The organism is Bacillus sp. AY18-3 (assembly GCF_008042305.1).
GTDB lineage: Bacteria > Bacillota > Bacilli > Bacillales > Bacillaceae_G > Bacillus_A > Bacillus_A wiedmannii.
This window is the reverse complement of sequence record NZ_QKQR01000024.1, coordinates 57,672-115,342: the sequence shown is the minus strand read 5'-3', so window position 1 is coordinate 115,342 and position 57,671 is coordinate 57,672. Positions and strand designations below refer to the sequence as shown.

Annotated in this window: 23 protein-coding genes and 1 pseudogene (1 of these 24 only partly in view); 22 read left to right on the top strand and 2 right to left on the bottom strand. The window is 34.7% G+C overall.

What is annotated here, in order from left to right; genetic code table 11:
• The 13 genes and pseudogenes from DM800_RS20155 to DM800_RS20095 all read left to right on the top strand — a co-directional run.
• Positions 1-514 carry the final stretch of a D-alanyl-D-alanine carboxypeptidase family protein gene (locus DM800_RS20155; protein ID WP_098134232.1) on the top strand. 800 nt of this gene lie to the left of the window's left edge, so the window shows 514 of its 1,314 coding nt (coding positions 801-1,314); the start codon falls outside the window, past its left edge; it ends in the stop codon at positions 512-514.
• Between the two features lie 551 nt (positions 515-1,065).
• Positions 1,066-2,214, top strand: a complete 1,149-nt coding sequence (locus DM800_RS20150; RefSeq protein ID WP_147787461.1) for an acyltransferase family protein — start codon at positions 1,066-1,068, stop codon at positions 2,212-2,214.
• 355 nt (positions 2,215-2,569) lie between these two features.
• Positions 2,570-3,160: an SGNH/GDSL hydrolase family protein gene (locus DM800_RS20145; RefSeq protein ID WP_147787460.1), complete on the top strand. Its 591-nt coding sequence runs from the start codon at positions 2,570-2,572 to the stop codon at positions 3,158-3,160.
• A 1,102-nt stretch (positions 3,161-4,262) separates the two neighbouring features.
• A complete protein-coding gene (locus DM800_RS20140; RefSeq protein WP_000848289.1) occupies positions 4,263-5,516 on the top strand; it encodes an MFS transporter in 1,254 nt (417 codons plus the stop codon).
• 13 nt (positions 5,517-5,529) lie between these two features.
• On the top strand, positions 5,530-10,086 hold the full coding sequence (locus DM800_RS20135; protein WP_147787459.1) for a non-ribosomal peptide synthetase: 4,557 nt from the start codon (positions 5,530-5,532) through the stop codon (positions 10,084-10,086).
• Between the two features lie 2 nt (positions 10,087-10,088).
• Positions 10,089-16,559: a non-ribosomal peptide synthetase gene (locus DM800_RS20130; RefSeq protein WP_147787458.1), complete on the top strand. Its 6,471-nt coding sequence runs from the start codon at positions 10,089-10,091 to the stop codon at positions 16,557-16,559.
• Complete coding sequence (locus DM800_RS20125; RefSeq protein WP_147787457.1) at positions 16,556-31,438, top strand: non-ribosomal peptide synthetase; 14,883 nt, start codon at positions 16,556-16,558, stop codon at positions 31,436-31,438. Before DM800_RS20130 ends, DM800_RS20125 begins: the two co-directional genes overlap by 4 nt.
• Before the next feature lie 362 nt (positions 31,439-31,800).
• A complete protein-coding gene (locus tag DM800_RS20120; RefSeq protein WP_147787456.1) occupies positions 31,801-32,505 on the top strand; it encodes a 4'-phosphopantetheinyl transferase family protein in 705 nt (234 codons plus the stop codon).
• Positions 32,492-33,214: a thioesterase II family protein gene (locus tag DM800_RS20115; RefSeq protein ID WP_147787455.1), complete on the top strand. Its 723-nt coding sequence runs from the start codon at positions 32,492-32,494 to the stop codon at positions 33,212-33,214. Before DM800_RS20120 ends, DM800_RS20115 begins: the two co-directional genes overlap by 14 nt.
• Before the next feature lie 189 nt (positions 33,215-33,403).
• Positions 33,404-33,475: pseudogene (locus DM800_RS29975) on the top strand (SDR family oxidoreductase); the annotation flags it as partial.
• 394 nt (positions 33,476-33,869) lie between these two features.
• On the top strand, positions 33,870-35,837 hold the full coding sequence (locus DM800_RS20105; protein ID WP_147787454.1) for a penicillin-binding transpeptidase domain-containing protein: 1,968 nt from the start codon (positions 33,870-33,872) through the stop codon (positions 35,835-35,837).
• Between the two features lie 437 nt (positions 35,838-36,274).
• Positions 36,275-36,808 (top strand): RNA polymerase sigma factor, encoded by a 534-nt coding sequence (locus tag DM800_RS20100; RefSeq protein WP_000438330.1) that lies wholly within the window; start codon positions 36,275-36,277, stop codon positions 36,806-36,808.
• Positions 36,798-37,625 (top strand): SH3 domain-containing protein, encoded by an 828-nt coding sequence (locus DM800_RS20095; RefSeq protein ID WP_147787453.1) that lies wholly within the window; start codon positions 36,798-36,800, stop codon positions 37,623-37,625. The genes DM800_RS20100 and DM800_RS20095 overlap by 11 nt, the downstream gene beginning before the upstream one ends.
• Positions 37,626-37,671: 46 nt before the next feature.
• Here DM800_RS20095 and DM800_RS20090 read toward each other — a convergent pair whose 3' ends face one another.
• Positions 37,672-39,402 (bottom strand): peptidoglycan D,D-transpeptidase FtsI family protein, encoded by a 1,731-nt coding sequence (locus DM800_RS20090; protein WP_147787452.1) that lies wholly within the window; start codon positions 39,400-39,402, stop codon positions 37,672-37,674.
• Between the two features lie 331 nt (positions 39,403-39,733).
• Between DM800_RS20090 and DM800_RS20085 the strand changes: the two genes are divergently transcribed.
• From DM800_RS20085 to hblA, 5 genes are all read left to right on the top strand, one after another.
• A complete protein-coding gene (locus tag DM800_RS20085; RefSeq protein ID WP_147787451.1) occupies positions 39,734-41,869 on the top strand; it encodes a peptidoglycan D,D-transpeptidase FtsI family protein in 2,136 nt (711 codons plus the stop codon).
• 207 nt (positions 41,870-42,076) lie between these two features.
• The gene (gene bla, locus DM800_RS20080; RefSeq protein ID WP_370512874.1) at positions 42,077-43,024 is read left to right on the top strand and encodes a class A beta-lactamase Bla1; all 948 of its coding nucleotides are present in this window, start codon (positions 42,077-42,079) and stop codon (positions 43,022-43,024) included.
• Between the two features lie 702 nt (positions 43,025-43,726).
• A complete protein-coding gene (hblC, locus tag DM800_RS20075; RefSeq protein WP_147787449.1) occupies positions 43,727-45,046 on the top strand; it encodes a hemolysin BL lytic component L2 in 1,320 nt (439 codons plus the stop codon).
• A 61-nt stretch (positions 45,047-45,107) separates the two neighbouring features.
• Positions 45,108-46,337, top strand: a complete 1,230-nt coding sequence (gene hblD / locus DM800_RS20070; RefSeq protein ID WP_147787448.1) for a hemolysin BL lytic component L1 — start codon at positions 45,108-45,110, stop codon at positions 46,335-46,337.
• A gap of 31 nt (positions 46,338-46,368) precedes the next feature.
• Entirely contained in the window at positions 46,369-47,502 is a 1,134-nt protein-coding gene (gene hblA / locus DM800_RS20065) for a hemolysin BL binding component B (RefSeq protein ID WP_147787447.1), read from the top strand.
• A gap of 286 nt (positions 47,503-47,788) precedes the next feature.
• Here the strand turns inward: hblA and DM800_RS29700 are convergent, their stop codons facing one another.
• Positions 47,789-47,848, bottom strand: a complete 60-nt coding sequence (locus tag DM800_RS29700) for a hypothetical protein (RefSeq protein ID WP_255447024.1) — start codon at positions 47,846-47,848, stop codon at positions 47,789-47,791.
• A gap of 1,035 nt (positions 47,849-48,883) precedes the next feature.
• Between DM800_RS29700 and DM800_RS20055 the strand changes: the two genes are divergently transcribed.
• From DM800_RS20055 to DM800_RS20030, 4 genes are all read left to right on the top strand, one after another.
• Positions 48,884-50,866 carry a methyl-accepting chemotaxis protein gene (locus DM800_RS20055; RefSeq protein WP_147787446.1) on the top strand — a complete coding sequence of 661 codons (1,983 nt, stop codon included), beginning with the start codon at positions 48,884-48,886 and terminating at the stop codon, positions 50,864-50,866.
• Positions 50,867-51,978: 1,112 nt separating this feature from the next.
• Entirely contained in the window at positions 51,979-54,588 is a 2,610-nt protein-coding gene (locus DM800_RS20045; RefSeq protein WP_147787445.1) for a putative mucin/carbohydrate-binding domain-containing protein, read from the top strand.
• 255 nt (positions 54,589-54,843) lie between these two features.
• On the top strand, positions 54,844-55,392 hold the full coding sequence (locus DM800_RS20035) for a fascin domain-containing protein (protein WP_147787443.1): 549 nt from the start codon (positions 54,844-54,846) through the stop codon (positions 55,390-55,392).
• A 1,551-nt stretch (positions 55,393-56,943) separates the two neighbouring features.
• On the top strand, positions 56,944-57,279 hold the full coding sequence (locus DM800_RS20030; RefSeq protein ID WP_147787489.1) for a hypothetical protein: 336 nt from the start codon (positions 56,944-56,946) through the stop codon (positions 57,277-57,279).
• The last annotated feature ends 392 nt before the right edge of the window (positions 57,280-57,671 follow it).

The window sequence follows — 57,671 nt, the reverse complement described above, 5'->3', positions numbered from 1 at the left end:
TTTCACTGGTACAGTAGAAAGAAACGGTATGCGCCTAATTTCTGTAGTGATAAAAGCAAAATCTCATACGGCACGTTTTGATGAAACAAAGAAATTATACGATTATGGATTTGCGAATTTTGAAGTGAAGAATGTCTACGGAAAAGATTCAGTAGTAAAAGGACATGAAACAGTTCGAGTGGCAAATGCAAAAGACAAAGATGTAGTGGTTCAAACGAAGCAAGCTGTTTCACTTCCAATGCCGAAGGGCAACAAAGACATTTATAAAAAAGAATTTAAAGTATTGAATACGGAACAAGAAGCGCCTATTAAAGAAGGTGTAACTATTAGTAAAATGATTATCTCTCCTAAAGATAATACAGATTCTGGGTTCTTATCAGGTAAATCATTACAAATAGACCTTGTAACAAAATCTGATGTGGAACAAGCAAATTGGTTTACACGTTTTATACGTAAAACAGGATCTTTTTTTAGCGGTATGTGGGATAGTACGGTTGATATAGTAAAAAGCTAATTTTATAGGATACAACTAAATATTAGTCTGAAACAAAACGTTTCAAAGTATTATAGATTCTTATGTGGATAGTTTGGAATGAAAGATTGTATTACTTTTCAAATTTGGTCCTTCGGAACTTTTTGTATTTCTATCAAGCTAAAATAAATTTGTATCCATATACCCCAAAAACGCTATTCTTTTTGTAGAAATATACAGAAAGGATGGCGTTTATTATGAATCTTTCGATTTAAAGGATTTTGGTGCAAGGTTAGTTTAATAAAGTTACATGATGAAAAACCACCCATTATTCCATCAAATGACAATAAAAAAATAATATCCGGTAAGTATTTCTGTAATTAGATTTTATCCCGCATTAACGGGCAGTAAGACCCCACTGATTAAAGTTTCACTTTATAAAAATTTAATAAAATCTTTTCTTTGTATTAAATATTTTGTTTTAAATTATGTATATAAAGAAATGGAGGTCAAATTAACTTTGTACTGCTTATATTAGGAATTTAAAGAAACAATATGTACAATTCTCCCACTACATTTGCATAGTGGCCTTTATGAAAAGAAAAATCTACAATTTACAAGGAGAACATTTTATGAGTAAGAGAATAAAAGAATTAGATTCCATACGAGGGTTAGCGGCACTTACTGTGGTATTTGGACATTTTTGTTTAATGCTACCATCCTTGCCTAATTCTATTAAATTTTCCCCGCTTAGGTTTTTATGGGCGGGTGGGGAAGCTGTTATCGTTTTTTATGTACTAAGTGGTTTTGTGTTATCTATGGCACTTTATCATTCAAAAACAAATTATTGGGGATATTTAATTAAGAGATTTGTAAGAATCTATATTCCTTATTATTTTTGGATAATCGTTACCTTTGTTTTATTTATTTTATTTTCGCCATATGAAGTGGTAGGACTACGGGATTGGTTCTATGATAGGTGGCAAGGGTCTATAACAAAATTAGATATTATAAACCACTTTGTGCTTCTTAATAACTTTTTTACGGAAAATTATAATCCAGTTATTTGGTCATTGGCTCAAGAAATGCGTATATCTATTGTGTTTCCTTTGTTATTCCTTCTTTTTTATAAACTGAATTGGAAGAAAACGATACTATTTGCTTTGAGCTTTTCTTTAATTAGTGTTTTTCTTAATATGTTGCATATTGGGAAAGCTGAAGGATTTTATAATGGTTATGCCGATACACTGCATTTTACATCTATGTTTATGGTTGGAATGTTACTTTTTAAGCATCAGGAAAAACTTATCTACTCATATAGGAATATGAAAAAATTTAAAAAAGGATTTCTTATTGCCTTAGGAATTATTCTATATTTATATTCCATTTTAATTTATGGTTTTTCCCGTAATGATACTACTTTCTTATTAAAAGATTGGGGTGTCGTAATGGGGGTTAGTATATTTATTATAATGGTTATGAGTAACCTAAAAGTAAAAATACTTTTAAATAAGAGTGTGTTTGTATACTTAGGAGAAATTTCATACAGTATCTATTTGTGTCATTTTCCAATCATGATGGTACTATTTAAACTTTTGTATACAAAGATACCTATCTTTTTCCTTCTTACTTTGTGCATTACAATGACACTACTTTTTTCTATAGTTTCGTATCATTTAATCGAAAAGAAATGTATCAACTGGGCAAAACAAAGAACAACAAATTTTTTGAAAAAAGTATAATACCTAGAGGGATTATATCCCGCTATTTGCCGGACAGTAAGATCCCTCACTTCAAAATTCAGCGAGAGCAAAGAAGTTAGGTGGGAAATTAACTGTCCGTAAAAGCCCAATTGGTTCAACTAATAATCAGTGAGGGATGAAGAAAACCTCTACTGATTAAAATTTAACTTCATTTCTTTAGTAAATATATGAATATGACCGATTCCTAAGTATACTTAGGAATCGGTCAATTTTGGATTCTAAATGTAAATATAATAAAGTGGAATATAATTGAAATCAAAAACATTTAGAAAGAACAATTACATTGTGAGCTAATGTATAGTATAGATATGAATAATAAAAAGGGGGAATAGATATGTGGAAGCGATTTGTCTCGATTGGTGATAGTTTTACAGAGGGGATAGGGGATGAAGTTGAGGGAATTGCATTAAAAAGCTGGGTAGATCATTTGGTTCAACTGTGTGAAAAAGATATAGAATATGCCAATTTTGCAAAGCGTGGGTTAGTAACTAAAGAAATTCGCTCGCAGCAATTGGAAAAGGCATTAACTTTTAATCCAGATTTGGTTAGTCTCATTGCAGGGGCAAACGATGTTTTAAAAGGAAGTTGGAATCATGATGCATATAAGAACGATATGGAATTTATGATAGATACATTAAGTAAAGCAGGGGCGGATATTATTATAGCAAACCTTCCCGATTTTACAGTTAGGCTTCCTTTTGCTTCTGAAAAAAAACAAGTAATAAAAGAACAATTATTAGAGGCAAATGAAGTTATACATTCACTGAGCAGAGAGTATAAGCTTCATCATGTTGATTTTTGGAATCATCATTTAGTTAATGACAATACGCTTTGGTCTAAGGATTTAATTCATCCAAACTCAAAAGGATATGTAAAAGTTGCTGAATTGATTTTTAGTAGTTTGCCTGTACAGAAGACAAAATAATTGTTTGCAATTTAACAAATATGATATTAATTGTATTAAGCTATGTTTTTTAATAAATGGAAAGAACTAAAAATTTAGCAAATAAAGTGTATCTACGATATATTTCTACAGTAGTGAACAAATGCAGTATCACAAGAAAAGATCACCTACGGAAATAGGTGATCTTTAAACATTCTTATACCTAAATTAATATATTATATTACTAAATAAATTCGTACTACATAAAAATTAAGTTCTTTTATAGAAAAACTGATGTTACATTACCTTAAAATATATTATATTTTATAAGAGATTCATAACGATATTATATAATAACATAGTCAAATCATATTTTGGGGATTTATCCCGATTGCGTATAATGTGTAATTTTTTTGAAGCAGTAATGTCCAATAAGTTAAATAGGTAGTAAATGTAAAAAAATCAATACTATATATTATTCAATCTTTGTTATGAGTGCATTAGTAATTGTTAGTATTATATTTTTAATATCTATTTTAGTTATTGAGATTAATTTGAATAGAAAATATGTAGGATAGGGAAAGGTACATATACTTTATTGTATATGTACCTTTTTATTTAGTAGGATTTATAGTCTCTATAAACTATTATGTTAATAAAATTAAAAAACTTAATTCTTAATATTCTTATGGTTAAAGCTATCTATAAAATGAAAATATAACTAAATAATAGTTTGTTATAATTTGTGGATTTGGTTTTTTATCCGAATTTTCTGATTCAAATATTTCAACTTTATGAATATAGTAGGTGAAATATTTGTGTGATAGTATTTGAGATAGAAAAAAGCCAACTTTAAAAAGGATGTGAATTGAATGTGCAACAACTGTAAATGGTTATATTAAGTTAATGTTTAACTGTTTTTAGTGTAAGGTAAAGGGCTATTTTGTAAAAGTTGATATAAAGACGAAGAAATAGGTGCACTTAAATTTATCTGACTATTTGAAATACGCTAAACCTTGAGATTAGTCTAGGTTTTGACGAAGTTAAATTCTAGGTGAAATCTTTATAATGATTAATTAGGTTTAATAAAGGGGTACCTTATACACAAAGGTGTTTATATTAGTAACCTAAGGAGCTTGCTTTTATGAAAACTATTGATTCAAAAGGCCTATTAGGAAATAGGGTTTATTTACAAGTTTTCTCTGCCTATTCATTGCTTATGCTTGGTGTTTTTATTGATATGTTAGCGATTATGACTATAGTTGGGTTTGAATGGGAAGTAGATCCTACTATGATTGGATTGATTCCTGTTGCATATGCACTTCCAGGAATTATTTTTGGCTCATGGGCGGGTGTTATTGCAGATCGTTTTAGAAAAATTCCAATTATGATGTTCTGTAATCTAATGGTTGGTCTAATAACGATTGCTCTTTTATTTGTACAAGATATCCACTGGCTCTTAGTGGCATTAATGATTCGTTCCATTTTTATTGTTTTCTATTATCCTGCACAGCAAACACTAACAAGACAGATTGTCTCTCCGGATTTGCTTACTAAAGCAGTAAGTATCAACGGAATAGTAGAGCAGGGTACCAAAATAGTAGGCCCACTTATAGGGGGCATGTTGCTGAGCTGGTTTCAACCAGAGTTCTGCCTCATTATAAGAGCTATAAGTTGTTTATTAGCTACCTTAGTTCTGATACCCACAATAAAATTTAAAGAAACTATATCGAAAGAATTTGTTGAAAAGCAAAAACAAAGTACTTGGACCGCTTGGGTACAAGGGTGGGGTTATGTGTTATCTAATCGGATAATATTATCAACTATGATTTTCGTTACAATAGCCATGGCAGTATTACAATTAGTAGACTCACAATTCCCAACTTTATTTAAGAGCTTATTCCCACATGATAAAAGTAAAATGGGATATATCATTTCTATTATTGGTCTTGGCGGAATACTTGGTGCATTACTAACTCAGAAGTTAAAACAATTTCAATATGGCTGGGTAGTATGTGGAGGTATGGTTTTAATGGGAATTGGTTTTGGGGGGATTGGTTTGATAACGCCCGGTACGGTCTTCGTTTTGGCCTATTTAATTAGTTTTATCGCTGGTATTGGAAGTGGGCTGATGCTTGTATCTAATCAAGTCATTTTACAAATAGAATCCGATCAAGATCAAGTAGGAAGAGTATTTGGTATTCAAAGCAGTTTAACAAACGCAGTTTTAATTATTTCTCCTGCTATGAGTGGCCCATTAGTGCATTTGTTCGGAGTAACTCAACTCTATGTTTATGGAGGGATTGGGCTTGTTATCATTGGAGTAATTGGAGTTTCACTGCAGAAATATTTATGGGCTAAACATAAACACGAACCTATAAGAGCAAATAATTTTTGAAGGGAAGATTTTTATGACCAATGAGGAATGTTATTCATTAAGCCATCCGCAGCGAAGAATATGGTATACAGAAGTTATTCATTCTGATAAAGGAATATGTAATTTAAGATTTTTATTTAAACTTCATCGAAAAATGAATTATTCAAAATTAAACCAAGTTGTGAATCGAGTCATTAGTGAAAATGATGGTCTGTGCATTAGGTTAAAAGAAAATGGGCATCAGGAACCGAAACAATATTTTATTAAACATGAAGAACAAGAATTTGAGTTTTTTGATTTCAGTAATGTGGAGAATACAAATTTGCTTGAGGAATGGATTGAGCAGAAAACAAAAGAAACGTTTACATTATTTAATTCAAATTTATACTATTTCGCTTTAATAAAATTAAACGATAATGAATGTGCAGTCTTTGGAAATGTTCATCATATTATTATGGATGGTTTATCAATTCAAATATTTACTGAGCAGATTGCAAAATATTATTATGAAATGTATAACGAGAATGAGGAAGGTGAAAGTGAAAATTCATATGTTCAATTTCTGACTAATGAACAAACATACTTGAATAGTAGTCGCTTTCAAAAAGATCAAAAATTCTGGTTAGAGGAATTTAAAACACTGCCATCTGTGACTGGATTGAAGCCCTATAATACGTACCAAGCTAGTACCAAAGCATCACGTGAGACATTTATATTAACGGAGCATTTGAAGAGAAAGATAGAGAAATTTTCTGAAGATTACAAAATTAGTTTATACACTTTTTTTGTTGCTGCTTTCTCGTTGTCCATGTATCGGTGGACCTCATCGCTTGATATTGGTTTAGGAATGGCTTACGGCAATCGTATGACTAAAATGGAGCGAAAATTGATTGGAATGATGGTGAGTACAGTTCCTTTAAGAATGGATATTGATCCGGAAGAAGAAGTACTTTCATTTATTAGTAGGGTATCCAGAAAACAAAGCAAATTATTGAGACACCAGAAATATCCATTTGATTTGTTATTAAAGCAGATTAATAAAGAGAATAATAGTAATGTGAGACTTTTCGGAACTACGATTGATTATAGGGATCGTGATGAAAGTGGTGACTCACTATGGATTCCAAACCATGAAGAGGTGCAAGATTTTGCAGTGCATATTGAAAATCTAATTGATATTGACTCTTTACATGTACATATTGATTATCGTGAGGAGCTATTTTCTAAGGAAGAGATAAAACGTTTTTTTAACGTGATGTTAGCGATAATGGAAAACACTTTTGAAAAACCAAAGCAGAAGGTAGCTGAAATCGAAATCATTTCTGATGAAGATAAAAGAAGAAGTTTAGTTGAGTTCAACAATCCTAAGCTGGATTTCCCATCTCAAGTAACTATTCATGAATTGTTCGAACAGCAAGCGTTGAACTATCCACGCGATATTGCAGTTACGTATGGAAAAGAAAAAGTTACTTATAGAGAGCTTAATGAACGCGCAAATCAGTTAGCTCATTATTTGCAGAAAAAGGGAGTAAGACCTGATACTTTAGTGGGACTGTGCGTTGAACGTTCTCTCGAAATGATTGTAGGTATTTTAGGGATTTTGAAGGCTGGTGGGGCTTATGTTCCACTTGATTCAACATATCCAGAGCAGCGACTTCAATATATTTTAGAAGATGCTAGTATTCAGTTATTCGTAACGCAAGAAAGTTTAAAAGAATTGAAATGTTTACCAGAAAATGTTGAGTCGATTTGCCTGGATCGTGATCAAGATGAAATTGGGAAAGAAAGTAAGACTTTACCGGTTTCTGATGTCAGTTCCCAAAATTTAGCATACGTGATCTATACTTCGGGATCAACGGGGAATCCAAAGGGTGTTATGATAGAGCATCACAATGTCATTCGGTTATTTAAATCAACGGATTGTTGGTATCAGTTTAATGAAAAAGATACTTGGACGCTTTTTCATTCTTATGCATTTGATTTCTCAGTATGGGAAATTTGGGGAGCATTATTATATGGTGGAAAATTAGTTGTTGTTCCGTACTGGATTAGTCGATCACCTAAGGATTTTTATCAATTATTGGTGGAGGAAGAAGTCACAGTTCTAAATCAGACACCTTCCGCATTTCGACAATTAATACAAGTGTGTGAACAAGAAGATATGAATAAAAATTTGCAACTGCGTTATGTCATATTTGGCGGAGAAGCGTTAGAACCTACTAGCTTGTTACCGTGGTTTCAAAGGTATGGGGATAAAAAACCACAGTTAATTAATATGTATGGAATTACAGAAACTACCGTTCATGTTACATATTATCCAATTACTCTAGAAGATGTGCAGCATGCTTCAAGAAGTAATATTGGCAAGCGGATTCCCGATTTAGAAGTGTATATACTGGACGCTTATCAACAACCTGTTCCTATAGGTGTTGATGGTGAACTTTATATTGGTGGGGCAGGACTGGCACGTGGGTATTTAAAGAGACCTGAATTAACAGCAGAGCGTTTTATATCTCATCCATTTAGTAGTGATCCGAAAGCGAGATTATACCGGACAGGAGACTTAGCGAGGTATTTGCCAGATGGAAATCTGGATTATCGTGGAAGAATTGATCATCAGGTTAAAATACGTGGTTTCCGAATTGAGATTGGGGAGATTGAGTCTACTTTACATACATATGCATCTGTAAAAGAGGCAGTTGTAATTGTAAGAGAAGATCAGCCAGGCGATAAAAGATTAGTAGCATATGTTGTAGGAGATGGAAATGTAGATGCGTGGAGAGAGTATCTTAAAGCGAAACTACCAAGTTATATGGTTCCTTCGGGATTTGTGGTGATGGAAGCTATTCCACTTACAGCTAACGGTAAAGTTGATCGTGAGGCCTTACCTATGCCGGAGGAAAAGCAGATTAATAGTGAATCTGTTGGCCCTCGGAATAGTAACGAACAGATACTGACTACCATTTGGAAGCAAGTATTAGGTGTTAAAAAGGTGGGAATCTATGATAATTTCTTTGAAATTGGTGGCGACTCGATTCTCAGTATTCAAATCATATCTCAAGCAAGTCAAGTGGGGTTAAAACTTACTCCAAAGCAAATGTTTGAATGCCCAACTATCGCTGAGCTGGCACAAGTGGCTATAAAAACGCAGGGAGTACAAGCGGAGCAGGGAATTGTGATAGGTGATGTGTCTCTTACTCCAATTCAGTGTTGGTTCTTCGAGCAAGAACATCCACATCTGGAGCATTGGAATCAATCAATGCTATTAAGAGTAAAAGAAAGATTGGATGTGAAGTTACTAGAGGGAGCGATAGTAACTTTACTCAAACATCATGATGCTTTACGTTTCCGGTACAAACAGTTACCAAACGGAACGTGGAGGCAGAGAAATGAAGGGACTGATGAGCTGTCAGTACTCCATGTTGTAAAACGGAATCAAGTTAATGAAAAAGAGTGGAATACAATAATACAAGAAGAGATGAACATTAATCAAGCTAGTTTCAATCTAGTTACTGGTCCGTTAATGAGGATAGTGTACTTTGAGGATAACTTGACTGGAAATGATCGAATATTCTGGGTGATTCATCATTTAGTAGTAGATGGAGTATCATGGAGGATTCTATTGGAAGATTTACAGACGGTATATAACCAGATGAAACAAGGTCAAGAAGTTCGCTTACCTGCGAAAAGTACTTCTTTTAAAGAATGGTCTGAACGACTCCAGACGTACAGTGATTCGGGTATTTCGAAAGAAGTACAAGATTATTGGAATGAACAAGTAGAAAAAGAAACGATGAAAATTCCAATGGTCTATCCAATACAAAAAACAACAGAAGAATCGATTGATCAAGTGACAGGGACTTTAGGAATAGAAGAAACACATGAATTGTTACACGAAGTTCCAGTAACTCATAAGACAAGGATTGATGAGGTACTATTAACGGCATTAGGACAAGCTATCGTCGATTGTACAAATCAGCAAACGGTTTCTATTCATCTAGAAGGACACGGAAGAGAAGAGGTAATTGAAGGTATTGATTTATCAAGGACAGTGGGCTGGTTCACGAGTATTTATCCCGTTCATCTCAATTTTCAAGGAACTCAAACACCTATTGAAGGGTTAAAGGCTGTCAAAGAACAATTGCGTCAAATTCCGAATCGTGGAGTTGACTATGGTATTTTACGTTACTTGAATAAAGGATTACTTCCGTTTTATCAGCAAAAGCCTTCAATAAGTTTTAACTATTTGGGCCAATTTGATCAGGTTTTCTCAAGGGAATCTTTGTTTATGCAAGAGACAGGATTTACATTTTTAGATCATGCTCCAGATTCCAAACCATCTCATCTAATTGATGTTATTGGAATGGTGAAAGATGAAAAGTTACATTTTGTTTGGTTGTATAGTAGAGAACAGTTTTCTAAATTAAAAATTCAATTGATAGCAGATGGTATGTTGAGGCACCTTCGTCAACTTATAAATAAACCAACAATAGAGTCTGCTTTTACGGTATCAGATTTTGCTGATGCAGAGGATCTTACGGAAGAAAGCTTGAGCAAAGTATTACTTAAATTAACAAAGAAGAGGGTGTAAAAATGGGAGACGTTATTGATATATATGGTTTATCACCTTTGCAAAAAGGAATACTGTTTCATACTTTATACGATCAAGATGATGAACATTCATTTTCCTATATTGTACAAGTAGGTTTCTTGCTCGGGGGGCAATTGGATATTGCTACTTTTGAAAAGGCCTGGGAATATGTTATTCATCGACATGAGGTTTTACGTTCAGTATTTGTGTGGGAGGAAGTAGAAAAACCACTACAAGCGGTTTACCAACGTCTTTCTTTTACTATTCATCAAGAGGATTGGAGCGCCCATTCACACAAGGAAAGGGCGAAGAAATTACAACAGTTTTTAAATGCAGATCGTAGAAAAGGATTTTTATTAGATGAAGCACCATTGATGAGAGTCACTGCGATTAAAGAGGCAAAAGAGGAAACGAGGATTATTTGGACACATCATCATATTTTGCTAGATGGATGGAGTGTGTCATTGGTCTTTAGTGAAGTGATGGAAGTTTATCTCAAGATGATAAGGGGAGAATTATTAAATCTTCCTAAATCTCTTCCTTATAAAAAATATATCCAGTGGATAAATAAACAAGATCAAAGTCAAGCAGAGGAATTTTGGAAAGAAGAATTAAAAGGGTTCTATGCACCTACGCCATTAGCAATGGAAAGAAAGAACCAAGGACAAGAGAAGGGCTATGGAGAGTGTGTTTATCAAGTATCTGAGGAACTTACTGAGAATTTACAAGAGTGGGTACGAAATAGTCGATTAACGTTGAATACGTTAGTACAAGGTGCATGGGCTTATTTGATGAGTAGGTATAGCGGTGAAAGTGACATCGTATTTGGCGTAACTAGCTCTGGACGTCCTACTGATTTAATGGGAGCAGAGAATATGGTGGGGTTATTTATTAACACCTTACCTACTAGAATTCGATTAACGGATAATACATCAGTAGTAGATTGGCTTCGTAAAATACAAATGAAAGAAATGGAACGAAGACAATATGAGTATAATTCGTTGATAGATATTCAAGGATGGAGTGAGGTTCCACGAAATAGTTCCTTGTTTCATACCTTGTATGTGTTTGAAAATTATCCAATTCAAGGTGAGAGAAATGAAGATTTAAGATTATTAGATGTTAAAAGCGCGGAACAAACCAATTATCCTTTAACACTCATTGTAATGCCCAGTAAGAAAATTACTTTAAAGTTAATGTATGATCGAAGCTATTTTAATGAAGGAACAATAAATCGGATTCAGAATCACTTATTGCAAATACTAATTCAGATGACGAAGAGCCTAGATTCAAAACTCTTTGAAATTACTCATTTAACAGCGGAAGAACAGATACTGTTACTAGAGGAATGGAATCATACTCAAGTAAATTATTCGGCTGAAGGCATGATTCATACGATATTTGAGGAGCAAGTAAAAAAAACACCGGAAGCAATCGCGGCTATTTACGAAAATGAACAAATTACCTATAAAGAGTTAGAGAAGCGTGCGAATCAACTAGCTCATTATTTACAAAAGCATGGTGTAGGACCAGAGTCTCTAGTTGGGGTATATATGGAACGTTCATTACAAATGATGATAGCGTTATTAGGGATTCTAAAATCAGGAGCAGCGTATGTTCCACTTGACCCTACTTATCCAGAGAGTCGGCTTCGATATATATTAGAGGATGCTGGAATCGAAGTACTAGTGACGGAAGAGAATTCTGAAAGTTTGTTTGTATCTGAAAATATTGAAACGATTTGTATGAATAAAGATTACACTGCAATTGAAAAAGAAAAATCAACCCCATGTATAAGTGGTGTAACAGGAGAAAGTTTAGCGTATGTTATGTATACTTCAGGATCTACAGGGAATCCAAAGGGAGTAATGATTGAGCATCATTCAGTAATCAATTATCTAGAATGGATGCAACATAAATATCCACTTTCTGAAAAGGATGTGGTCTTGCAGAAAACGCCATTCTCATTTGATGTCTCTGTTTGGGAGTTGTTTTGGGGTATTCACGTTGGTGCAAGTGTATCTTTCCTACCTCCAGGTGGAGAAAAAGATCCTTCTATTATAGCTGAAGTGATTAAAAAACATCAGGTTACTATAGTTCAATTTGTACCTTCGATGTTATCAGTTTTCTTAGATCATTTCAATCGTATTGAATTGAACATGAATTGTTCGTCCGTACGCCATGTATTTTCTGGTGGGGAAGAACTAAGTTCAGGGTTAGTTAGACGATTTCAGCAGAAATGGAATTATAGTGGACAAGTGAAATTAACCAACTTTTATGGACCAACTGAAGCCACTATTTATGTGAATGCATTTGATATTCAGCCTAATCAAGAATTTGTTTCTATTGGGCGGCCAATACAGAACACGCAATTATATGTATTAGACCAAAATCAACGCCTGCAATCAATAGGAATTGAGGGTGAGTTATATCTTGGTGGTGCTGGTTTAGCGCGTGGATACTTAAATCGTCCGAATCTTACTGCTGAAAAATTCGTTTCACATCCATTTCGATTGGGGGAACGACTATATCGAACAGGAGATTCAGTAAGATATTTAACTGATGGAAATATAGAATTTATAGGTCGAATGGACCATCAAGTCAAAATGCGTGGTTTTAGGATTGAATTAGGAGAAATTGAAGCGACTTTAGAAAAATGTTCGTTTATTAAAGAGGCTGTTGTATTAGTTAGAGAGGATCGTCCAGGTGATCAACGATTGGTTGCATATGTAATAAGCGATGGAAATACCCAAGAGTGGAGAGAGTATTTACAAAACCAATTACCAAATCATATGATTCCAGCACACTTTGTAGAGTTAGAACACTTCCCGCTTACTCCGAATGGGAAAATTGATCGAAAGGCCTTGCCAGCACCTGATGATCAAGCTATTGGAGATTTAAATGTTCTACCTCGGACGCCATCGGAAGAGCTTATTGCTTCGGTTTGGGGTCAAGTGTTAGGGGTGGGGAATATTGGTATTCAGGATTCCTTTTTTGAACGTGGTGGACACTCACTACTTGCTACTCAAATTGTCTCTCGATTGCAAGAATTGTTCCAAATCAAAATTCCCTTACGTGAACTTTTCAAGCACGATACAGTGGCAGCGTTGGCGAAACGAGTAGATCAGTTACGAAAAGAAGATAAAAAACGAGAGATTGCCCCTCTTGTACCTATGAAACGGGAAGAAGCTATTCCACTTTCCTATGCGCAGAAACGTCTATGGTTTATTGATCAATTAATGCCAAATAGTGCTATGTACAATATTCATGCAGCGTGTCGCTTAACAGGTAAATGGTCAATTGAAGCATTGGAGGCCGGATGGAATCAATTGTTGGAGCGTCATGAATCATTACGAACGATAATTCTAGAACAAGAGGGTGAACCTTTTCAACAGGTTCAATCTCATGTATTCGGGCATATCCCTCAAACGAATCTAACAGATCTCTCTTTGGAAGATAGGGAAAGAGAAATGAAACGGCTCATTCAAAACGAAGCTGAGGAACCATTTTATTTTGGACAAGGTCCTCTAATTCGAACACGCATATTGAAAGTGGACAGTGAAGAGTGGATTCTCATTTGTACGATGCATCATATTATTTCAGATGGATGGTCAATGGGAATCTTACTTGAAGAATGGATGGCTTTTTATGAAGGAGCATTAAGCGGCAAACCGGTGGAATTGAAGGAGTTATCTATCCAATATGCAGATTTTGTCATGTGGCAGAAGGAATGGAAAAAAGAAGAGAATTTGAATCAGCACCTTCAATATTGGAAGGAAGAATTGTCTGGGGAACTACCGGTTTTACAATTACCGATGGATCGTCCTCGACCTGCAGTTCAAACCCATCGTGGTGCAAGTCAGTCTTTAATAGTGGCGAATTCCCTACAGGAAAAGCTCAAAGATTTAAGTCTGCAAGAAGGGTGCACTTTATTTATGACATTGATGGCAGCGTATCAAAGCTTCCTTTCTCGTTATACAGGACAGGACGACATCATAGTTGGAAGCCCGATTGCTAATCGAAATGTGAAAGAGATTGAGGGATTAATAGGTCTCTTTGCAAATACGTTAGTTTATCGAGCTGATTTCAGTGAAAACCCGACGTTCCAAGAACTTTTGTCGCAGGTAAGAAAAAAAGCACTAAAAGCATACGAGTATCAGGATATTCCATTTGAGAAAGTGGTAGAATCCGTAAAGCCGGAACGGAATACAAGTCATTCACCAATATTCCAAACCATGTTTACTTTACAGAATACGAAACAAGAGTTTCTTCAGCTATCTGAAAGACAAATGGAACTCATGGAAAACCATGTTTCTGTTGCAAAATTTGATTTGAGTTTATTTGCTTCTGAGACGGAAGAAGGATTATCACTAACCTTTGAATATAATACTGATTTGTTTAATGATACAACCATTGAACGTATGGTAAGTCATTTTGAACATTGGCTAAATCAAATTGCCTCTTATCCAAAATGTTTATTATCAGAATTGAATATGTTATCGAAAATAGAATATAAGCAACTACTAGAGGAATGGAATGAATTAGCTGTTATTGATATAGAAGATAGCATGATTCATACAATGTTTGAAGAACAAGTGGAAAAAACACCAGAAGCAATTGCAGTAGTGTGCGAAGATGAAGAACTAACATATCGAGAGTTGGACGAACGCTCGAATCAGTTGGCACATTATTTACAAAAAAATGGTGTTACATGCGAATCATTAGTTGGGATTTGTGTTACACGTTCATCCGAGATGATTGTCGGTCTCTTAGGAATTATGAAGGCAGGAGGAGCATATGTCCCAATTGATCCAGCATATCCGGAAAGTCGACTGCAGTACATTTTAGAAGATGCTCAAATAAAGGTACTGGTGACACAGGAAAAGTTACAACAAAAAATGGTTATACCTACATTCGTCAACATCATTTGTATTGATCGTAATCGATCAGAAATAGAACAAGAAGTTACTACGGTATGCACGAGTGAAGTGACGGGCGATAACTTAGCCTATATTATCTATACTTCAGGTTCCACTGGAAATCCAAAGGGAGTAATGATTGAGCACAGGAATACAGTAACAATGATTCATTGGGCGCATCACACGTATTCCCGAAAGGCATTAGCGGGAGTATTAGCTTCAACTTCACTATCTTTTGATTTATCCGTTTTTGAAGTATTTGTTCCCTTAACGATGGGGGGGAAGGTGATTGTCGCTGAAAATGCTCTACATCTAGACAAGTTGTCTACCAAAGGTGTGACTTTGGTTAATACTGTGCCATCGGCAGCAAAGGAACTGGTTCGAGCAAAGACAATTCCTTCTTCAGTAAAGGTAATGAATTTGGCTGGAGAACCGTTACCATATCCGCTTGTTCAAGATTTATACGAGAGAAGTACGATTGAGAAGGTATACAACTTATATGGACCGTCTGAAGATACTACGTATTCCACGTATATGGAATTAGAAAAGGGTGTCATGCATAGGGTACCACCAATTGGTAAACCAATCTTCAATACAGAAGTATATGTACTGAGTGCTGAACAAAAAATGGTTCCAATTGGTGTAGTTGGTGAGCTGTACATTGGTGGATCAGGGTTAGCACGTGGATATTTAAAACGCCCTGACTTAACGAAAAATCGATTTATACCGCATCCGTTTAAAGAAAACGAGCGAGTATACCGGACTGGAGATCTAGTAAGGTATTTGCCAGATGGAAATTTGGAGTATGTTGGACGAATTGATCATCAGGTGAAAATTCGTGGGTTCCGGATTGAACTAGGAGAAATTGAAGCGGTATTACAAAAGCATACATTAGTTAACGAAGCTATTGTGATGGTGCGGGAAGATTATCCTGGCGATCCACATTTGATTGCCTATGTTGTAGGAGACGGGGATGCTCAAAAGTGGCGTGATTATCTCAAGGACCAACTACCAAATTATATGATTCCATCCTATTTTGTTGGATTAAATGCATTTCCACTCACTCCTAATGGGAAAATTGATAGGAAGGTTTTACCAACACCAGAGAAACAGGAGATAGCAAGTGGTTATATTGCTCCTCGTACGTCTACGGAAAAAACAATTGTTTCGATATGGCATGAAGTTTTAGGTATGGAAAACATCGGAATTCAGGATTCGTTTTTTGAAATTGGTGGACATTCATTACTTGCTACGCAAGCCGTTTCTAATCTTAAAGAGGCTTTTGGAATCGAGATACCATTGCATGATTTATTTATGTTTCATACGGTGCAGCAATTGGCAGAACAGATTGATCAATTGCTCGATAACAAAAATCAAGAAATGCAGAATGATAGTAAGGAGAATGTAAGTCTTCAAGACTATATTCAAAAAGAAGCAGAAGTGAGTAATGATGAAGAATTACTGGAACTGCTTAAGCAATTAGAAGAGTTATCAGAGGAAGAAGCACAATGGATATTCGAGAGTAATTTGATTGAGGAAGGGGTAAAAAAATGAGAAGTGATTTACTTGCAAAGCTGAGTTCACTTTCTCCTGAGAAGAGAGCATGGCTTCAGAAGCAAATGCAAAAAAAGGAGAATAAAGAAGCACTCCCGTTGTCTTATGCGCAACAACGTTTGTGGTTTATGGACAGATTTAATCCAAACAGTTCTTTATATAATATTCCAACGGTATGGCATCTAAAAGGAAATTGGATACCTGAAGCATTAGAAAAGGGATTCAATCGACTCATTGAACGCCATGAATCATTACGAACTGTTTTTAAAGAAGTAGGAGAACAACCTGTGCAACAAATTGTCGAATTCCTCCCTAGAGCATTACCTGTAAGAGATTACTCTCAACTTCCTCTAGAAGTAAAAGAAAAAGAGGTAGATAGTTTAATTGCGAGAGAAGCGCAAGAACCATTTGATTTAATGAATGGTCCTTTAATTCGTAATCAGCTTGTTCAATTAGAGAAGGATGAATGGTTATTACTGTGTACGATGCATCATATTATTTCTGATGCTTGGTCCATTGGTATATTCATGAATGAATTACTTGCTTTCTATGAAGAAGAAACGGGCGGAAATCCTGCTAAATTAAGCTCATTATCCATTCAATATGCAGACTTTGCGAAGTGGCAAAAGGAGTGGTTGCAAGGTGATGTGCTAAATCGTCAGCTTACGTATTGGCAGGAAGAATTGTCTGGTGAGCTTCCTATCTTACAACTGCCAGTGGATCGACCTCGACCGGTTAAGCAGACTTACTCTGGGGCTACGCATCACGTAATTTTCCCTTATAAATTGCTTAGTCAATTGAAGGATATAAGCCGACAAGAAGGATCTACTTTATTTATGACTTTAATGGCTGCATACCAGAGCTTTCTTGCTCGTTATACGGGACAAAAAGATATTCTAGTTGGTAGTCCGATTGCAAATCGGAACCACAAGGGAGTAGAAGGATTAATTGGTTTCTTTGTTAATACGTTGGTTTACCGATCAGATTTGAGTGGCACCCCTACTTTTCGGGAGATTTTGAGCCAAACAAAGAAAAAGGCGTTAAAAGCTTACGAATATCAAGATATACCATTTGAAAAAGTGGTAGAAGCTGTGCAACCTGAACGAAGCATGAGTCATTCGCCTATCTTTCAGACCATGTTTACGCTACAGAATATAAAACAAGAACGACTAGATTTGTCTGGTAAAAGTATTGAAATGGTAGAAAGTAATATGTCTATTGCTAAATTTGATTTGAGCTTAACTGCCTATGAAGTGGAAGAAGGTCTATTTGTCTCATTTGAATACAATACGGATTTATTTGATAGTAGTACCATTGCACGTATGGCAGGCCATTTTGAGAACTGGCTAAATGAAATCACGTATCATCCAGATGAATCATATACAAAGCTGTCAATGTTATCGGACACTGAGCAAAAACAACTCCTAGAAGAATGGAATGATACGGACGTAGTTTATGGTCATGATTGTATGATTCATGAGCTATTTGAGCAGCAAGTTTCACGGACACCTGATGCAGTGGCGGTAGTTTATGAGGGTGGAAAGCTAACGTATCAAGAACTCGATGAAAAATCGAACCAATTGGCACATTTTCTACAAAAACGAGGTATCGGACCTGAATCATTAGTCGGTATATGTATTGAACGTTCTCCTGATATGATTATTGGTCTCTTTGGGATTTTGAAAGCAGGTGGGGCTTATGTCCCACTGGACCCAAGTTACCCCGAAAACCGCCTGAGATACATTTTGGAGAATTCACAAATTCAAGTGCTGTTAACAAAAGAGGCACTACAGGACTGGTTACCTAAAGGTATTCAAGCAATTTGTTTAGACCGGGATCGAGTAATGATTTCTAAAGAGAGTAATTTAGCTCCAGTGAGTGGAGTGACAGCAAATAACTTAGCTTATATCATATACACCTCGGGTTCGACGGGAAATCCAAAGGGAGTAATGATTGAACATCATTCCGTTATAAACCGCTTACAGTGGATGCAGAAAAAATATCCATTATCCGAGGAGGATACAATCCTACAAAAGACACCGTTTTCGTTTGATGTTTCTGTCTGGGAATTGTTTTGGTGGTCATTTGTAGGGGCGCAGGTTTGTTTGCTTCCACCAGGAGGAGAGAAAGATCCTGCGGTGATTGAGGAATACATTGAACGATATCGTGTGTCCACCATGCACTTTGTTCCGTCGATGTTATCTACTTTCTTAGATTATATGGAACTATATAATTCGAAAAGGGATCTATCGTCTTTAATTCAAGTTTTTACTAGTGGAGAAGCGTTAAACACTGAGCAGGTTCGACGATTTAAGGGGATCTTTTACAATGTTCAACAAACAAAGTTAATTAACTTGTATGGTCCTACTGAAGCGACTGTGGATGTGACTTATTATGATTGTGATTTAGAAAAAGAACCAATGCTTATTCCGATTGGTCGTCCGATTGATAATACAGAGTTGTATGTGTTAGATCAATATCAACAAGTGGTCCCGATTGGTGTGGCAGGGGAACTTTACCTTGGGGGAGTAGGATTGGCACGTGGCTACTTCAATCGACCAGATTTAACTACTGAACGTTTTATTTCGCACCCCTTTAAGAATGGGGAACGATTATATCGAACGGGTGACCTGGTGAGATATATGAATGATCGTAACTTAGAATATATTGGAAGAATAGATAATCAAGTCAAAATTAGAGGATTCCGAATTGAATTGGGAGAAATTGAAGCAGCTTTACATGATCACCCATCTGTAAAAGAGGCTGTTGTGTTGGTGAGGGAAGATCGACCAGGAGATAAGCAGTTAGTAGCGTATGTAGTGGGTGAAGGGGATACTGGAGAGTGGCGTAAATATCTTAAGAAGCAATTGCCACATTATATGGTTCCAGCATACTTCTTCAAAATTGAAGGGATGCCACTCACTCCAAATGGTAAAGTGAATCGGAAAGCCTTATTGGAATTGGAAGAACAGTTCATAAGTGAAGATATTACTTCATCACGAACACCAGTGGAGGAGCTCATCGTTTCCGTATGGAGCCAAGTGTTAGGAATAAAAAATATTAGTGTACAGGATTCCTTTTTTGAAATCGGTGGTCACTCACTATTAGCTACTCAAGTAGTTTCACGTTTACAGGAAATCTTTCAAATCGAATTACCAGTACGTGAACTATTTGAATGTACGACGGTGGAGTCACTGGCAAAGCGAGTAGATCAGTTACGTAAAGGAGATAGAAAACGAGAGATTCCGCCACTAATACCGATGGAACGAGGAGAAACTATTCCACTATCTTATGCTCAACAACGCTTATGGTTTATTGATCAATTTACACCTAATAGTGCCCTTTACAATATGCCAATGGTATGTCGCCTTACAGGGAATTGGCTACTTGAAGCATTGGAAACGGGATGGAATCAACTAATAGAACGTCATGAATCACTGCGGACGGTCTTTCACGAAGTGAACGGTCAACCCGTACAGCAAATTAAACCGTATGCTTTTCAATCAATTCCGAAAACGGATTTAACTATGCTTTCTTCTGAAGACCGAGAAGGAGAGGTTAAACGTTTTATTCAACAAGAAACAGAAGTGCCATTTGATTTAACAGAGGGGCCGTTAATCAGGACAAGTATTTTGCACGTGGGAGAGGAAGAATGGATACTCCTTTGTACTTTACATCATATCATTTCAGATGGATGGTCAATGGGAATCCTACTTGAAGAATGGATGGCATTTTATGAGGAAGCAACGGATGGAAAGGTAGCGGAACTTGAACCATTACCGGTTCAATATGCCGACTTTGCTCAGTGGCAAAAAGGATGGCTAAAGGAGGAAGTGCTTGATCAACAACTCCAATATTGGAGGGAAGAATTGTCTGGGGAGCTTCCTGTACTCCAACTTCCTATGGATCGCCCGCGTCCTGCAATACAAACTCATCACGGGTCCACATACACTCTGGTTCTGCCAAGCACGCTACATGATAAATTGAATGAACTTAGTCGAAAAGAAGGGGCTACACTCTTCATGACGCTTTTAGCTGCATATCAAAGTTTTCTATCTCGTTATACGGGACAAGAAGATATTCTGGTCGGAAGCCCAATTGCGAATCGGAATTATAGAGAAATTGAAGGACTAATTGGTTTCTTCGTTAACACGCTAGTTTATCGAGCTAATTTGAGTGGTAGACCGACATTTCAAGATGTACTGTATCAGGTTCGTCAAAAGGCCTTGAAGGCGTATGAATATCAAGATATTCCATTTGAAAAAATTGTAGAAGTTGTGCAACCGGAGCGAAGTACAAGTCATTCGCCAATCTTCCAGACTATGTTCATCTTGCAAAATATGAAACAAGAGTTTCCGGTGTTATCTAGTAGAAGTATTGAAATGATAGAAAGCCATAGTCCAATTGCAAAGTTTGATTTAAGTGTAATGGCAGTTGAGACGGAAGAGGGATTACTTTTTACTTTTGAGTACAATAAGGATTTATTCAATGCTACTACTATTGAACGGATGGCAGGACACTTTGAGAAATGGCTACATGAAGTTTCTCATCGCCCACAAAATCCGTTGCATGGCCTGAGCATGCTATCGGAATACGAGCGTACTTTGTTATTAGAAACATGGAATGACACTGTAATGGAAATGTCTCATCAGGGTCTTATTTGCGACAGATTTGAGGAGCAAGTAGCGAGGCGTCCTGATGCGATTGCGGTAGTCGATCAAACAAAACAGTGGACTTATGGTGAACTGGATACACAAGCAAATCAGTTGGCAAATGTTTTACAGCGAAAGGGAGTAGCCCCAGAGTCAGTGGTGGGAGTTTATCTTCCGAGGTCAGCTGAGCTAATGGCAAGTTTACTAGGCATTTTAAAAGCTGGTGGAGCTTATGTTGTTTTAGATCCGTTGTATCCAAAATCAAGGTTAGAATACATGATTGAAGATGCAGGAATTCAATTTGTAGTGACGGCGGAAGGACAAGAAGGACATTTTGCACACGTCGAAATGGTGAGGTTAGAAGAATTAACGGTGGAAAGCGTAATCGCACCTACACGTCAGATAAATCCAGAGAACTTAGCCTATATTGTCTATACCTCTGGTTCTACAGGAAAACCGAAGGGTGTCATGGTTGAACATCGCTCATTAATGAATATGGTTTCTTGGCATCAAGAAGTTTATCGTATTTCAGCAGAGGATCGTGCGACTCAGATTGCAGGTGTTGCTTTTGATTCGGCTGTTCAGGAGATTTGGCCGTATCTAACTGCTGGTGCAGCACTCTACTTGTCAACAGAGGAACTGAGAATTAATCCAGAAGCACTAAGGGACTGGCTCATTGATTCACGAATAACAGCTAGCTTTGCACCTACACCTATTCTGGAAAGACTCTTGAAATTATCTTGGCCAGATAAAACGGATCTTCGTTTTATCATTACTGGTGGGGATCAATTAACGCAGTATCCATCTAACGATATTCCTTTTGCGGTAATTAATCAGTATGGTCCATCGGAAAATACAGTCGTTACCACAGATTGTTATGTACCTGTAGGAGTGACAACAGGTACGCCATCGATTGGTCGACCGATTGCGAATACAGAAGTTTATGTATTAGATTCTCATCTTCAGCTAGTACCAATTGGTGTAATTGGAGATCTCTATATTGGAGGGAAGAGTCTTGCACGTGGATATGCTAATCGTCCGGATCTTACAAAGGAAAAATTTATTCCACATCCTTTCAAGTCAGGAGAACGTCTCTATTACACAGGAGACAAAGCAAGTTATCTTTCTGATGGTAATCTCCAGTTCCATGGACGTATAGATGACCAAGTGAAAATTCGTGGTTTCCGAATTGAATTGGGAGAAATAGAAGCTGTTTTGCAGGCGCATTCTTCTGTGAAAGAAGCAGTTGTATTGGTACGAGAGGATAATCAAGGCGATAAGAGATTAGTAGCTTATGTAGTTGGTGAAGGAAGTGTCCATGAATGGCGAGAATATCTACAAACACATTTACCTAATTACATGGTTCCAACAAACTTTATTGAGATGGAATTTTTACCACTTACACCGAATGGAAAACTTGATTTGAAGGCATTGCCTATACTTAGTGAACAATCCGAAGAAAATACTGTTTACCCACGAAATCCGCTGGAAGAACTTATCGCTTCAGTGTGGAGTCAGGTGCTAGGAATAGGAGACATTGGTGTTCAGGATTCTTTCTTTGAGCTTGGTGGTCACTCTCTACTTGCTACACAAGTGGTCTCACGCTTACAGGAAGTCTTTCAAATCAAATTGCCAGTACGTGAACTGTTCGAATATTCAACGGTCGAGGCATTATCGAAACGAATCGATCAGTTACGTAAGGGGAGCGAAAAACGAGAAATTCCACCACTGGTGCCGATGGAACGAGGAAATAATATTCCACTATCTTATGCCCAACAGCGCTTATGGTTTATTGATCAATTTGCACCTAATAGTGCACTTTATAATATGCCAATGGCATGCCGCCTTACAGGGAGTTGGTTACCTGAGGCATTGGAGTTGGGATGGAATCAGTTGATAGAGCGTCATGAATCTTTGCGGACTGTATTTTATGAAGAGGATGGCCATCCTGTGCAGCAGATTCAACCGTATATTTTCCGTCCGCTTCTGCAAATGGACTTAACGAAGCTTTCATTAGAGGAGCGAGAAAGAAAGTTGGAGCAATGGATTCAAACTGAAGTAGAATCTCCATTTGATTTAGAACAAGGGCCGTTATTCCGTGGGAAACTCATAAGAATTTCAGAAGAAGAATGGGTTCTTCTGTGTAATATGCATCATATTATCTCGGATGGATGGTCGATGGAAATCTTGCTTCAAGAATGGATGGCATTTTATGAGAATGCGATTGGTGAGAAACAAGCAGAGCTGGAACCACTACCAGTTCAATATGCCGATTTTGCTCAGTGGCAAAGAGAATGGTTGAAAGATGAAGTACTAAATCAACAGCTTGCATATTGGAAGGAAGAATTATCTGGTGAGTTACCAGTCTTAATGTTGCCAATGGATCGTCCGCGTCCGCCAGTGCAAACCCACCATGGATTAACTCATAGTGTTTTGTTGTCACGCTCATTACTGGATAAATTAAACGAACTAAGTCGTCAAGAAGGGGCCACACTTTTCATGACCTTATTGGCATCGTATCAAAGTTTCCTTGCTCGTTATACGGGACAAACGGATATTATTGTTGGCAGCCCAATTGCAAATCGAAATTATCGAGAAATTGAGGGGCTGATTGGTTTCTTTGTCAACACCTTGGTTTATCGAGCTGATTTAAGTAATGCACCGGCATTTCAAGAGTTGTTGTCCCAATTGCGGATAAAAGCATTGAAGGCGTATGAGTATCAAGATGTTCCGTTTGAGAAAATTGTAGAGGTTATCCAACCTGAACGAAATACAAGCCATTCTCCAATTTTCCAAACCATGTTTACTTTGCAAAATATGGGACAAGAGCTACCGGAACTACATGGAAGAAATATAGAAGTAATGGAAAGTCACGCTCCAATCGCTAAGTTTGATTTAAGTTTAACTGCTGCAGAAGTGGAAGAGGGTTTATTACTTACCTTTGTTTATAGGACTGATTTATTTGACAGCTTAACTATTGAATCTATGGCCGAACATTTTGAAAACTGGTTGAATGTAATCGTGAAAAATCCAGATAAATCATTAGCTAAGTTGCCTATATTATCAGGATTACAGCAAAAACAGTTGGAAGAGTGGAATAATGATGCTGTAGCATATCTACAGGAAAGTACGATTCATCAGCTGTTTGAAGAGCAAGTAAATCGTACACCTGATGCGGTAGCAGTGGTAGATGAAAAACAGCAGTTAACGTATCGAGAGCTGAATGAAAAAGCTAATCAATTGGCCCACTATCTTCAGCAATGCGGAATTGGGAATGAATCATTGGTTGGACTTTGCTTTGAGCGTTCAGTTGAGATGATTGTTAGTATTATGGGAGCTTGGAAGGCTGGAGCAGCCTATGTTCCATTAGACCCATCATATCCAGAAACTCGCCTACGATATATTTTGGAGGACACTGGAATTCAAGTATTAGTTACGAACGAGTCATCGGAAGACTGGATACCTAAAGAAATCAAGATAGTTTGTCTAGATCGGGATCAAGCAATGATTTCACAAGAAAGCATTCTTTCACCAAAATGTGAAGTAACAGGAGAAAACTTAGCGTATGTTATCTATACTTCAGGATCAACGGGGAATCCAAAGGGTGTCTTGATACAGCATCATTCTGTACTAAACTTGTCGCATGGTTTACAAAAAGAGGTTTTCGAACATGAGATACCATCTAACATGCATGTCGGTTTAAATGCGTCAATTGCCTTTGATGCATCTATTCAGCAATTACAAATGCTGCTTTATGGTTCAAGTTTGTATATTATTCCGAATGAAGTACGAAGTGATCCGGAGCAGTTTGTAGCTTATATTAGGGAGAACAAGTTAGAAATCTTTGATATAACACCTTCATTGCTTCAATTACTTATAGATGTCGGATTGTTAGAAACGTGCGATGGCGTTCATGTTCCAAGTAAGGTACTGGTTGGTGGTGAAGCGATTATGCCGTCATTATGGGAACAGCTAGTAGAGACTGATAAAATACAGTTTTATAATGTATATGGTCCTACAGAATGTACGGTTGATGCAATATGCTATCATATCAAAAAAGATAGCAAGAGAGTAACAATTGGGCGTCCATTGCCTAACGTCCAAACTTATGTATTAGATAGAAATAGTTTGCCAGTTCCAGTTGGTGTGATGGGGGAACTTTATATCGGAGGAGCAGGTCTAGCAAGGGGATACTTGAATCGTCCAGAATTAACGTCCGAGCGATTTATTTCACATCCATTCAAAGAAGGCGAGAGGTTATATAGAACAGGAGACCTCGTGAGATATCTTCCTGACGGTAATATAGACTATTTAGGAAGAATAGATAACCAAGTGAAGATTAGAGGATTTCGAATTGAACTTGGAGAGATTGAGTCCACCTTACAGGAGCATTACTTGGTAAAAGAGGCAGTTGTAATAGTTAGGGAAAATCAGTCGGGAGATAAGAGGCTGGTAGCTTATGTAGTGGGCGAAGGCAGTTTAGAAGAATGGCGAGAGTATCTTAAAACAAAACTGCCAATCCATATGATACCTTCCTACTTTGTCGAAATGAAAGAATTACCGCTAACCATAAATGGAAAGATTGATCGGAAATCGTTACCTATATCAGATTATCAAGGAACACAAGAAGGATACGTGGCCCCAAGAAATGAACATGAACGTAAGCTTTCTATCATTTGGGAACGTGTGCTGGGTTCAAAACGTATTGGTATGAATGATAACTTCTTTGAAATTGGTGGAGATTCAATTCTTAGCATTCAGATTGTCTCTCGTGCGAAGCAAGTTGGTTTACAATTGACACCAAAACAAATATTTGAACACCAAACGATTGCTGAGTTGGCGCAAGTAGTCAAAGAAGAACAAGGTGTACAAGCTGAACAGGGAATTATAACTGGAGAGACGATACTTACACCTATTCAGCAAAGGTTTTTTGCACAAAATCATCCTAACCCACATCATTGGAATCAATCCATGTTCTTTAGAACGAAAGAGAAATTGGACATAGGATCACTTGAAAAGGCAGTGGGTAACCTTCTACTTCATCATGATGCCCTGCGTTTAAGATATGAACGTTTACCTAATGGGGTTTGGAAACAGTGGAATGAAGGAATAGAAGAGCAATTGATGCTTACTGTCATTTCATTAGACGAAGTGCCGGAAGCTGATTGGCATCAGGTTATTCAAAAAGAGATTAATATTGCACAAGAAAGTTTGAATTTACATGATAGTCCGTTAATGAGAATGGTGTATTTTGATGAAGGTGAGCACGCTGGCCGATTATTTTGGACAATTCATCATTTAGCCGTTGATGGTGTTTCTTGGCGAATTTTATTGGAAGATTTGCAAACAGCGTATACGCAAGCAGTCCAAGGGCAGAAAATTCAATTACCTATGAAAAGTACATCCTTTAAAGAGTGGTCGGAGAGATTACATCATTACGCTGAATCTGGAATATCACAAGAAGTGCTGCATTACTGGGAGGAGCAGGCGGAACAAGACGTAGTTATACTGCCGGTAGATGGTACTATAAGTAATCCAGTAAGCGCAGTGACTGAGGAAATTACTGTGGTGTTAAATGAGAATGAAACCCGTATGTTATTGCAAGAGACTTTAAGCACTCACCGTGTCCAAATCAATGAAGTATTATTAGCAGCATTGGTACAAGCTACGGCAGCATGTACGGGGCAGCCGATATTGAGCGTAGATTTAGAGGGACATGGTCGAGAAGAGATTATAGAAGATGTTGATTTATCGAGAACAGTGGGATGGTTTACAAGCATTTACCCAGTTCATTTAAATATTACTAGTGCTCATACGCCAATTGCAGCATTAAAAGCAGTTAAAGAACAAATTCGCAAAATTCCTAATAAGGGTGTTGATTATGGGGTGTTGCGTTACATGAACGCAACAATGTGTGAGCAATTAAGCTCGCAATATACACCGTCTATTAGTTTTAACTATCTTGGACAATTTGATCAAATGTTTTCTAGCGATGCAATGTTTATTCCAGAGAACAAATTTAAGCGTTTAGATCATGCTGCCGGTTCCAAGCGCTCGCATGTAATTGATGTAATTGGGGTTGTAACGGATGGAAAACTTCAGTTCACTTGGGTATACAATGTTGGGCAATTTGCCAAATCAACCATTCAAAGTATTGCACAGAATATGCTTTATCAACTGAGTACATTGATTCAATCTTCAGATAGAGAATCTGCATTGACCATTTCGGATTTTGCAATGACTAATCTTAGCCAAGAAGGTTTGATAAATGTACTAAACAAAATGCATCGCGGAAAGAACAATCAGATTACTGATTTATATCCACTATCACCTTTGCAAGAAGGTATGATTTTCCACACATTGCATGACCAAGGGGATGAACATGTTGCACCGTATATAGTGCAATTGAGTTTTATGATTCGAGGAAAAATGAATATTCCTACTTTTGAGCAGGCGTGGAAATCTGTAATTCAGCGACATGAAATTTTTCGTACAGCATTTGTATGGGACGAAATTGAAGAACCTGTACAAGTGGTGTATGAAAATATCCCATTTAAAGTGAACAAAGAAGACTGGCGTACAATGACAAGTGAAGAGATAGATGGAAAAAGAAAAGTCTTTTTGGCATTAGATCGAAAACAAGCCTTCCAATTTGATGAAGCGCCATTGATGCGGGTAACAGTCATTCAAGAAGGTGAGGAAGAATATCGGATTGTTTGGACCCATCACCATATTTTACTGGATGGATGGAGTTTACCATTAGTATTTAATGAATTACTTACAGTCTATCAGAAGAGAATGAATGGAGAAGCTGTGAAGTTACCTAAGTCTTCACCATATAAGAAATATATCCAATGGTTAAGAGAGCAAGATAAGGAGCAGGCGGAACAATTCTGGAGGGAGAAGCTAAAAGGTTTTACTGCACCAACTTTGCTGGGCTTAGAAAGTAAAGAGGAAGAAAAAGGTTACACAGAGAAGGTTACGTATTTATCAGAAGAGCAGACTCAAGCGTTACAAGGATGGGCGAAACGCAATAAACTTACTTTGAGCACAGTAATTCAAGGTGCATGGGCATATCTCATGAGCCGATATAGTGGAGAAAATGACATTGTCTTTGGTGTAACAAGCTCAGGGCGTTCTACGGAGATTATTGATGTTGAAAACATCGTAGGTCCTTTTATTACAACGTCACCGACGCGAATTCAATTGATGGATGATATAAAAGTAATGGATTGGTTGCAGAAGATACAAGAGGAAGAGATAGAAAGAAGACAATATGAGTATGCTTCTTTGACAGAAATTCAGGGGTGGAGTGAAGTTCCTAGAGGAACACCTCTGTTCAATAGTTTATATGTGTTTGAAAATTATCCAGTGAAAGAAGAGGCTTCAGAAAATCTGGAAATTGGTGAATTGGAAGGAGTAGAACAAACCCACTACCCATTAGGGTTGGCTGTAGTTCCAGGAATCCAGTTATCGTTAAAGTTAATGTATGACCGTAGTAAGCTTAATAGAGTAACCATTGAACGAATGCTGGGTCATTTACAACAAGTGTTAATGCAAATGCTCAAAAACATTGATCAAAATCTATCGGAGCTAGTATATATTACGGAAGCTGAACAAAGAAAGCTATTGGAAGAATGGAATAATAATGCTATATCCTATCCACGTGAGAATGTAATTCATCAACTATTCGAAGAGCAAGTAAATCGTACACCTGACGCGTTGGCAGTGGTAGATGAAAAACAGCAACTAACGTATCGAGAGCTGAATGAAAGAGCTAATCAATTAGCCCATCATTTACAGAAATGTGGAATTAGGACAGAGTCATTAGTTGGCCTCTGCTTTGATCGATCAGTTGAGATGGTTGTTGGTCTCATGGGAATTTGGAAGGCTGGAGCAGCCTATGTTCCGTTGGATCCATCGAATCCGGAAAGCCGCCTGCAATATATTTTAGAAGACACAGGAATTAAAGTGTTAGTTACGAATGAGGTATTACTAGGATGGATACCTAAAGAAATCAAGACAGTTTGCCTAGATAGGGACCAAGCAATGCTTTCTCAAGAAAGCAAAATTTCACCAATATGTGAGGTAACAGGGGAAAACTTAGCGTATGTTATCTATACTTCTGGTTCGACAGGGAATCCAAAGGGGGCTTTAGTACAGCACCATTCTGTAATAAACCTATCATATGGTTTACAAAAAGAAGTTTTCTCACATGAGATACCTAGTAATATGCGCGTCGGTTTGAATGCGTCAATTGCCTTTGATGTATCTATTCAGCAATTACAAATGTTGCTTTATGGTTCAAGTTTATATATTATCCCAAGTGAAGTTCGCACTAATCCGGAACAATTCGTGTCCTATATTAGGGAGAATAAATTGGAAATGTTTGATATGACACCTTCATTACTTCAATTACTTATAGATGGAGGATTGCTAGAAATAAGTGCTGATGTTCATGTACCAAGTAAGATATTAGTCGGTGGTGAAGCAATCATGCCGTCATTATGGGAACAGCTAGTAGAGACCGGAAAAATTGATTTTTATAACGTATACGGTCCTACAGAATGTACAGTTGATGCAACGTGTTATCATATTCAAACAGATAGTAAGAGAGTTACAATTGGACGTCCGTTGCCGAACGTTCAAACTTATGTATTGGATAAAAATTTGTTACCTGTTCCAGTTGGTGTAACAGGTGAGCTATATATTGGTGGTGCAGGTATAGCGAGAGGATACTTGAATCGCCCAGAATTAACAGCAGAGCGATTCATCCGTCATCCATTTAATGAAGAAGAGCGTTTATATCGTACGGGAGATTTGGTTCGTTATTTACCTGATGGTAATTTAGATTACTTGAGAAGAATTGATAATCAAGTGAAAATTAGGGGCTTTCGTATTGAACTTGAAGAGATTGAAGCGAATCTAAAGAGGCATCCATTGGTAAAAGAAGCAGTAGTTTTGGTAACAGAGGATAAATTAGGAGAGCAGAGATTGGTTGCTTATGTAGTTGGAGATGGTAGTATGCATGATTGGCGTGAATATCTCAAGACACAAGTACCGAATTATATGGTTCCCGCACACTTTATTAAGGTAGACGAGATTCCTCTTACAACGAATGGCAAAGTTGATCGAAAGGCATTGAACAATTTAACTATTCAAAGAGAAAATAACTTCTCTACACCAATCATTCCAAGGGATGAAATTGAATATCAGTTGATTAAAATCTGGCAGGATGTCTTACAGATAGAAGATGTCTATGTAAATGATGATTTCTTTAATAGAGGAGGACACTCTCTCCTTGTAATTAAATTAGTTTCAAAAATTAGGGAGAAGTTTGGAAAAGAAATTAAGGTGTCTACATTGATTAAGAATCCAACAGTGGAAGGAATCGCATGCCTTATTCGTGATAAGCATGATATGACGAAATCAGTAGCAGCGCTAGTTCCACTACAAGAATCAGAAAAAAGACCTTTCTTCTGCGTTCATCCGTTTATGGGGAATGTATTCTGTTACATTCAACTAGCAAGATTACTTAAGAACCATTGTTCATTTTACGGTTTACAGAATCCTCTTATAGAAAAGGGAGAAATTGACGAGTTGACCTTGCCGGAACTAATTCAACTTTACATTGAAGAAATAAAACATGTTCAGCCAGAAGGCCCATATCGTCTTGGAGGATGGTCTTTAGGCGGTGCAATTGCTTATGAAATCGCAACTGTACTAAAGAATCAAGGTGAGGAAGTTGAGTTGTTGGTACTCATGGATACAAAAGTACCTTCAAAGCAGGACTATAAAACGAGTGAGGATATGCTCTCATATATATATGAGCATTTCATTCCTAGAGATCTTACTGAGCAGGAAGGAGACCTTGTCCATAAACAAGATATGCTTGTGGAGCAATTAATTATGGAAGGAGTACTCCCGCCTGATGCAGATCTTATCAATTTGAAGCAAGTTATCAATGCACATAGGAAATGCCTGAACATAATGGCAGAGCATGATTTAATACCATACTCTGGAGAACTTCTCTACTTTAGTGCTGAGGAAGGAAAAGAGTTGTTTACAGATTGGGGACCTTTATTAAAAGGAAGAGTAAATAAGTATTCTGTCCCTGGATCACATGAAGAAATAGTAGACTTACCCGCAGTTGAAAAGATAGCTAAGTATCTATTAAATGAATTTGAAGAAATAAAAGAAACATCCCTTTCATTAACGGAAAATTAGAGAGTACAAAAGATGCAACGCTATGAACGAAAAGGGCAGCCCAATACCTGCATATCAAGTGTAGGGAATAATGAATATATTAAGAGCATTACTTTTTAAGGGGATAATGTAAAAAGAAATTGGTAGAGACATAGAAATCTTAATGAGTTACCCATAGTAAGATGTAAATGCTCTGAAATCTTTGTAATAGAAGCGAATACCTGATGATATTACTGAGGAAAGGTGCATATTTTCATTGATATGTAAATATGCACCTTTCCTATTGTATATGCAATTTAATAAAGTGAATTTGAATTTCTGTAACGTTCATATATGAAGTAATTCTTAAAAAAAGGAAGTGATTTATCATACAAATTCAAGCTGTGAAAATACCAAGGAATATTGAAAGTCATTTGTTTAAGCAACTTAGTAACTTAGTTTCAAATGAGAAGAAAGAACGAATGAAGCGTTTATTAAATTCATGCGACATTAATAGGACCCTGATAGGAGATTTACTAATCCGATCTCTAATCTGCCAAAAGTATAAAATTAATAATGAAGAAATTAGATTTATATATAATGAGTATGGAAAACCTTTGGTTGAAAATTTTTCTGACTTTCATTTTAATTTGTCACATTCAGGAGAATGGGTGGTTTGTACTACTGCTAATTTTCATGTGGGTATTGATATAGAAAAAGTTTCAGAAATAGAGGCTTTTAAATTAGCACATGAATTTTTTTCAGAGGAAGAATTTTATGAACTATCTAATATGAATTCTGATGAACAAATTAATTATTTTTATGATTTATGGACATTAAAAGAAAGTTATATAAAAACGATTGGAAAAGGGCTTTTTACCCCGTTAAATTCATTCTCTATAAAAAAAGAGTCACGAACTTTAATTACATACAAGAATATACCTAAAAACTTTTACTTTAAACAATATAACATTGATCCAAATTATAAGATATCTGCTTGTGCAACAAGGAATGAATTTCCGCAAGAGATAATAATTAAAGACATTTATACAATTTGCCAAAATATATACAAATTTGAAAGTAAGGAGAAAATCAATGCAGAAGACTAAACTTTTTTGCTTTCCACATGCTGGGGGATCTGCGTTTAGTTACGCAAAATGGAAAAATTACTTTAATCCATATATTGAGGTAGTCCCGATAGAGTTAGCTGGTAGAGGATATAGAATTGAAGAAAGTTTGCACCAAAGTATGGAAGAGGTGGTGAATGATGTCTATAATAATATCGTTATGCAGATAGATGATTCGCCATATATTTTATTTGGGCATAGTATGGGAAGTTTGATTGCCTATGAAGTAGCTAGAAAAATACAAGATTCTAAAAATGTATTGCCTAAATTTCTTGTTTTGTCCGGTAGAAATCATCCAAATAGTAAAATAAAAAATATTCGACATAATCTTTCTAGTGAACAATTTAAAAGAGAAGTTATTGCAATGGGAGGTACACCATCTGGGGTACTTGAATCAGAAGAATTAATAGAGATTTTTCTACCTATTCTAAGAGCAGATTTTAAAATTGTCGAGACATATATTCATGACAATAATACACAACCATGTGATATTGATTTTCTTATATTTAATGCGGAAAAGGATGAGTTTACTACATATGATCAAGTAATAAAATGGAAGCAATACACAAGTAAAACGTGTACTTTTCATTCTTTTGAAGGTAATCATTTCTTTCTAGATGAAAATATTGAAGAAATAGCAAATAGTATTATAAGAAAGTTAGATTCTAAAAGATTATCAAATAGTTTTTAGAGATTTTCTAACTATACTCATGGCTAAGAAACAAAAATATTAAAGATGAAAAATACAGGCATTGCTGAAATACCTTTGAACAAAGGCAGGGCAGTTTATACGAACTGTTTAAAGGTAGGTGTTGATGGAATTTTAAGTAAAATATATGAAGTAACTTTAGTTTAAGTTGACTTTACCGGAAGGTGAAGCTTTCTTTCTTCATCAGACAGTCGTTGGATAACTGATGAGTTAATCGATGCAAGTAGCGGATCTTGCTTATAATGCTAATTGTAAGTACTATGTACTTTAAAAGCCCAAATCATCGGGCTAAGAAAAATAAATCTATCATTTTCTACTGTAGAATCCTTACTATAAGGATTCTATTTTTTGTATCAAAAATCTATAAAGATAATATCGACGAAAACGAATTAAAAGGTATTTTAAATGAATTTTTTAAAACAACACTAATACTTATAACGTTCGCTAAATATATTCGCTCCTTATGTTTGCAAGAAGCTTACAAACTTCCCTCTTCCAATGCAACTTAAGCGTAAATGAAATTTTTTGTAAATGTGGAACAATCTCATTACTTACACTGTCTATTAAGCGTTACAACATTTTTTATTTAATAAATCAAGAAAGGAATAAATATTTTTAACAAAGGGAGAAGATTGAATTGAAAAAATTATGGATGCTGGTTTTCTTTTGTTTTGCAGTTATGTTGGTAGGGTGTAATAAAAACGAACCGCCAAAACAAACATTTGAAGAATATATCAATTTATGGAATGATAAAAAATTTGCAAAAATGTATGATCATTTATCAGAGCGTGCCAAAAAAACGATTTCTAAAAAGGATTTCACAGAGAAATATCAAAAAATCTATGAGGGTATTGGAGTTAAGAATTTGAAAATTAAAACGAAAGGAGAGAATGCTAAAGATAAAGAGCTTTTTCTTTTTGAAGTTAAGATGGATACGGATGGAGGAACAGTTTCATTTATCCATGAAGCAAAACTCGTGAAAGAAAAGGAATCTTGGAAAATAGATTGGACACCAGATTTCATTTTTCCAGCTATGAAAAAAGATTACAAAGTACGTATGCAAATAGAACAAGGAAAACGCGGAGAAATATATGATCGAAATGGAAAAGCTCTTGCAACGAATGGGAAAGCGACTGAGGTTGGAATTATTCCAGAGAAACTAGGCGAAACAGCAGCGCAAACGAAAGAAATAGTAGCACAATTACTTGATATGTCTACAGAAGAGGTTGAACAAAAGCTCACAGCGAAATGGATAAAACCAGACTCCTTTGTACCAATTGGCATTTTAAAAGAGGGAACCAGACAGAATGATTATATTGAATTAGAAGGAGTTTCATCTCGTCCAGTAAATATTAGGACGTATCCATTAGGAGAAGCGGCGGCACACTTAACTGGTTATATAGGAAAGGTGAGTGCGGAGGAGTTAAAATCACTTCAAAAACAAGGTTATCAAGCAGATGATTTAGTAGGTAAGACTGGTTTAGAGAAAGTGTTAGAAAATAAATTGCGTGGTGAAAAGGGTGGACGCGTATTTATAGAAGATGAGAATGGGAGAGAGATTAAAAACGTAGCAAAAAAAGAAGCAAAAGAAGGAGAAAATGTTACGTTAACAATTGATGCTGCAATTCAAGAAAAAATCTTTAATGAGATGAAAAATGAAGCAGGATCTAGTGCAGCGGTCAATCCTAAAACGGGTGAAACAATCGCACTTGTAAGTAGCCCTGCTTATAATCCAAATATAATAGTTAGAGGGGCATCGAAAGCCCAACGAGAAGCATGGAGTAACGACTCGAAACTACCAATGATAAATCGCTTCACACAAGCATTTGTACCAGGTTCTGTATTTAAAACGATTACAGGTGCAATTGGTTTGGAAACAAACACAATAAATCCGAAGGAAGAATTTAAAATTCAAGGATTGAAGTGGACAAAAGATTCATCTTGGGGAAATTACTATGTAACGCGTGTAAAGGATGCAAGTCCAATTGATTTTGATAAGGCAATGAAGTACTCTGATAATATTTATTTTGCTCAACAAGCTTTGAAAATGGGAAAAGATCAGTATGTAAATGAATTTAAAAAGTACGGATTTCATGAAAAATTACCAATCGAATACGAATTTCCTATTTCAATCATTGCAAAAGATGGGATAAAAAACGATATTCAACTAGCAGACACAGGCTATGGACAAGGACAAGTATTAATGACACCACTTCATTTAGCATTAACATATGCACCGATTGTGAATGAAGGGAATATTCCGTCGCCACATCTTTTAAAAGAAGCAAAAGTAGCGGGGAATTGGAAAGAAAATGTGGTTTCTAAAAAGAATCAAGAGATATTAAAGAGTGCATTAATCAAGGTCATTAATGACCCTGATGGCGCAGGGAGAATTGCAAAGGTTGATGGTGTAACGCTTGCTGGTAAAACTGGTACAGCAGAACTGAAAGAGTCGAAAGAAGCAGACGGAAAAGAACTGGGATGGTTCGCAGCTTTCGATGCAAATGCGCCAGACATGATTGTTACCATGATGATTGAAGATGTAAAAGGAAGAGGAGGAAGTAACGTTCCAGGTGAAAAAGTAAAACATGTATTTCAGAAATAATACTTAATTATAAGGTGAATTTTTTGACTAAATTTATTACATGTTTGCTTAACTCAAAGATATAAATTGGGGGAATATAGAACAATTAAATTTCAAAAAAGCATTCTTTCTAATCGAGAATGCTTTTTTGCTGTGACTCTAGAAAGTTAATACCTTATCTTAATTTTCATTTCTGAAAAGTTGGCATTGCTAATGGTAAATAGAAAGAGTATAGCAAATTGAAATGGACAAGTGGAGTGTTACGTTAAATTCAAAAAACAGATTTTCATGAGTAGAATTTTATCATTGTATGCTTTACTTGTTTTTTAGTAGTATTACTCTGCTTGAAAAAAGATAAACAATGGAACAAATGAAACTTGTATCTTGTCTATATATTGAAACCATAATAAAAGTGAGGGCAGTTTTTATGTTTATTCAAATAAGTTTGAGGTGTGGAAATGGAACAGACGTTTATTGAAAAGTGTAATCATGATGAGCTGGACTATGTTATAAAAGACTATTGGCAAGATGTATGGAATTATTCATTTATTATTACGAAAGATCCACACTTATCAGATGATATCACGCAAGATGTATTTATAAAGGTGTTTAAAAATTGGAATTCATTTCGAAAGGAGTCATCTATTAAAACGTGGATATTAAAAATCACAAGAAATACGGCAATAAACTATTTGAAATCCTCTTATTTTAAAAGGATATCTTTAATAGGATTTTTTAGTGACGATAAGCAATCCCTGTCAGCAGAACAAGAATTTTTTAACCAAGAAGAGATGAATGAGGTGTGGAAGGTTGTATTAAAACTACCTAAAAAGCACCGTGAAATAATTATATTGGACGCAAAATATGAATTATCATATGAAGAAATGGCTGAAACATTAGGAGTATCCATTGGAACTGTAAAATCGAGATTAAGTAGAGCGAGAAGTAAGGTTTCAAAATTAATAGGGGAGGGTAGTAGTGATGAACAATAAACAAAATCCTGACTGGTATAGAAAAATAAAAAAAGGCCCAATGGAGAATCGTAAAGATGAAGAAGAATTTATTTCTAAAATAAAGCAGTCTATATACGAAAATAATGAAGTGGATTTTGTAAAACATAAAAGACCATTTCGTAAAAAAGCATTACCTATTGTAGTTGTTTTAGTTTGTACAATGTTATTTTTCATTGTTCAACAACCTTGGCTTGATGATAATAAATCACCAGTACAAAGTAGTACTCAAATTAAGCCTAAAACAAAAGATGAGTCTGCTCAAGATTCATCATTAAAACAATTTATGAATGAACTATATCAAAGTACGAACTCAAAAAATGAAAATGACCTGTACAAAGCGTTAAATGATGAAGTTCTATTTAAAGGGAAGAGTTATAAGAAGGATGAACTGAAGTTTGATGAAGATATTTTTCATGAGTTGCAAGTTGCTCTTACCATGGGGGGAGAATTTACAAATGATACAAAGCAAGCATACAAAGTACCAAGTGGATTGACAGAAAGTAACGAACCAAAGCAAGCGCATTATGTATATGCAACTGTTACTGGAAATAAAACGAAAATTTTAGCTGAACCAAAGCGAGAATCACAAGTTTTATATGAAGTATCTAATGAAATGGTAAAAGCTTGGATTCCAGAAAAAGTGCAGAATAATGGATATATAAAAGTATCGACAATTAGCGGTAATACTGGATATGTACAAAAAGAGTATGTTTTAACTGATATTAAATATTCTTTCATGTTCGAAAAGGATCATGAAGGTAAATGGAAAATAACGAATATAGATTCTATATGGTAAAGAGGAAGGTTCACTTTAATGAACCTTCCTCTATGTTTTTATTCTCTTATTGAAGAGTATTCCAGTACTCTAAAATTTCTGATGTAACGAGAGCAGCAATGTTTTTTTCTGAATTACTACCAGGAATAACGACAGAAACGGCAATTTGTGGATCTTCGGTGGGAGCATATGCAATGAAAAGAGAATGGTTTATCATTCTTTCTTGCTCATTCGGAGCACCTGTTATGCCTGTTTTACCTGCGACATGAAAGGGTAAGTTTTTAATTTCCTCTATATTTTGGCTCATCCCACCTTGCACGACACTCCAAAATTTCACCGGGTAACGATTTGAACTTTCTAAAATTGGTTTAAACTTTTTTGTTCCCTTACCATTTTGATCAATAATAGCACTTACGATTTGAGGTTTATATTTATCACCTTTACTTGCTAAAGTTGCTGCATATTGAGCAAGTTGAAGAGGAGTGTGTACTTCATTTCCTCCCCAAGAGGCATTTAATAAGGCGGAGATACCATTTTCAAACTTGTTTGTTGGATGAAATTCATATTGTCCGTCTTCTTCAAAAGGTAAATCAATCCCAGTTTTAGAACGAAGGCCGAATTGCTTTAAATACTCTGTCCATATATGTGCAACTTTTTCTATATTCCCATTATTTTGGTTGAATAAGGGTAGAGCTACTTTTGCTGTCATAAATGTGTTAGATGAATTAATGATAGCCTGCCTCGGTGTAATCTCACCTGTTGGTGTTCCAGGTGCATTCGTAATGTTATTTTGATTATCATACTGAAAAGTACCTTTATCTAAATAAGTATCTTCGGGTTGAAAAAGTTTTTCGTTTAATCCAATTAAAATAGTAAGTGGTTTTATAGTAGAAGCCATATTTACATAAGATTCACCATACTTTAATTTTTGAATCGCTTTATTTTGCGAAAGAGATTTAATATTTTCTTTTCTAGAAGATACATGTGTATTTAATATATTTGGATCAAAAACTGCCGAGTTGACCATAGTTAAAATCGCGCCAGTTTTTGCATCGCTCACTACAGCATAACCAGCTTTAGCATCAGGTGTTTTCTTAATTTGCGATCTTAATGCTTTTTCTGCCTTTTGCTGCAACTCAGAGTCTAAAGCTAGCCGTACATCTTTTCCTTTTTGTACTTTTTGAATGTTCCATAAGAACTTTTTATTATTCAATTTAAAAATAAGAGTTTTACCTGGTTTTCCTTTTAAATCATTTTCATATTGCAGCTCAATCCCGCTTTTTCCAACAGCCATATGCTTTGAATTAAGGTCATTTTCTACATACCCAATTACCTGTGAACCAATTTCGTGTTTAGGATAATATCGAATCCATTCATCTTTAATTATTACATTATTGGGTTTGTTTTTGTTTATGAATGCAAGTTCATTCTCAGTTATATCAGAGTATAACGGTATATCATTCATAGTCTGCTTTTTACAAGATTGTTGTAATTGAGATTTTATGTCCTCTGTAGAAATGTCATGTTGAAACTCGCTTGAAAATTGATTGAAAAAAGCTAATGTGTTTGCTGTATCTTGTTTCGATAGCTTCTCATCATTAAAAGTGCAATATAAAGACTTAACTTTCTTATTTGTAGCTAGTATTACACCATTTCGATCAAGTATTTGTCCTCTTTCGGCCGAAGAAGTTTCGATAGTAATTGAAAAGAAATGGCTTTTTAACAAAATTATTAATATCAAACCTACAATAGAAAGAATCGCTATAAATCTCCATCTTTTTATTTTTGTATGTAACATAAAACCCTCCCTTTTTAGCTTATTTCATCTTATAGTTAATTATTTTTTTTGTAAATGTGGAACAACTTTATTATTTAGATTGTCTATTAAGTATTACAGCATGAAGAAAGGAATAAATAGTATGAAATTTTACTTTTAAGATGAGTCGTTATACAGTGTAGCATTTCTAATGCAAGCGACAAAAAATAGTGAGAAAACAAGACAGGAGAGTTTTGAATTACGTAGCAAAACGAAAAGAAATGGATGCTTACAAGGGTTTAGTGAAAAAGTCGAACCGATATTTATAATCGGCCATTGTTACGTAATATATAAGCAAATATATGGAGGATTTATGGAAAAGCAAAAAGGAAAGAAGAAGACATATATATCTGTTCGATTAAATATAATGTTCCTTTGCATATTTTTATTATTTTCAGCTATTATTATGCGGCTAGGAAAAGTGCAAATCGTAGAGGGAGAGGCTTATAAGAATCAAGTGGAAAGCAGTCAAAATACAACAACTAGCATTCCAGTTCCACGTGGACAAATACTAGATCGAGAAGGGAAAACAGTTGTTAATAATAAATCTCTTCGCACAATTACGTATACAAGGGTAAAGGGAATTACTAATGAAGATATTTTAAAAACAGCAAAAGACTTAGCGAAAGTGCTTGAAATGCCTGAACAAGATATAAATAAATTAACAGACATCGATAAAAAAGATTTTTGGATGCAGTTGAATAGGCAACGTGCGGAGACAATGATTACTAAAAAAGATATAGAAAAGTTAAAAGATAAGGGAATAGAGGGAAAAGAGTTAGATAAAAAAATAGAAGACTTAAGACGAAGTCGTGTTACAGAATTAGAATTGGCAGAATTAACAGCACAAGATTTAAAGGTGTTAGCTATTAAAAGTAAAATGAGTTCTGGTTATCAACTAACACCACAAATTATTAAAAAAGATGTAACAGATGAAGAGTATGCGCGTATAAGTGAAAATCTTGCGGAGTATCCTGGAGTAGATGCAACGGTTGATTGGGAACGTAATTATGTAAATGGTAATTTATTTCGTTCCGTGTTAGGTAATATTACGAGTAGTGAAGAAGGATTACCGAAAGAAAACTTAGATTCTTATTTGGTGCGTGGATATAACCGTAATGATCGTGTCGGAAAAAGTTATATTGAACAACGATATGAAGATGTATTACACGGTACAAAAGAAGAAGTGAAAAACATTACTGATAAATCAGGAAACATTATAAACACAGAAATAATCTCTAAAGGAAAAAGTGGTAATAGTATAACATTAACGATTGATATGGAATTACAAAAGAAAGTGGAAGAATGTATAGAGAAAAATTTGAGAGCTTTTAAGAGTTCAGAGCCGCTGCTCGATCGAGCTTTTGTCGTCATGACGAATCCAAATAACGGACAAATCTTATCTATGGCAGGCAAAAAGATTGTAGAAAAAGAAGGGGGAATAGAGGTTGAGGATTTGGCATTAGGTAACATGACAACTTCGTATGAGCTAGGATCAGCTGTAAAAGGTGCAACTTTATTAACTGGATATGAGACAGGGGCGATACAGTCAGGAGATCAATTTTATGATGCACCGATGAAATTTAAAGGTACACAACAAGCTAAGAAATCGTGGAATGTATCCGGATTTGGTAATATTAATGATTTACGAGCGCTACAAGTATCTTCGAATGTATATATGTTCCATACAGCTTTAAAAATTGCGGGAGTTAATTACGTACCAAATGGTTCATTGGATATTAAACAAGGAGCGTTTGATACGATGCGCTATTATTTTAAGCAATTTGGTTTAGGTGTCCCAACAGGTATTGATTTACCAAATGAAATAATTGGACAAACTAGAAAAGTAGATAGTCAACCTGGCTTTTTACTAGACTTTTCTATCGGTCAGTATGATACGTATACGCCGTTGCAATTAGCGCAATATATTTCAACGATTGCTAATGGCGGTTATAGAATGCAACCTCAAATTGTACAAGAAATACGAGAGCAATCAATAAAAGAAGAAGTTGGCAAAGTTATTCGTTCTATAGAGCCTGTCGTATTAAATCGGATTGATATGAAGACAGAACATATTGATCGAATAAAAGAAGGGTTTAGATGGGTATTCCAAGAAGGTGATGGAACTGGCGTGAAGTATTTTAAAAATGCTCCATATAAACCAGCAGGAAAGACAGGGACAGCTCAAACTGTATATGGTGGAGATGATCCAATTGGTAGAAATGCAAAAGGAGAACGTATGGAATGTTACAACTTAACGTTAGTTGGATATGCTCCATATGATAATCCAGAAGTAGCATTCTCAGTAGTAGTTCCGTGGCTTAATAACGATAAAAGTGGAATTAATTCTATAATTGGAAAAGAAGTTTTAGATGTATACTTTGATTTGAAAAACCAGCGTATAAATGGTGAGGTTGCTGGTATAGATGCTTCGAATCAAAAGCAGTAAAATTTGTGGACTTTTCTCAGGTGAAGAGCCCCTGTTTATATAAAGGCATTAATAAGTAAAAAGATGAGATGTGAAATAAGCGATAGTGGCGATTATAGTTGCTATCACTTATTTTGTTAATAACTCTGATACTAGTTATAAAGTTTTTTAAGTTTATGGAACAAATTTGTTTCGGTGATTGTCTATTATGTGTACGTATAAAAAGGTATTAAGAATTTGAAAGGAATGATGATTTTGAAAAACAAGAGGATGCTAAAAATAGGTGTATGCGTTGGTATATTAGGTTTAAGTCTTACAAGCCTAGAAGCTTTTAAAGGAGGGACATTGCAAGTTGAGGCGAAAGAAAAGACAGGACCAGTTAAACATAATAATCATGCGATGTATAAAGACTTCTCTCAACTTGAGAAAAAATTCGATGCAAGATTAGGTGTATATGCTATTGATACTGGTACAAATCAAACAATCTCTTATCGACCTAACGAAAGGTTTGCCTTTGCATCAACCTACAAGGCGTTAGCGGCAGGGGTATTACTACAGCAAAACTCTACTGAGAAATTAAATGAAGTTATTACTTATACGAAAGAAGACTTAGTGGATTATTCACCTGTTACCGAGAAACATGTAGATACTGGAATGACACTAGGAGAAATTGCTGAGGCTGCTGTTCGTAACAGTGATAATACTGCAGGGAACATTTTATTTAACAAAATAGGCGGACCAAAAGGATATGAAAAAGCGCTTAGACAGATGGGTGATCGGGTTACTATGTCTGATCGCTTTGAAACAGAATTAAACGAGGCTATTCCAGGAGACATTCGTGATACTAGTACAGCGAAAGCAATTGCTACGAATCTGAAAGCCTTTACGGTCGGAAATGTGCTTCCGGTTCATAAACGTAACATTCTTACAGGGTGGATGAAAGGAAATGCTACAGGAGACAAACTTATTCGTGCAGGCGTACCAACTGATTGGATAGTTGCAGATAAATCCGGTGCTGGAAGTTATGGGACACGAAATGATATTGCTATCGTTTGCCCGCCAAATAGAGCACCAATTATTATCGCAATTTTATCTAGTAAAGATGAGAAAGAAGCTACTTATGATAATCAACTCATTGCAGAGGCAACTGAAGTTATAGTTAAGGCTCTTAAGTGATAATCTCTCAATTCTTTATTTAATGTAATTGAAAATATGAACCTAGAAAGCGATTCTTTTCATGTGAAAAGAATCGCTTTTTTGTATTTCTATAATGAATAGTAAGTATATAAGTAAAAAAATTTATTACATAGACATTCTATCCCCTAGAGTGCATGAGGGGAGTTTTCTCCTGTGGTGTTCGTAGTAACAATAATATTATTTAAACGATAATAATATTGTTGGCGTATGTATGCTAGTTACTCCTATATGGATATGTAATTTTACATATCCATATAAAAGACACATATGTACTAATCACTATTAAATTATATTGAAATCATTTTTAGGTAAGGGGATTCATATAGATTTAAGGGAATCAAAGAATTTTTATGTTTAATTATCATAGTATAATTATTTCACTTTATGAAATGAAATTTGGATTTAACTTTTTTAAATATAATATTTTATAATTTGAATAATAAATATTTGAAAAATCAAATTTAATAAAAGCGATTTTCTGGTTTACTTATGAAAAACATAGTGTTTAAAATGAGGGGGAAGTAAGGTCCTTATATTCTTTCAAAAATAAATAAAAAACGAGATGGAATTACTTTTTTGAAAAAATCTCTATCCTCAAGTATGTGTGAAGAAATCCTAACGTTAGGTTGTACAACATTTACGATTAAAACTGTAAAAAACAATAGTGAAGAGGTGTACGGAATGAAGAATAAAATTATGACAGGATTTTTAATAACATCAATCGTTACTGGAGCGACTATTCCTATCAATACTCTCGCAACGCCAACCGTTCAAGCAGAAACGAAACAAGAAAATATAGATATTTCCTCAGCATTACGAAAAATAGGTGCACACTCCAAATTAACACAAACCTTTATAGATGGAGCCTTAGCAAGTCCGAATGTGCAACTTGAAGAAGTTCCATCTTTAAATACAACTCAATTTCTAATTAAACAAGATATGAAAGAGTGGTCCTCAGAACTATATCCAAAATTAATTCTACTAAATTCAAAAAGTAAAGGATTTGCAACCAAATTTAATAGCTATTATCCAACATTAAAAGGATTTGTAGATAATAAGGAAGATAAAGAAGGGTTTTTAGATAGACTGGAAGTTCTTCAAGATATGACTATAACAAACCAAGAAAACGTGCAACGTCAGATTAATGAGTTAACAGATCTTAAACTACAGGTAGATAAGAAACTGAAAAATCTTGATACAGATGTGGTAAAAGCACAGAGTGTACTTAGTTCAGAGGGAACAGGAAAAATAGACAAGTTAAAAAATGAAATGCTAAATACAAAAAAATCAATTCAAAATGATTTACAGCAAATAGCATTATTACCAGGAGCTTTAAATGAACAAGGGCTAAAGGTATTCCAAGAAATTTATAGTCTATCAAAAGATATCATTGAACCGGCTGCTCAAACCGCAGTAGTGGCGTATAACAAAGGAAAAGAAATAAACAATGCTATTGTAGAAGCAGAGAAGAAAGCAGAGCAAGAAGCAACAGAAAAGGGAAAATCAGTTATAGAAATTGAAGCCGCCAAAAAAGAAGCACGCGAAGCGATAGAGAAAAGTAAAAAAGGTGAAATTGCTGCAGCTGCAGTTACAAAAACGAAAGAGTATGATCTTATGAAAGTGATTGATCCTGAAAAAATAAAAAAAACATATAGTACCTTTGCCAAAATTAATAAACTAACAGCAGAGCAAAGAGCATATTTAAATGATTTAGAGAAACAAAATCAAAAATTATATGACTTAACAACTAAATTAACAGTAGCAGATTTACAAAAATCAATGATTCTTTTCATGCAAAATGATTTGCATACATTTGCTAATCAAGTAGATGGAGAGATTGAGCTAATGAAACGTTATAAAGAGGATTTGAATCTAATAAATAATAGTATTACAAAATTATCGAATGAAGTTGATACGAATAACACTCAGTCTCAAAAAGATACATTAAGACGACTAAAGAATGTAACAAATCAACTCGAAGAGCAAGTTAATAAATTTTAATATTAAGAAATTAGGTTTAACAAAAAATTATAATGCAACTGAAAATAAGGAGGAGAATCAAATAATGAAATTTCCATTTAAGGTCATAACTTTGGCCACTTTAGCAACGGTTATAACTGCTACGAATGGTAGTACTATTCATGCACTTGCACAAGAACAGACAGCACAAGAACAGCAAATAGAAAATTATGCGTTAGGACCTGAAGGGTTAAAGAAAGTGTTGGCTGAAACAGGCTCTCATATTCTTGTAATGGATTTGTACGCAAAAACAATGATTAAGCAACCGAATGTAAATTTATCCAACATTGAATTAGGTTCAGGAGGGGGAGAATTAATCAAAAACATTCACCTGAATCAGGAACTGTCACGAATCAATGCAAATTACTGGTTAGATACAGCGAAGCCAAACATTCAAAAGACAGCACGTAATATTGTAAATTATGATGAACAATTTCAAAATTATTACGACACACTAGTAGATACTGTAAAAAAGAAAGATAAGGCAGGCCTCAAAGAAGGAATAGAGGATTTAATCGGTACAATTCATACAAATTCAAATGAAGTTACGGAAGTTATTAAGATGTTAGAAGCTTTCAAAACAAAGTTGTATACAAATACTGTAGATTTTAAAAATAATGTTGGAAGTCCAGATGGACAAGGGGGATTAACGGCTATATTAGCGGGAAAACAAGCACTAGTCCCACAACTTCAGGCCGAAATTGAGAATTTACGTTCTACGCAGAAAGCACATTTTGATAATGTATTAGCCTGGTCAATTGGTGGTGGATTAGGAGCAGCTATTTTAGTTATTGGAACGATTGCAGGAGCGGTAGTAATTGTTGTGACCGGTGGCACAGCGACACCAGCTGTTGTTGGTGGTCTAACAGCTCTAGGGGCAGCTGGTATCGGTTTAGGAACAGCAGCTGGTGTTGCGGCATCTAATCATATGAACTCTTATAATGAAATTTCTAATAAAATCGGAGAATTAAGTATGAAAGCCGATCTTGCTAACCAAGCAGTTATTTCACTTACTAATACAAAAGACACGTTGACATATTTGTATCAAACAGTGGATCAAGCAATCATGTCTCTAACGAATATTCAGCAACAATGGAATACGATGGGAGCGAATTATAAAGATCTATATGATAATATCGACCAAATGCAAGAACATAAACTTTCTTTAATACCTGATGATTTAAAGGCTGCAAAACAAAGTTGGAATGATATTCATAAGGATGCAGAATTCATTTCAAAAGACATTGCTTTTAAACAAGAAAAAACAAATTGAAAATCAATATATATGTATAGGAGGAATTAAAATGAATAAAAACTTTCCTTATAAACTACTTGCTGTATCGACGTTTTTAATTCTGACAACAACTACTGTAGTTTCTCCAGTGGCAGCCTTCGCAAGTGAAAGTAAAATGGAACAAACTAGTACCGAAGATATATCTCTTTCTGTAAACAGCGAAAAGATGAAAAAAGCTTTGCAAGATGCTGGGGTATTTGCAAAATCTATGAATGATTACTCTTATTTGTTAATTAAAAACCCAGATGTTAACTTTGAAGGAATTGACATTAAAGGATATACAAATCTACCTAGTCAAATTCTACAAGATCAAAAGAATGCAAGAGAGCATGCTACGAAATGGGATTCACACATAAAAAAACAACTTTTAGATACACTGACGGGGATTGTAGAGTATGATACTAAATTCGACAATTATTATGACACATTAGTAGAAGCGATTAATGAAGGGGATGCAGACACATTAAAAGAAGGCATTACAGATTTACAAGGTGAGATTAAACAAAATCAAGCATATACACAGAATTTAATACAAGAACTAGCTAAGTTAAGAGATAGTATTGGAGAAGATGTCCGGGCATTTGGAGGTCATAAAGATATTTTGCATTCGATTCTGAAAAACCAAGCATCTGGAATTGATGAAGATGAAAAGCGCCTAAATGAAGTTTTAGAGCAAGTAAGACATTTTAAACAAGTAGAATCAGATGGAATAATAACTGTATCAATTCCCTCAATTCCTACGTGGATTGCTGGCGGTATAATGATAGGGGTAGCGAGAGACAATTTAGGTACGTTAGAGCCATTATTAGCGCAATTACGCCAGACTATAGATTATAAAGTAACATTAAATCGCGTAGTGGGTGTTGCGTATAATAATATTAATGAAATGCATGCTGCAATTGGATCAGCTATTAATGCTCTTACCTATATGTCTGCACAATGGCATGATTTAGAATCTCAATATTCAGGAGTGCTTAGTCATATTGATAAAGCGTCCCAAAAAGCAGATCAAAATAAATTTAAATTCTTAAAACCGAACTTGAATGCAGCGAAAGACAGTTGGAAAACATTAAGAGCAGATGCATCTACATTAAAAGAAGGTATAAAAACATTAAAAATGGATTCTGTTTCTTTAAAAAAATAGGGAATACGCTTTTTGTGGCAAGGGCATTTATACAGTCATAAAATGATTTTTTGTTCTTTATAAATTGAAAAGACGGAGGTGTATTCAAGCTTCTGTCTTTTATTTTTATTGAGATATTATATGCGAAGATTAGGTAGATGAAATAGTTAACTTATTTCTATTATTAAAAAGTAAAATGTGTTTTTTATTTAAAGAGTTAAAATTCAACTGAAGGTATTTAAGATCTTAATACTTCGTAACTACCTGATTAATCGATTCTAGATTCCAGCTACTGAGTAGGAAAGTGCTAATTAATTTGAAAATGATTAGAATAATTAAATTCTCCTTTATACTTAATTACTGCAATAAACGTCCCTTTAGTATATACATTTGTAATCGGTGTTCTCTAAATTTCTAACCATTTCGGGGTAGTAATAAATTCTGATTCAATTGTTATAAAATGTTGTAAAGAGTTGGCAGGGTTAACGTTGAATTAAGTAGAAAGTATCTCCTGTTATGAGGTATTCAATATTCCATTTGGGTTGGAATGTACTATTTTTAGCTCCCTCCAATTCATTAATGGTTTTAAATCCCTAATCGTCAGTAAAAGGATCAGAATCTGTGGTTTTAACTTCTTTTATTGGTGAAATCATTTCAATGCTAGTCATACTTCCTACTAATAGTAATATGTTTCATAACATTTCATTCTCCAAAGTACATATTGGTTCCTGCGAAAGTGTATTCTAATGTTAGTATTATTCTGATATATGTGGTTGTCAAAAAAGTTTTATAATAAGTTCTTAGCATTTTATGAAAATAAGAATAATGAAAAAATAATATATTTTTCAATTTTAATATTCAAAACTTATATATACGTGTTACAATGAAATCTTCCGATTTATTTTATTCTTCTATTTAGAATTTATGGTTTAGTAATTTTATAAAACAAAAGTGACTGTAGTAAATAGATAAGTGTATGAAGTGATACGGTTGGAGTGGTTAAAAGGCTATTAAGTATAATTTTCCAAATAATAAATTCACTTAGTTAAGTTTTATTAGGTTTATTGTGGTAAGGATTTCATCCGATTTGAATAGTCCTAAATTAAATTTTTTATCCAATCAAAGCCACAAATCATTTTTTTAATGTAGTATTTGTTTTATCCAGTTTATTGGAATAATTCGTACCCTTAAAATTACTTACTATAGAAAAATAAAATAATCGAAAGGAGGGTAGATAAAATTCTGCTCGTGAAATTTAAAACATTTATATGTAAATATACAATCGAATGGATGTATTAATAATTTCATTTCGAACGATACCATAAATGAATGTAGAAAAGATAAAGGGACAAACAATTAAATAAACTATATCAGTTGTAAGAATGAAAGGAAGAAGTGGATAGTGCTTAATATAAAAGAAAGATTGGGGCAAATAAAGCTTAAGACGAAGTTGTCAATGGCATTTATAGCAATACTAATTATACCAAGTCTTATCGTGGGAATAACATCTTATGATGAGTCGAAAACAGATCTCAATGAAACAATCCTACAATCAGCAAAAGATAATGTAAGTATTTTAGATAAGATTGTAGATGATGAGTTAGAAAATAAGCATACAGATATAACACATTTTGCAAAATTACTTACACAAGGTGATTATAATCCTGAACAATTACAAAATGTACAGGGTAAATTTAATCAGTATATACAGTTACATCCAGAAATAGAAACAATTTATACGGCATCCAGTAACAATCAATTTATTCATGCACCTGTTGGGAAAATACCAGAAGGGTTTAATCCGTTAGAAAGTAGTTGGTATAAGGATGCAGTAAAAGCAAATGGAGAAATTATTGTTTCATCTCCCTATAAATCAAAAGCTACGGGAAATATGGTAATAGCAATTGCAAAGCAAAATGCTGATAAAAGTGGTGTCATTGGTGTGGATTTGAATATTAATGATATCGTAAAAACATCCAAAATGATAAAAATTGGAAAGCAAGGCTTTGTATCTATAGTAAGTCAAGATAAAACTATAGTTGTTCATCCATCACTAAAACCTGGTGAGAAATTAGAGAAATCTTTAGCTGATGAACTGTACAAAAAAGAAGCTGGAGTAATTACTTATAGTCTTAATGGTGAGGATCGAAACATAAGCTTTAAGACAAACAAAAAAACAGGTTGGAAAATAGCTGGCGTAATGCCTACGAAAGAAATTGAAGAAGCTACCAATCCTATTTTTTATAAAACGCTCACTATAATAGGGGCTTCATTATTATTAGGTGGAATTGTAATTTTCTTCATTCTTAAATCTATTATTAATCCATTAAGACAATTAGTTATTTCAGCTCAAAGAATTAGTCATGGAGATTTAACTGAGAAAATAAATATTCGTTCAAAGGATGAACTTGGTCAATTAGGTGGTAGTTTCAATACAATGGCAGAGTCGTTACGTAATATAATTTCTCAAATTAACACATCTGCAGGACATGTGGCTGCTTCATCTGAGGAACTAACCGCTAGCGTAGAGCAAGCTAGTGTTGCGACAGAACAAATTACAAAAGAAATGGAAGAAATATCGAATAGTGCAGAAGTTCAAAATAATGAAGTGGCGTCTGGAGCGAAATTAATTGGTGAGGTAACACGAAACATTCAATGCGTAGCTGATAATGCTTCTGAAGTATCGGCTTCATCCTTATACACAAAACAAAAAGCCAATGAGGGTGAACAATTAGTAGAACAAACTGTAACACAAATGCAGTCTATCCATCATTCGGTTTCTCAATCCGATAATGTAATTAAATTATTAGATAAGAAATCGCAGCAAATCGGAAGCATATTAGATGTGATTCAAAACATTGCGGAACAAACAAATTTATTAGCATTAAATGCAGCAATTGAAGCAGCTAGAGCAGGAGAACAGGGACGAGGATTTGCAATTGTCGCCGATGAAGTTAGGAAGTTAGCAGAGCAATCATCTGAATCTTCAATGGAAATTGGAAATTTGATTAAGGAAATACAAGCAGATGTACATGAGACTGTAAAAGCCATGAATGAAGTAGGAGTAGAAGTACAGTCGGGAATTCAGGTTGCGAATGATACAAAACAAAGTTTTTATGAGATTTCAAAATCTGCAAATGATATTGTGTCAAAAGTGCATGGTATGGTGGAACTGTCAAATAAAATGACAACTGATGCAATGAAAGTCGATACATCGATTAATCAAATAGCAGTCGTTGTTAAAGAGAATTCTTCAAGCACGCAAACGATAGCAGGTTCATCTGAGGAACAACATGCTTCCATGGAAGAGATAAATTCTTCAGCGATACAATTAGCACAGATGGCAGAAGAACTTCAAGAGTTAATTGGTGGATTTAAGATATAAGTTCAGAGTCTAGGATAGAATACTAGGTAGTATGTTAAAGGATAGAAGTTAAAAATCTTATAACGATAAAAGGAGCAAATTAATTTGCTCCTTTTTCACTTGAATTCTACATGGAATTTAGTATCAATGATTCCAAAAGCAACTTTACATGGGAATGGATTTCTCATTGTTGAAGCAGCATTTACATTGGGTAGTACAGCAAGAAAATGACGGGAGTATGTAAGGTATATTATCCTTTCAAAAAGTTACAGTAATTTACCGTAAAAAGAGGTTGCGATTACGAGTTTATATGAAAATAGAATTTAAAATAATAGATTTAAGGAGGATATTTTATAGATGGAACAGGTTATACAAGAGTTTTTTTCTTCAAGTAAAAACTATAAGGTTTAAATTATTAGAAGAAAAGATGGGCTATATACAACGGAAGCTTATAGATGGATGGAGGATTGTGGTTATGAATTTTGGAGTTATATATCACAAGGATTAACTTTGATAGATAGTGAGGAACATGCACGAAAGATTGCTATGGAACAACTAAAGGAACTTTTAAGAGATGAGTATTAAAAATATGCTATTTTATCTGTAAAATTATAAGGGATAATGATGTTTTATGAAAATATAGAAGTAAATTTTATTTAATCTCATTTATTTTATAAGAATTGTAAGGTATACTAAAAGTAGGTGCAAAAATGCACTATTTGAAAAAGAGTGCAAGGCAAAAAGGAATCCGTAAAGGATTCCTTTTTTGTTTTTTAGAGAATGAAGCAACTTGCTAATCTAAAAATTTTTGTGAATTTTTTGCTAGATTATAAGCTTTAAATGTTGAAATTTATTTACTTATTTCGCCAAATGAATACATTTATACAATTAGATGGAAATTAAGGGTGTTGAATCAAAACATAATAGTTTGTTATTGATGGGTTTATCGTAAAGTTGTTATTTAATGTGTCATCAAATAGTATTTGTATACAATAATAACTAAAGAAAAGGAGATTATTATGAAAAAAAATAGACTAAAAGATACAACATAAATAGCATGAATAGCTTGGGGTGTAAAAACATAAAAAAAACAAAAATCCTTAAGTGCATTAAGGAAAAATGAGGGAGATAATATGGAGAATAATTCAAAACATAAAACTAGAAAAATACTTGCAGCCACCGCTACAGTAACTATGCTTGCAACTGGAATGATTTCTACAACAAATATCATTGCAGAGGAAACGCAGCAGCAAAATAAAATATCGACATCACTTCAAGAGGAAAAGTCAGTTAAATCAGAAAACAGGACATATACAGTACCAGGAAAAGGGGATGTAGAGGTACTGAAACAACAGGAAAGAAAAAGTATGGCATTTAGTCCATATGAACCGACTGGTTTATATGCAAAGCCAAATGAACAAATAACGATTAATGTGGAAGGAAATCAAAATATTCAAGCATACATTGGAACGTATTCGTATGATGCTTCTTGGAGAGAAGATTCTAAAATAAAATCATTTACATTAAAACCAGGTATAAACACAATCCAATCTCCAAATGGAGGAATGATTTATTTTTACAATAAACAACAAGGTGGTACCATTCGAACAACAGTCACAACTGGTGGAACGACTACTCCTCTCTTTGAACTAGGCAAGCATACAAAACAAGATTTAATAGACATGCTGAACCAATATCCAAATGCACATGCAGTGGAGCTAAAAGGAGAACGTGTATTAATTACGGCCAGCCCTGCACGTGTTAAGAAATATTTGCTAGGTTCTAATACAGATCCTGTACAACTCTTAAAAAAGATGGATGAAGCTACCCGAATTCAAGACAAAATAGCTGGATTATCCGAAGAACAAGCTGACAAGCATTATATTCATTACGTAGAAGAAAATCATTCACCAGATTATTATATGTATGCGACTTCTTATCGAACTGCATATGTAGGAGATGCAATTCAATACGTGTTAGATATTAATAAATTTATAAAAGATGGTTGGGGTCCTTGGCATGAGGCAGGGCATTTGAGACAGCAATCACCATGGAAGTTTTATAATATGACAGAAGTACAAAATAATATTTACAGCCTTTCTGTAGAAAAAGCATTTACATCTAATCAATCTTTTAGATTGCAACAGGAGGGTGCTTATACTAAGGCATTTCAATACTTAGAACAACCTAATAAAAATTATGACGAAGTTAGTGATGTTTTTGTTAAGCTTGTTATGCTTTGGCAACTACAGTTAGCATATGGAGAGGACTTCTATCCTAAATTGCATCAATTGTATAGAGACATGTCTTCAAGTGAACTTCCACAAAATGATGAAAATAAAAAACAATTATTTATGATTTCGGCATCAAAAGTAGCCAAACAAAATTTGATACCTTTCTTTGAGAAGTGGGGATTACGTCCAAATAACGATACCATTCAAAAAGTAGCTGCACTAGGGTATCCAACTTTAACAGCAGAGATTTGGAAGGGGACAGATTCTAATCCAATTAAACCAGATATACCTAATGTAAATAATATTTTAGAAGGAAACAAGTTTGCATGGTCATTAAAAGGGATTAGTGATTTCGAATTTGCTAAAATCAATTTCAATAAGTCGACAGAAGAAGTGCATATTGACTTAAAAGCAGGCGTACCGCATCATTATTTTAATGAAACATATGCGAGTATTAAAGTACAAAATGCATCAGGAAAAGTAGTATACAATAAAGACATTTATGGAAACAAACAACAAAATGCTGAATCGCAAAAAGTTCCAGTTAAAGTAGGAGATTATATTGAGTTAACACATCTAGAAGGTGTGCATAGAGCTACTTTAACAAATGCAGATAATAGTAAACAAGAAAGCTTTGGAAAAAAAGCAATGTACGAAGTTACAAAAGAAGGCCTGAAAAAGGTAGAAAAAATGCCAGAAGCAACAATTTTAGATGGAAATCAATTTGCATGGTCACTAAAAGGAATAAGTGATTTTGAGTTTGCTAAAATCAATTTCAATAAGTCGACAGAAGAAATGCAAGTGAACTTAAAAGCAGGCGTACCGCATCATTATTTTAATGAAACATATGCGAGTATTAAAGTACAAAATGCATCAGGAAAAGTAGTATACAATAAAAACATTTATGGAAACAAACAACAAAATGCTGAATCGCAAAAAGTTCCAGTTAAAGTAGGAGATTATATTGAGTTAACACATCTAGAAGGTGTGCATAGAGCTACTTTAACAAATGTAGATAATAGTAAACAAGAAAGCTTTGGAAAAAAAGCAATGTACGAAGTTACAAAAGAAGGTCTGAAGAAAGTAGAAAAAATGCCAGAAACAACGGTTTTAGATGGAAATCAATTTAGTTGGTCCTTAAAAGGATATAGTGATAGCGAAATTGCAAAAGTAAATTATAATAGGGTAACAGAGAAAATGCAGGTGAATTTAGAAGCAGGCGTACCACATTCTTATTTTAATAATACGTATGCGAGTATCAAAGTACAGAATTCATCCGGTAGTGTTGTGTACAGTAAGGAAATAGTGGGAAATAAACAGCAAACTGCTGAAAGCCAAACTGTGCCAGTCAAAGTGGGAGATTATATTGAGTTTACCCATATAGAAGGAGAAGCAGTGAATGAAAAGGCTCGGGCTACACTTACTAACCTTGAGAATAATAAACAAGAATATATAGGCAAAAAAAGAATCTATCAAGTTACTTCAACGGGATTAAACAAAATAGATTAACATGAAAAATATTCAAATTTTTAGTTAAATGCTTAATAGTCGTTCATTATGAACGGCTATTTGGCTTTTATTTAATATAAAGTGAAATTAATTTTAAAAATATGTTTGAGGACTGATTGATGCTTAGGTGCTATAGATTTGAGAAAAAAGAAACAGAATAATAAGGTATTTGTTGATAAAGACTCTCTTGTATTACAAAATTTTATATATTTGGTATGGTGTATATGAGTGATATATATTAAGGGAGGAATGGGAATGAAGAGGTTCATAACTCATGCAAATGGTAATAAGATCTTTAAAAAGTTAGTTTTAATGGTGTTGCCAATGATTCTAATGATAATGATGATAACCCCATCGAATGGTGCATTGGCAGCCGAGCAATCAAAGGCAAGTTCACTAAAAGGTGTGAGTCTATTTAATGGAAGCTGGACTGTTGCTATACAAGCTGCAAATTTACAATATGTTTCTGCTGAGCCATCGGGCAATGTAGTAGCAAATCGTAATGCAGTTAATGAATGGGAGAAATTCGAATTAATTCCGACTGGGGAATTATATACGTATGCTTTAAAAGCGAAAAGTAATGGCAAGTACGTTTCGTTTGAGCCAAATGGTAGAGTAGTAGCAGATCGTACATCAATTGGGGCATGGGAAAAATTTATTTTATATAATGGTGGAGACAATAGGATATATGTATTACAAGCGTTAAGTAATGGTAGATTTATATCAGCAAATAGTGGTAGAGAATTAACTGCTAATAGTTATGTAGCTGGAAGTTGGGAAAGATTTGTTATTGTGTATTTCTAAATTTTGAAGTGTTTTATATATAAATAATAATGACTGGTTTAGTTCATATGCATGCTAAATAAAGAGTTAAGTACTTAATACAAGTGTATATTAAAGTGTAAAAAGGACTGACTGCAAGTAATTGTCAGTCCTTTTTGTATGTTAAATAAGTAATTACGGAGGATATAATGAGAAGAAAAAGAACCCTATTGGGTTCTTTTTCAAGGCATATTAACAGTAAGGAGAATCATGAAATGCTACTTCAAATCTTTATTAGGGGAAAGATTTTGAAAAAGCTTAACATGCATCTATTTTTACATAAATGTAAGATATAGTAAATTGATAATATTTATACTTACTATTACTAATATTCAATTAATATAGTTAACACTATGTGTATAGTGTTAACTGATGTTTAGTGTAGTATACATTTAGAAATCTAGTATTAGATTATAATTGTCAAAAAAGCTAATAGATTTATCATTTCAAATTCTAACTAACATTTAAACGATTTTAATTGAAATGGGGTGTGTATTAACTCTTATAAGCTAATGAAAGTAAATAAAATAAACAAAGACCCTGTAAAAAAATACAGGGTCGGATACAGGGTTAAGGGAATGCATAGTTTCTTAAAAACATAATAGCATATATATTTTGTGTAGCTATATGAGGATTTTGACAAAATTAAGAACAAGACAGAAAATCTTTAAGAAATATATTGGTGGAGATATGATTTGGAAGTGAACTGTTTATCTGTTGATATAGATGAAAACTTTGGAGCATCGTGATCAAACTTTCTTTAAATAAGGGGTTTAGGTTATTGAGGTAATTGGATCTTCCTGAAAAAGAAAAATGTTTTTAAATTAAAAGAAGAAAAGACACCTTTCGGGTGTCTTTTCTTTTGGTATACAGCTTACATATTGCTGAATTAGATACGAAATCATAATTCGACTATGAAATAAACAACTTAAGAAATTTTAACATAATATGGACTGAAAAGAATATGTAATATTGCATTTTTAGTTTTCAATTTATTTATTGGTATAGAAAAGCAGTATAAATAAAAAGGGCATGCAGTCGTATCTGCCGCCCCTTTTAGGAGGAATTCAAGACACCGATAGAACACGTATTGGTAAAAAGGCTCAAAAATAGTATATGTAAAAAGAAATAGTCCTATACCAAAAGTGGACTGAGCTGTATCTTTTTTACTTATTCAAAAATCAAATACCGTTCTTTTCAAAAGCAGTACAGCAAACATATGGTTTGGAATCAGAAAAAGTATACATGAAAATGGCAGACAACAATTTTGTCGCCTGCCAGTGCCAATGGACTGAATGAGTTAGTCAATTACTATAAATTTACTACCCCATTACCAGAAGAGTGAAGCCGCTAGTTCAAACGGCTTAAACCTAGTTTGCCTAATAAAGAGAAAATTATGAGAGGAAATTTTGTTTGCACTATATGAAAAGATAATTAGATATTCATCAGACAAGGATAATACAGCATACCTTGAATAGGGTGTAGGAACGAATTAAGGAAAAGAATGTGATTAAGGAAGGGACTGAATCAGGAGTGGGAATTTCGGAAAGGATTTGGAGAGCCGTGGTTGCCTTGGGCATTGCGACTAATATCGTTGCTTATATAATGGCAGTATACATTCAAAAATATGAGCTAATGATAAACTACCTTACAAATATTTTATTTTTAATAATAATAGCGATAACGTATATTAAGATGAAAATTAACAAGTGGGTGGCGTTAGGATTTACGTTAGTTGTAATGGAAAAAGGTATTAAGGCAGGTTATGATTTCTACACACATGATTACTATGGTGTCAGTTGGAGTTTAGCTATCATTGTCTATTGCATATACGAGATGAAAAATTATTATGCTGAAACAAATAAATAGCCACAAAAAATAAGAGTTAGTAGGCGGAATTCTTGTTAATGTATACAATTTTTTTAAACAATGATATTACGGTCCTGTTTTTTACTTCAATAGCAAAAAAAAGACGCCATAAGGCGCCCCCAAATTGGGTAAATGAGGTTTTAGTTTTCCAATCTAAAGAAATTATGTATCAGCTCACAATGAGAGTATATCATAATATACAATCTAAAAAATATGCATTATTACATATATGAGTTTAACAAAAGTAAGATGGGAGTAAATCAAAATAATATAAAAAAGACACTACAAGAGTGTCTTTTTTGAGAAAATACTCTATAATTAACTTTGGGGAAGGTAATGTTAGAGTATATATTTAGCATTATCTTTATATTTGATAAACCATGAAATCAAAA

Excerpts from the sequence above, each read along its gene's own strand:
- DM800_RS20145 (WP_147787460.1), top strand. The coding sequence starts at position 2,570 with ATGTGGAAGCGATTTGTCTCGATTGGTGATAGTTTTACAGAGGGGATA.
- DM800_RS20135 (WP_147787459.1), top strand. The coding sequence starts at position 5,530 with ATGACCAATGAGGAATGTTATTCATTAAGCCATCCGCAGCGAAGAATA.
- DM800_RS20130 (WP_147787458.1), top strand. The coding sequence starts at position 10,089 with ATGGGAGACGTTATTGATATATATGGTTTATCACCTTTGCAAAAAGGA.
- DM800_RS20150 (WP_147787461.1), top strand. The coding sequence starts at position 1,066 with ATGAAAAGAAAAATCTACAATTTACAAGGAGAACATTTTATGAGTAAG.
- DM800_RS20125 (WP_147787457.1), top strand. The coding sequence starts at position 16,556 with ATGAGAAGTGATTTACTTGCAAAGCTGAGTTCACTTTCTCCTGAGAAG.
- DM800_RS20100 (WP_000438330.1), top strand. The coding sequence starts at position 36,275 with ATGGAACAGACGTTTATTGAAAAGTGTAATCATGATGAGCTGGACTAT.
- DM800_RS20090 (WP_147787452.1), bottom strand. The coding sequence starts at position 39,402 with ATGTTACATACAAAAATAAAAAGATGGAGATTTATAGCGATTCTTTCT.
- hblA (WP_147787447.1), top strand. The coding sequence starts at position 46,369 with ATGAATAAAAACTTTCCTTATAAACTACTTGCTGTATCGACGTTTTTA.
- DM800_RS20045 (WP_147787445.1), top strand. The coding sequence starts at position 51,979 with ATGGAGAATAATTCAAAACATAAAACTAGAAAAATACTTGCAGCCACC.
- hblC (WP_147787449.1), top strand. The coding sequence starts at position 43,727 with ATGAAGAATAAAATTATGACAGGATTTTTAATAACATCAATCGTTACT.
- DM800_RS20085 (WP_147787451.1), top strand. The coding sequence starts at position 39,734 with ATGGAAAAGCAAAAAGGAAAGAAGAAGACATATATATCTGTTCGATTA.
- DM800_RS20140 (WP_000848289.1), top strand. The coding sequence starts at position 4,263 with ATGAAAACTATTGATTCAAAAGGCCTATTAGGAAATAGGGTTTATTTA.
- DM800_RS20035 (WP_147787443.1), top strand. The coding sequence starts at position 54,844 with ATGAAGAGGTTCATAACTCATGCAAATGGTAATAAGATCTTTAAAAAG.
- DM800_RS20115 (WP_147787455.1), top strand. The coding sequence starts at position 32,492 with ATGCAGAAGACTAAACTTTTTTGCTTTCCACATGCTGGGGGATCTGCG.
- DM800_RS20095 (WP_147787453.1), top strand. The coding sequence starts at position 36,798 with ATGAACAATAAACAAAATCCTGACTGGTATAGAAAAATAAAAAAAGGC.